Annotated in this window: 58 protein-coding genes and 1 riboswitch (2 of these 59 cut by a window edge); of the genes, 50 read left to right on the forward strand and 8 right to left on the reverse strand. The window is 37.1% G+C overall.

All coding sequences use genetic code 11. The features are described 5' to 3' along the window. From OCV53_RS04740 to OCV53_RS04795, 12 genes are all read left to right on the forward strand, one after another. Positions 1-593, forward strand: the 3' portion of a protein-coding gene (locus tag OCV53_RS04740; protein ID WP_070097218.1) for a metallophosphoesterase. 292 nt of this gene lie to the left of the window's left edge; 593 of the gene's 885 nt are visible here — the last part of the coding sequence; its start codon lies beyond the left edge, outside the window; the stop codon is at positions 591-593. Positions 594-596: 3 nt separating this feature from the next. Next, a complete protein-coding gene (locus OCV53_RS04745; RefSeq protein ID WP_055196820.1) occupies positions 597-1,337 on the forward strand; it encodes a segregation and condensation protein A in 741 nt (246 codons plus the stop codon). 7 nt (positions 1,338-1,344) lie between these two features. Continuing rightward, entirely contained in the window at positions 1,345-1,938 is a 594-nt protein-coding gene (scpB, locus tag OCV53_RS04750) for an SMC-Scp complex subunit ScpB (protein ID WP_055196822.1), read from the forward strand. A gap of 1 nt (position 1,939) precedes the next feature. Next, entirely contained in the window at positions 1,940-3,685 is a 1,746-nt protein-coding gene (gene ilvB / locus OCV53_RS04755; RefSeq protein ID WP_055196824.1) for a biosynthetic-type acetolactate synthase large subunit, read from the forward strand. Positions 3,686-3,696: 11 nt separating this feature from the next. After that, positions 3,697-4,206: an acetolactate synthase small subunit gene (gene ilvN / locus OCV53_RS04760; protein ID WP_055196826.1), complete on the forward strand. Its 510-nt coding sequence runs from the start codon at positions 3,697-3,699 to the stop codon at positions 4,204-4,206. 545 nt (positions 4,207-4,751) lie between these two features. Next, complete coding sequence (locus OCV53_RS04765; RefSeq protein ID WP_055196828.1) at positions 4,752-5,936, forward strand: acetyl-CoA C-acetyltransferase; 1,185 nt, start codon at positions 4,752-4,754, stop codon at positions 5,934-5,936. 36 nt (positions 5,937-5,972) lie between these two features. Beyond that, complete coding sequence (locus tag OCV53_RS04770) at positions 5,973-6,764, forward strand: enoyl-CoA hydratase-related protein (protein ID WP_009263924.1); 792 nt, start codon at positions 5,973-5,975, stop codon at positions 6,762-6,764. Positions 6,765-6,851: 87 nt separating this feature from the next. Further along, a complete protein-coding gene (locus tag OCV53_RS04775) occupies positions 6,852-7,691 on the forward strand; it encodes a 3-hydroxybutyryl-CoA dehydrogenase (protein ID WP_055196830.1) in 840 nt (279 codons plus the stop codon). 87 nt (positions 7,692-7,778) lie between these two features. Continuing rightward, entirely contained in the window at positions 7,779-8,930 is a 1,152-nt protein-coding gene (locus tag OCV53_RS04780; RefSeq protein ID WP_008392576.1) for an acyl-CoA dehydrogenase, read from the forward strand. A 13-nt stretch (positions 8,931-8,943) separates the two neighbouring features. Next, entirely contained in the window at positions 8,944-9,726 is a 783-nt protein-coding gene (locus OCV53_RS04785; RefSeq protein WP_009263922.1) for an electron transfer flavoprotein subunit beta/FixA family protein, read from the forward strand. Positions 9,727-9,750: 24 nt separating this feature from the next. Continuing rightward, entirely contained in the window at positions 9,751-10,785 is a 1,035-nt protein-coding gene (locus tag OCV53_RS04790; RefSeq protein ID WP_055196832.1) for an electron transfer flavoprotein subunit alpha/FixB family protein, read from the forward strand. 163 nt (positions 10,786-10,948) lie between these two features. After that, a riboswitch (cyclic di-GMP riboswitch) is annotated at positions 10,949-11,037 on the forward strand. Between the two features lie 408 nt (positions 11,038-11,445). Then, positions 11,446-12,468 (forward strand): nucleoid-associated protein, encoded by a 1,023-nt coding sequence (locus tag OCV53_RS04795; protein WP_055196834.1) that lies wholly within the window; start codon positions 11,446-11,448, stop codon positions 12,466-12,468. A gap of 88 nt (positions 12,469-12,556) precedes the next feature. On the opposite strand, the gene OCV53_RS04800 is transcribed toward OCV53_RS04795, so the two are convergent. Next, on the reverse strand, positions 12,557-13,897 hold the full coding sequence (locus OCV53_RS04800; RefSeq protein WP_022375243.1) for a butyryl-CoA:acetate CoA-transferase: 1,341 nt from the start codon (positions 13,895-13,897) through the stop codon (positions 12,557-12,559). Between the two features lie 245 nt (positions 13,898-14,142). On the opposite strand from OCV53_RS04800, the gene OCV53_RS04805 reads away from it, so the two are divergent. From OCV53_RS04805 to OCV53_RS04825, 5 genes are all read left to right on the forward strand, one after another. Then, on the forward strand, positions 14,143-15,528 hold the full coding sequence (locus tag OCV53_RS04805) for a L,D-transpeptidase family protein (protein ID WP_055196836.1): 1,386 nt from the start codon (positions 14,143-14,145) through the stop codon (positions 15,526-15,528). Positions 15,529-15,637: 109 nt separating this feature from the next. Beyond that, the gene (gene mnmM, locus OCV53_RS04810; protein WP_242852117.1) at positions 15,638-16,192 is read left to right on the forward strand and encodes a tRNA 5-(aminomethyl)-2-thiouridylate-methyltransferase MnmM; all 555 of its coding nucleotides are present in this window, start codon (positions 15,638-15,640) and stop codon (positions 16,190-16,192) included. A gap of 72 nt (positions 16,193-16,264) precedes the next feature. Then, a complete protein-coding gene (locus OCV53_RS04815; protein ID WP_022375246.1) occupies positions 16,265-17,443 on the forward strand; it encodes a D-alanyl-D-alanine carboxypeptidase family protein in 1,179 nt (392 codons plus the stop codon). A gap of 18 nt (positions 17,444-17,461) precedes the next feature. Beyond that, the gene (locus OCV53_RS04820; RefSeq protein WP_022375247.1) at positions 17,462-17,809 is read left to right on the forward strand and encodes an arsenate reductase family protein; all 348 of its coding nucleotides are present in this window, start codon (positions 17,462-17,464) and stop codon (positions 17,807-17,809) included. Further along, the gene (locus OCV53_RS04825; protein ID WP_055196838.1) at positions 17,810-19,192 is read left to right on the forward strand and encodes an aminopeptidase; all 1,383 of its coding nucleotides are present in this window, start codon (positions 17,810-17,812) and stop codon (positions 19,190-19,192) included. Positions 19,193-19,611: 419 nt separating this feature from the next. Here the strand turns inward: OCV53_RS04825 and OCV53_RS04830 are convergent, their stop codons facing one another. Then, positions 19,612-19,977, reverse strand: a complete 366-nt coding sequence (locus OCV53_RS04830; protein ID WP_022375250.1) for a VOC family protein — start codon at positions 19,975-19,977, stop codon at positions 19,612-19,614. A gap of 163 nt (positions 19,978-20,140) precedes the next feature. On the opposite strand from OCV53_RS04830, the gene OCV53_RS04835 reads away from it, so the two are divergent. The 4 genes from OCV53_RS04835 to OCV53_RS04850 all read left to right on the forward strand — a co-directional run bounded on the left by OCV53_RS04835 (position 20,141) and on the right by OCV53_RS04850 (position 25,982). Further along, positions 20,141-21,610, forward strand: coding sequence for a L,D-transpeptidase family protein (locus OCV53_RS04835; RefSeq protein WP_081019997.1), 1,470 nt, complete (start codon positions 20,141-20,143; stop codon positions 21,608-21,610). A 187-nt stretch (positions 21,611-21,797) separates the two neighbouring features. After that, complete coding sequence (gene leuS, locus OCV53_RS04840; protein WP_055196843.1) at positions 21,798-24,209, forward strand: leucine--tRNA ligase; 2,412 nt, start codon at positions 21,798-21,800, stop codon at positions 24,207-24,209. A gap of 76 nt (positions 24,210-24,285) precedes the next feature. Next, positions 24,286-24,987, forward strand: a complete 702-nt coding sequence (locus OCV53_RS04845; protein ID WP_055197196.1) for an acyl-[acyl-carrier-protein] thioesterase — start codon at positions 24,286-24,288, stop codon at positions 24,985-24,987. A 41-nt stretch (positions 24,988-25,028) separates the two neighbouring features. Then, complete coding sequence (locus OCV53_RS04850) at positions 25,029-25,982, forward strand: L-lactate dehydrogenase (protein ID WP_055196845.1); 954 nt, start codon at positions 25,029-25,031, stop codon at positions 25,980-25,982. A 2-nt stretch (positions 25,983-25,984) separates the two neighbouring features. Here OCV53_RS04850 and OCV53_RS04855 read toward each other — a convergent pair whose 3' ends face one another. Both OCV53_RS04855 and OCV53_RS04860 read right to left on the reverse strand, forming a co-directional pair. Continuing rightward, on the reverse strand, positions 25,985-26,248 hold the full coding sequence (locus tag OCV53_RS04855; protein WP_055196847.1) for a hypothetical protein: 264 nt from the start codon (positions 26,246-26,248) through the stop codon (positions 25,985-25,987). Between the two features lie 11 nt (positions 26,249-26,259). After that, positions 26,260-26,748 (reverse strand): hypothetical protein, encoded by a 489-nt coding sequence (locus OCV53_RS04860; protein ID WP_242852118.1) that lies wholly within the window; start codon positions 26,746-26,748, stop codon positions 26,260-26,262. A gap of 60 nt (positions 26,749-26,808) precedes the next feature. Between OCV53_RS04860 and OCV53_RS04865 the strand changes: the two genes are divergently transcribed. Continuing rightward, entirely contained in the window at positions 26,809-27,021 is a 213-nt protein-coding gene (locus OCV53_RS04865; protein ID WP_022375257.1) for a hypothetical protein, read from the forward strand. Between the two features lie 78 nt (positions 27,022-27,099). On the opposite strand, the gene OCV53_RS04870 is transcribed toward OCV53_RS04865, so the two are convergent. Then, positions 27,100-27,336: a hypothetical protein gene (locus OCV53_RS04870; RefSeq protein WP_022375258.1), complete on the reverse strand. Its 237-nt coding sequence runs from the start codon at positions 27,334-27,336 to the stop codon at positions 27,100-27,102. Between the two features lie 146 nt (positions 27,337-27,482). Between OCV53_RS04870 and thiM the strand changes: the two genes are divergently transcribed. The 19 genes from thiM to rsfS all read left to right on the forward strand — a co-directional run bounded on the left by thiM (position 27,483) and on the right by rsfS (position 45,339). Then, the gene (gene thiM, locus OCV53_RS04875; protein WP_022375259.1) at positions 27,483-28,310 is read left to right on the forward strand and encodes a hydroxyethylthiazole kinase; all 828 of its coding nucleotides are present in this window, start codon (positions 27,483-27,485) and stop codon (positions 28,308-28,310) included. Continuing rightward, entirely contained in the window at positions 28,264-28,935 is a 672-nt protein-coding gene (gene thiE, locus OCV53_RS04880; RefSeq protein ID WP_022375260.1) for a thiamine phosphate synthase, read from the forward strand. Before thiM ends, thiE begins: the two co-directional genes overlap by 47 nt. 93 nt (positions 28,936-29,028) lie before the next feature. Beyond that, the gene (locus tag OCV53_RS04885) at positions 29,029-29,991 is read left to right on the forward strand and encodes an MraY family glycosyltransferase (protein ID WP_022375261.1); all 963 of its coding nucleotides are present in this window, start codon (positions 29,029-29,031) and stop codon (positions 29,989-29,991) included. Positions 29,992-30,111: 120 nt separating this feature from the next. Then, positions 30,112-32,391 carry a hydratase gene (locus OCV53_RS04890; protein WP_055196850.1) on the forward strand — a complete coding sequence of 760 codons (2,280 nt, stop codon included), beginning with the start codon at positions 30,112-30,114 and terminating at the stop codon, positions 32,389-32,391. A gap of 21 nt (positions 32,392-32,412) precedes the next feature. Continuing rightward, complete coding sequence (locus tag OCV53_RS04895; protein WP_022375263.1) at positions 32,413-33,894, forward strand: Na+/H+ antiporter NhaC family protein; 1,482 nt, start codon at positions 32,413-32,415, stop codon at positions 33,892-33,894. Position 33,895: 1 nt separating this feature from the next. Beyond that, the gene (locus OCV53_RS04900; protein ID WP_022375264.1) at positions 33,896-34,852 is read left to right on the forward strand and encodes an AAA family ATPase; all 957 of its coding nucleotides are present in this window, start codon (positions 33,896-33,898) and stop codon (positions 34,850-34,852) included. A 74-nt stretch (positions 34,853-34,926) separates the two neighbouring features. Further along, a complete protein-coding gene (locus OCV53_RS04905) occupies positions 34,927-35,796 on the forward strand; it encodes a DUF58 domain-containing protein (protein WP_242852119.1) in 870 nt (289 codons plus the stop codon). Next, positions 35,796-37,883 (forward strand): transglutaminase domain-containing protein, encoded by a 2,088-nt coding sequence (locus OCV53_RS04910; RefSeq protein ID WP_022375266.1) that lies wholly within the window; start codon positions 35,796-35,798, stop codon positions 37,881-37,883. The genes OCV53_RS04905 and OCV53_RS04910 overlap by 1 nt, the downstream gene beginning before the upstream one ends. 104 nt (positions 37,884-37,987) lie before the next feature. Next, entirely contained in the window at positions 37,988-38,455 is a 468-nt protein-coding gene (locus OCV53_RS04915) for a C40 family peptidase (RefSeq protein ID WP_022375267.1), read from the forward strand. Positions 38,456-38,692: 237 nt separating this feature from the next. After that, a complete protein-coding gene (gene fabV / locus OCV53_RS04920; RefSeq protein WP_055196852.1) occupies positions 38,693-39,874 on the forward strand; it encodes an enoyl-ACP reductase FabV in 1,182 nt (393 codons plus the stop codon). Then, entirely contained in the window at positions 39,874-41,013 is a 1,140-nt protein-coding gene (locus OCV53_RS04925) for a ribonuclease E/G (protein ID WP_055196854.1), read from the forward strand. The genes fabV and OCV53_RS04925 overlap by 1 nt, the downstream gene beginning before the upstream one ends. A 93-nt stretch (positions 41,014-41,106) precedes the next feature. Beyond that, positions 41,107-41,415, forward strand: a complete 309-nt coding sequence (gene rplU / locus OCV53_RS04930; protein WP_009263894.1) for a 50S ribosomal protein L21 — start codon at positions 41,107-41,109, stop codon at positions 41,413-41,415. A gap of 18 nt (positions 41,416-41,433) precedes the next feature. Then, positions 41,434-41,760, forward strand: coding sequence for a ribosomal-processing cysteine protease Prp (locus OCV53_RS04935; protein ID WP_022375270.1), 327 nt, complete (start codon positions 41,434-41,436; stop codon positions 41,758-41,760). 5 nt (positions 41,761-41,765) lie between these two features. Beyond that, on the forward strand, positions 41,766-42,047 hold the full coding sequence (gene rpmA, locus OCV53_RS04940) for a 50S ribosomal protein L27 (RefSeq protein WP_008391483.1): 282 nt from the start codon (positions 41,766-41,768) through the stop codon (positions 42,045-42,047). Positions 42,048-42,191: 144 nt separating this feature from the next. Then, complete coding sequence (obgE, locus tag OCV53_RS04945) at positions 42,192-43,475, forward strand: GTPase ObgE (RefSeq protein ID WP_055196856.1); 1,284 nt, start codon at positions 42,192-42,194, stop codon at positions 43,473-43,475. A gap of 28 nt (positions 43,476-43,503) precedes the next feature. Continuing rightward, positions 43,504-43,803, forward strand: coding sequence for a ribosome assembly RNA-binding protein YhbY (gene yhbY, locus OCV53_RS04950; RefSeq protein ID WP_055196858.1), 300 nt, complete (start codon positions 43,504-43,506; stop codon positions 43,801-43,803). 16 nt (positions 43,804-43,819) lie between these two features. Beyond that, complete coding sequence (gene nadD, locus OCV53_RS04955; RefSeq protein WP_055196859.1) at positions 43,820-44,431, forward strand: nicotinate-nucleotide adenylyltransferase; 612 nt, start codon at positions 43,820-43,822, stop codon at positions 44,429-44,431. Further along, the gene (gene yqeK, locus OCV53_RS04960) at positions 44,412-44,984 is read left to right on the forward strand and encodes a bis(5'-nucleosyl)-tetraphosphatase (symmetrical) YqeK (protein ID WP_242852120.1); all 573 of its coding nucleotides are present in this window, start codon (positions 44,412-44,414) and stop codon (positions 44,982-44,984) included. The genes nadD and yqeK overlap by 20 nt, the downstream gene beginning before the upstream one ends. Position 44,985: 1 nt before the next feature. Next, positions 44,986-45,339 (forward strand): ribosome silencing factor, encoded by a 354-nt coding sequence (gene rsfS / locus OCV53_RS04965; protein ID WP_008391478.1) that lies wholly within the window; start codon positions 44,986-44,988, stop codon positions 45,337-45,339. 67 nt (positions 45,340-45,406) lie between these two features. On the opposite strand, the gene lexA is transcribed toward rsfS, so the two are convergent. Continuing rightward, positions 45,407-46,024, reverse strand: a complete 618-nt coding sequence (gene lexA, locus OCV53_RS04970; protein WP_022375275.1) for a transcriptional repressor LexA — start codon at positions 46,022-46,024, stop codon at positions 45,407-45,409. A 161-nt stretch (positions 46,025-46,185) separates the two neighbouring features. Here lexA and OCV53_RS04975 point away from each other — a divergent pair, with 161 nt between their 5' ends. Continuing rightward, positions 46,186-46,491 (forward strand): LysM peptidoglycan-binding domain-containing protein, encoded by a 306-nt coding sequence (locus OCV53_RS04975; protein WP_022375276.1) that lies wholly within the window; start codon positions 46,186-46,188, stop codon positions 46,489-46,491. Positions 46,492-46,582: 91 nt separating this feature from the next. On the opposite strand, the gene OCV53_RS04980 is transcribed toward OCV53_RS04975, so the two are convergent. Both OCV53_RS04980 and OCV53_RS04985 read right to left on the reverse strand, forming a co-directional pair. Further along, on the reverse strand, positions 46,583-47,983 hold the full coding sequence (locus tag OCV53_RS04980) for an N-acetylmuramoyl-L-alanine amidase (RefSeq protein WP_055196863.1): 1,401 nt from the start codon (positions 47,981-47,983) through the stop codon (positions 46,583-46,585). A gap of 96 nt (positions 47,984-48,079) precedes the next feature. Then, positions 48,080-49,504: an N-acetylmuramoyl-L-alanine amidase gene (locus OCV53_RS04985; RefSeq protein ID WP_055196864.1), complete on the reverse strand. Its 1,425-nt coding sequence runs from the start codon at positions 49,502-49,504 to the stop codon at positions 48,080-48,082. A 215-nt stretch (positions 49,505-49,719) separates the two neighbouring features. Here OCV53_RS04985 and OCV53_RS04990 point away from each other — a divergent pair, with 215 nt between their 5' ends. The 8 genes from OCV53_RS04990 to asd all read left to right on the forward strand — a co-directional run. Then, positions 49,720-50,436, forward strand: a complete 717-nt coding sequence (locus tag OCV53_RS04990) for an AzlC family ABC transporter permease (RefSeq protein ID WP_022375279.1) — start codon at positions 49,720-49,722, stop codon at positions 50,434-50,436. Then, complete coding sequence (locus OCV53_RS04995) at positions 50,426-50,737, forward strand: AzlD domain-containing protein (protein ID WP_055196866.1); 312 nt, start codon at positions 50,426-50,428, stop codon at positions 50,735-50,737. The genes OCV53_RS04990 and OCV53_RS04995 overlap by 11 nt, the downstream gene beginning before the upstream one ends. A gap of 68 nt (positions 50,738-50,805) precedes the next feature. Next, positions 50,806-51,891 (forward strand): 3-isopropylmalate dehydrogenase, encoded by a 1,086-nt coding sequence (gene leuB, locus OCV53_RS05000; RefSeq protein WP_055196868.1) that lies wholly within the window; start codon positions 50,806-50,808, stop codon positions 51,889-51,891. 45 nt (positions 51,892-51,936) lie between these two features. Continuing rightward, positions 51,937-53,601, forward strand: coding sequence for a dihydroxy-acid dehydratase (gene ilvD, locus OCV53_RS05005; protein ID WP_055196869.1), 1,665 nt, complete (start codon positions 51,937-51,939; stop codon positions 53,599-53,601). Between the two features lie 25 nt (positions 53,602-53,626). Then, complete coding sequence (ilvB, locus tag OCV53_RS05010; protein WP_055196871.1) at positions 53,627-55,315, forward strand: biosynthetic-type acetolactate synthase large subunit; 1,689 nt, start codon at positions 53,627-53,629, stop codon at positions 55,313-55,315. Between the two features lie 36 nt (positions 55,316-55,351). Next, entirely contained in the window at positions 55,352-56,434 is a 1,083-nt protein-coding gene (serC, locus tag OCV53_RS05015) for a 3-phosphoserine/phosphohydroxythreonine transaminase (protein WP_022375283.1), read from the forward strand. 9 nt (positions 56,435-56,443) lie between these two features. Beyond that, the gene (locus tag OCV53_RS05020; RefSeq protein WP_022375284.1) at positions 56,444-57,607 is read left to right on the forward strand and encodes a phosphoglycerate dehydrogenase; all 1,164 of its coding nucleotides are present in this window, start codon (positions 56,444-56,446) and stop codon (positions 57,605-57,607) included. A 12-nt stretch (positions 57,608-57,619) separates the two neighbouring features. Then, positions 57,620-57,671: the 5' portion of an aspartate-semialdehyde dehydrogenase gene (gene asd, locus OCV53_RS05025; protein ID WP_055196873.1), read on the forward strand. Its footprint extends 1,034 nt past the window's final position; the window shows 52 of its 1,086 coding nt (coding positions 1-52); the start codon lies at positions 57,620-57,622; its stop codon lies beyond the right edge, outside the window.

A 57,671-nucleotide genomic window follows, 5' to 3' on the forward strand; every position in this document is an offset into this window, starting at 1 on the left:
AAGTGCCGCTTGCACTGATGAAAGAGTTATCTGCAAAGTATCCGATCTATTATGCGGATGGAAACCACGAACTGAAACTTGCAAGGAATGAAGAAATCTTTGGTGTGCGTTATAAAGATTATGTTCATAGTCTGAAAGAGTATAACATACATCACATTTCGAATGAAACGATCGTAATTCAGTCAGAGACTGGATTTATTTCTTTAACTGCGTTTGATCTTGAGAAGAAATATTATCAGAGATTTCATGTACCGCGCATGCCGCTTTCTCATATGGAATCTGTGGTAGGAAGTTCTCCAGGAAACATTTTTCATATTTTATTAGCACATAACCCAAACTATTTAAAAACATATGCAGATTGGGGCAGTGATCTTGTCTTAGCTGGTCATTTCCATGGAGGAATGGTAAGAATTCCGAAATTTGGAGGTGTGATCTCACCGCAATTTCAGATTTTTCCAAAATACGATGCAGGAGAGTTTCATGAGGGAAAGACAACGATGATCTTAAGCCGTGGACTTGGAAACCATTCCATCAAATTAAGATTGTTTAATAAACCAGAGATTTCATGCATTGAATTAAAGAAGAGAGACTGATTTATGGGAATAGATATTAAGGTAAATGCATTTGAAGGACCATTAGATCTTCTGTTGCATCTGATCGAGAAGAATAAAGTGGATATTTATGATATTCCAATCTCTGAGATCACAAGCCAGTATCTTGATTATATCCGCTCTATGGAAGAGGAAGATCTTGATGTGATGAGTGACTTTCTCGTTATGGCAGCCACATTATTAAAGATCAAGGCGAAGATGTTGCTTCCAGTGAAGGAAGAAGAGGAAGAAGAAGGAGATCCGAGAGAAGAACTTGTAAGAAGACTGATTGAATATAAGATTTATAAATATGCCTCTTTACAGTTGAAAGAACGAGAGATGACGGCAGAGAAGAGTTTTTTTAGATCACCAGATATTCCACCGCAAGTACTTGCATACAGAGAAGAGATCGATCCTGTGCAGATGTTATCAGAGGTAACTTTACAGAGGATTTCTGAAGTTTTTCAGTTTGTGATGAGAAAACGACAGGATAAGTTAGATCCGATCCGAAGCGAATTTGGGGAGATCAAGCAGGAAGAGATCAAATTAGAAGATAAGATCACGGAAGTGTATAATTATATTATACAATATAAAGAAGTGAACTTTTATGACCTTCTAAACGAACAGGAGACAAAAGAAGCAGTGATCGTCACATTTCTGGCGGTTCTTGAATTGATGAAGACAGGAAAGATTTACGTTCAACAGGAAAATATCGAAGATGATATTTTCATACGGGCACTGGAGTAATGAATTTATGAAGAATAAACTTGCAGCGATCGAAGGAATTTTATTTTCGATGGGAACAAGTGTGACAAGGCGGCAGCTGATGGAGGCACTTGAGATAGATGATGAACAGTTTGATGAGTTGATCAAACTGTTACAGACAGAATATGACAAAGAAGAGAGAGGAATCCGGTTATTGGAACTGGATGATGCTTATCAGCTTTGTACCAAAACAGAATATTATGGATCATTGATAAGAATTGTGAATCATCCAAAGAAACCAAGGCTTACGGATGTAATGCTTGAGACTTTATCGATCATTGCTTATAAGCAGCCAGTAACGAAACAAGAGATTGAAGCGATCCGAGGTGTGAAATGCGATCATCCGATCAACAAGCTGTTAGAATACCGGCTGATCAAAGAGGCTGGACGGCTGGATGCGATCGGGCGTCCGATCTTGTTTCGTACGACAGAAGAATTTTTGAGATGTTTTGGAGTAAAATCAACAGATGATCTTCCAGTTGTTGGAGAAGAACAGGTGGAAGATTTTAAAATACAGGCTCAGGAAGAAGTGAAATATACACTAGATGAGACTAATCTGGAAGAAGAGATGGAGGAGATATAGTATGGGCAAAATGACAGGAAATGAATTTCTGGTAAAGGCATTACAGGAAGAAGGCGTAGAGAAGATCTTTGGATACCCGGGTGCGTGTGTCATTGATATTTTTGATGAAATCTATAAGCAGGATCAAGTAGAACTGATTCTTCCAAGACATGAGCAGGGGTTGATCCATGCGGCAGATGGATATGCAAGAGCTACAGGAAAAGTTGGTGTCTGTCTGGCAACAAGTGGACCAGGTGCCACAAACCTTGTTACAGGAATAGCAACAGCGAATTATGACAGTGTGCCATTGGTGTGTTTTACAGGACAGGTTGCCACAAATCTGATCGGTAATGATACATTTCAGGAGATCGATATTGTCGGAGTTACAAGAAATATCGCGAAATTTGTTATAGTTGTCCGTAAAAGAGAGGATTTGAATCGCCTGATCAAAGAGGCATTTTATATTGCAAGAACAGGGAAACCGGGACCAGTCTTATTAGATCTTCCAAAAGATGTGATGGCAGAATTAGGAAGTGATGAATATCCAGAGGAAGTCAATATCCGTGGATATAAACCAAACACGAAACCACACCATGGACAGATTCTTCGTGCAATGAATATGATCTATGATGCGAAACGTCCATTATTCTTAATTGGTGGAGGTGCGAAGATCGCAGGGGCACAAGAAGAGATGTGCAAATTAATGGAAACATTAAAGGTTCCAGTTGTTACAACGATCATGGGACGAGGAATCGTACCAACAAATCATGAATTATATTATGGAAATATTGGTATGCATGGAAATTATGCTGCAAATCAGGCAGTAAATGGTTGTGACCTGTTGATTTCCATTGGAACAAGATTTAATGACCGAATTACAGGAAAACTTGGAACATTTGCATCGGATGCCAAGATCATTCATATTGATATTGATACAGCGGCGATCTCTAAGAACGTTACAGTTGATGTGCCATTGGTAGGAGATGCAAAAGAAGCCATCGCATTAATGTTGTCTATTGCAGAAAATGAAGAACCATGTAAAGTAGATGAATGGCTGTCAAGAATGAATGAATGGCATGAACAAAAGCCATTAGTAATGGAAGAAAAAGAAAAATTAGTTCCAAAACAGGTCATTGATGCGATCAATGAGTACTTTGATGAACCAATTGTTACAACAGACGTTGGACAGAATCAGATGTGGACGACACAGTTCTTACAACTATATGGAAGACGACAGATGCTGACATCTGGTGGACTCGGAACGATGGGTTATGGTCTTCCAGCAGCAATTGGTGCAGCAATTGGTAATCCAGGAAGAGAAGTTGTTTGTGTATCTGGAGATGGTGGATTTCAGATGAATTCCCAGGAGATCGCGACAGCTGTGATTCAGGAACTTCCTATTACAATCTGTATTTTAAATAATGGGTATCTTGGAATGGTGAGACAGTGGCAGGATCTCTTCTATGATAAAGCATATGCAGGTACATGTTTAAGAAGAAGAAAGAGTTGTGAACATCATTGTGATGGAGATTTTTCAAAATGTCCGCCATATACACCAGATTTTGTAAAACTTGCTGAAAGTTATGGAGCACAGGGGATCAGAGTCTTTAAGAAAGAAGAAATTATCCCAGCATTTGAGAAAGCAAAAGCGAAAACAGATGGGCCAACGATCATTGAATTTATCATTGAGAATGAAGAACTTGTTATGCCAATGGTGAAACCAAATGGATCTATCACAGATCTGATCATGGAACGTGGAGAAGAATAGGAGGAATGAAAATGGATAATCAGATGGAAAGAAGATGGCTTTCCTTGTTCGTAGAAAACCGTGTTGGTGTTCTTGCAAGAATTTCCGGACTATTCTCTGGAAAAGCCTACAATATACACAGTCTTACAGTTGGAGAAACAGAAGATCCAACAATGTCTCGTATGACGATCTGTATTGATGCAGATGAAAAGACATTTGAACAGGTCAAGAAACAGTTAAATCGAAGCGTGGAAGTTATTAAAGTTATTGACTATACAGATACATCGATCCGAACAAAGGAAATCATGTTTATCAAAGTGAAAAGTCTTACAGAGAAGCAGATGGCAGAGATCTTCCAGATGGCAGAAGTGTTCCGTTTCCTGATCAAGGATATGGGAAAAGACAGCTTATTAATAGAAGCAATTCGTACAGAGACAAAGAATGATTCTATTTTAAAGGTGTTTAAAGAACGTTATACAAATATTGAAGTAGTCAGAGGTGGTCCGGTAGCGATCGATTGTATCAGCATGCAGGATCGTTAATGATCAGAAGACAATAATATAGAAGAGAAAAGAGAGTTTGGCGTTTTAACGCACACACCAAGCTCTCTTTTTTGCGTGTACAGAAATAAGTTTTTAAAAAATATGGGGATTTTTCATAGGAATAAAAAGTTTTTTCTTTCAATGAAAAAATACAGGGATGTGTTAAGTTAGACATGTTGAAAGTGAAGTAAATTTAACAAAAAATCAATTTATAAAGAGTATAAATATATTTATATTGTAAAAATTGTTATTTTTTTCACGAAAAAATCAGGATTATTTCATAGAAAATACAAGAAAGTTATCAATTCGGTGAGAAAGTGTCATAAGTTATGTCGGATTGTGTTAAAAAAAATACAATCCGACAAGGGTATTGTATACATCAAAAAAATACGTATTTATGCGGTTTTTGGCACTTTGCACAATTTATTGAAAATCTTTTTAAAAAATAGCAATTGAAAATGAGAAAAGATTGTGATAGTATTAACATATCGGCGAGAGAGAAGATCGCCAAAGTATAATAATCAAGAATATGGAGGAAAATTGATATGGCAAAGAAAGTAGTTATCGCAGGAGCATGCCGTACAGCGATTGGTAAAATGGGTGGAGTACTCAGCACAGTACCAGCAGTAGACATGGGATCAATCGTAATCAAAGAAGCATTAAAGAGAGCAGGAGTTCCAGCTGATCAGGTAGACCATGTATACATGGGATGCGTTATCCAGGCAGGATTAGGACAGAACGTTGCTCGTCAGGCTTCCTTAAACGCAGGACTTCCAATTGAAACACCAGCAGTTACAGTTAACGTAGTATGTGGATCAGGATTAAACTGTGTAAACATGGCAGCACAGATGATTCAGGCAGGAGATGCTGATATCGTTGTTGCCGGTGGTATGGAAAGCATGTCAATGGCTCCATTTGCATTACCAAAAGCACGTTTCGGATATCGTATGAACAACGGAACACTGGTAGATACAATGGTTAACGATGCATTAACAGATGCATTCAATCACTATCACATGATGATCACAGCTGAAAACGTAGCAGAACAGTGGGGATTAACTCGTGAAGAATTAGATGAGTTTGCAGCAGCTTCTCAGCAGAAAGCAGTCGCAGCTCAGGAATCAGGAAGATTCAAAGATGAGATCGTTCCTGTAGAAGTAAAACAGAGAAAGAAAACAGTTATCGTAGATACAGACGAAGGACCAAGACCTGGAACAACAGCTGAATCTTTAGCAGGATTAAGATGCTGTTCAGGAAAAGAAGGTGGAATGGTTACAGCTGGTAACGCATCAGGAATCAACGATGGTGCAGCAGCAGTCGTAGTAATGAGCGAAGAAAAAGCTAAAGAATTAGGTGTTACACCAATGGCTACATATGTAACAGGAGCTCTTGGTGGTGTAGATCCATCTATCATGGGTGTTGGACCAGTAGCTTCTACAAAGAAAGCTTTAGCAAAAGCAAACTTAACAATTGACGATATGGACTTAATCGAAGCAAACGAAGCTTTCGCAGCACAGTCTGTAGCAGTAGCAAGAGATCTGAAATTCGATATGAGCAAAGTAAACGTAAACGGTGGAGCAATCGCTCTTGGACATCCAGTAGGAGCTTCAGGATGCCGTATCTTCGTTACACTGCTTCATGAAATGCAGAAGAGAGACGCTAAGAAAGGTCTTGCAACACTTTGCATCGGTGGTGGAATGGGTTGCACAACTATCGTTGAAAGAGACTAATTAATTATAGATAATTAGGAAAGGAGAATTCTTAGAATGGAATTCGTTACATATGAGCAGGATGGTTTTGTAGGTGTTGTAACAATCAATCGTCCAAAAGCATTAAACGCATTAAACAGTGAAGTATTAAAAGAGATCGAAGCAACTTTTGATGCAATTGACTTAGATGCAACAAGAGCCGTTGTATTAACAGGTGCTGGAGATAAATCTTTCGTTGCCGGTGCTGACATCGGAGAGATGAGTACATTAACAAAAGCAGAAGGAGAAGCTTTCGGTAAGACAGGAAACGATGTATTCCGCAAGATCGAAACATTCCCTATTCCAGTTATCGCAGCAGTCAATGGATTCGCTTTAGGTGGTGGATGTGAGATTTCCATGAGTTGTGATATCAGAATCTGTTCTGAAAACGCAATCTTTGGACAGCCTGAAGTTGGTCTTGGAATCACACCAGGATTCGGTGGTACACAGAGACTTGCTCGTATCGTCGGAGTTGGAAAAGCCAAAGAAATGATCTATACAGCATTTAACATCAAAGCTGAAGAAGCTTACAGAATCGGACTTGTGAATGCAGTATATCCACAGGAGGAATTATTAGCAGCAGCTAAGAAATTAGCTAACAAGATCGCATCTAATGCACCAATCGCAGTACGTGCATGTAAGAAAGCAATCAACGAAGGCCTTCAGGTAGATATGGATCAGGCAATCGTTGTTGAAGAAAAAGCTTTTGGAAGCTGTTTTGAAACAGAAGACCAGAAAGCAGGAATGGGTAACTTTTTAGAGAAAGATAAATCTAAGAAATTAAAAGTTGTTCCTTTCCAGAACAAATAATAATGAAATTTAATATATTTTCAGTCTGCGGTATTTTCTGCAGACTGGAAAAACACATAATAAAATAATTTTACAGGAGGAATTATAATGAAAGTTGGAGTAATCGGCGCTGGAACAATGGGTAGCGGAATCGCACAGGCATTTGCACAGACAGAAGGATATGAAGTATGCTTATGTGATATTAATGAAGAATTTGCAGCAAACGGAAAAGCTAAAATCGCAAAAGGTTTAGAAAAACGTGTTGCAAGAGGAAAAATGGAACAGGCAACTGTAGATGCTATCTTAGCAAAGATCACAACAGGTGTAAAAGATATCTGTACAGACTGCGATTTAATCGTAGAAGCAGCTATTGAAAACATGGAAATCAAAAAACAGACATTCAAAGAATTACAGGATATCTGTAAAGCAGATGCTATCTTTGCTACAAATACATCTTCTTTATCAATCACAGAAATTGGTGCAGGACTTGATCGTCCAATGATCGGTATGCATTTCTTTAACCCAGCTCCTGTTATGAAACTGGTTGAAGTTATCGCTGGTATCAACACACCAAAAGAAGTTGTTGATAAGATCAAAGCAATCGCTGAAGAAATCGGTAAAACACCTGTACAGGTTGAAGAAGGTGCTGGATTCGTAGTTAACAGAATCTTAATTCCTATGATCAACGAAGCAATCGGAATTTATGCTGATGGAGTAGCTTCTGTAGAAGGTATTGATACAGCTATGAAATTAGGAGCAAACCATCCAATGGGACCTTTAGCTTTAGGTGATTTAATTGGATTAGACGTTTGCCTTGCAATCATGGAAGTACTTTACAATGAATTCGGTGATACAAAATATCGTCCACATCCATTATTAAGAAAGATGGTTCGTGGAGGATTATTAGGATGTAAAACTGGTAAAGGATTCTACGATTACAGCAAGTAAGAAAAAGAGCTTTTCTTTTGCATCCGGAGATGGTGAACTCCGGATGCAGAAGTTAACTTTATAGAAATCATGATGGAGGAATAAAGAATGGATTTCACATTAAGTAAGAAACATGAAATGGCAAGAACTCTTTTCAAAGAGTTTGCTGAAAAAGAAGTAAAGCCTCTTGCACAGGACGTGGATGAAAATGAACAGTTTCCAGTTGAAACTGTAGCAAAAATGGCTAAAGCAGGATTCTTAGGTATTCCAGTTCCTAAAGAATATGGTGGACAGGGATGCGATCCATTAACATACGTTATGTGTGTTGAAGAATTATCAAAAGTTTGTGGTACAACAGGTGTTATCGTTTCTGCACATACATCTCTTTGTATCGATCCAATCCAGACTTTTGGTACAGAAGAACAGAAGAAAAAATATATCCCAGATTTAGCATCTGGTAAGAAATTAGGAGCTTTTGGTCTGACAGAACCAGGTGCTGGTACAGATGCACAGGGACAGCAGACAAAAGCTGTATTAGACGGAGACGAATGGGTATTAAACGGATCTAAGTGCTTCATTACAAATGGTAGCTACGCAGACGTTTATATTGTAATCGCAGTAACAGGTGTTGTTGAAAAACGCGGAAGAAAGATGAAAGAAATTTCTGCATTCATCGTAGAAAAAGGAACTCCAGGTTTCACATTCGGAACAAAAGAAAAGAAAATGGGTATCCGCGGATCAGCTACATATGAATTAATTTTTGAAGACTGCCGTATTCCAAAAGAAAATCTGTTAGGAAAACAGGGTAAAGGTTTCGGTATCGCAATGCATACTCTTGATGGAGGACGTATTGGTATCGCTTCTCAGGCTCTTGGACTTGCAGAAGGTGCTTTAGAAAGAACAATCGAATATGTAAAAGAAAGAAAACAGTTCGGACGTTCTATCGGACAGTTCCAGAATACACAGTTCCAGTTAGCTGATATGGCAACAAAAGTAGAAGCTGCAAAACAGTTAGTATACAAAGCTGCTATGGCTAAAGCTACTCAGAAAGTATACAGTGTTGAAGCTGCTATGGCTAAATTATATGCAGCAGAAGTTGCTATGGAAGTAACAACAAAAGCTGTTCAGTTACATGGTGGTTACGGATACATCAGAGAATACGATGTAGAACGTATGATGCGCGATGCTAAGATCACAGAAATCTACGAAGGAACATCTGAAGTTCAGCGTATGGTTATTTCTGGAAACTTATTGAAATAGGGAGGTACTTACCGTGAAGATAGTTGTTTGTGTAAAACAGGTACCAGATACAAAAGGTGGAGTTAAATTCAACCCAGATGGTACATTAGACAGAGGTGCTATGCTTACTATCATGAACCCAGATGACAAAGCTGGATTAGAAGCAGCACTTAGAATTAAAGATGAATATGGAGCTGAAGTTACAGTTCTTACAATGGGACTTCCAAAAGCTGACGAAGTTCTTCGTGAAGCTATGGCAATGGGTGCTGACAAAGGTATCCTTGTAACTGACAGAGTATTAGGAGGAGCTGACACATGGGCAACTTCTACTACATTAGCTGGAGCATTAAGAAATCTTGATTATGACCTGATCATCACAGGACGTCAGGCTATCGATGGTGATACAGCTCAGGTTGGACCACAGATTTCTGAACATCTTGATATTCCAGTTATCTCTTATGCAGAAGACATTAAAATTGACGGTGACAGCGTAGTTGTTCAGCGTCAGTATGAAGATAGATACCACATCTTAAAAGCTAAAATGCCTTGCTTAGTTACAGCATTAGCTGAATTAAACGAGCCAAGATATATGACTCCAGGTGGAATCTTTGATGCATATGATGCAGAAGTAACTGTTTGGGGAAGAAAAGACCTTAAAGATGTAGATGATTCTAACCTTGGTCTTGCTGGATCTCCAACTAAGATCGCAAAAGCATCTGACAAAGTAAGAAAAGGTGCTGGAGAAAAAGTTACACTTGATCCAGAAGAAGCAGTAGATTATATCATGGATAAATTAGCTGAAAAACATGTAATTTAGTGAAAAGGAAAAGTGGTGAATAAAATGGGTTTAGAAGAATATAGAGGCGTATACGTCTTTGCACAGCAGGTAGATAACGAATTAAGCGGAATCGCATTCGAATTACTTGGAAAAGCAAAAGACTTAGCAAAAGACTTAGATACAGACGTAACTGCTGTTCTTGTAGGTTCTGACGTTAAAGGATTAGTAGATGATCTTGCAAAATACGGTGCTGATAAAGTAATCGTAGTTGACGATCCAGAATTAAAAGAATACAGAACAGAACCATATACACATGCATTAGCATCTGTAATCAATGAATACAAACCAGAAATTATGTTAGTTGGTGCGACAGCAATTGGTCGTGACCTTGGACCTCGTGTATCTGCACGTGTTCAGACAGGTTTAACAGCTGACTGTACAGTTCTTGAAATCGGTGATTTCCCATTAAGAGCAATCCCAGGAAAAGAACAGAAACATAATCAGTTATTAATGACTCGTCCAGCATTCGGTGGAAACACAATCGCAACAATCGCTTGCCCAGACAACAGACCTCAGATGGCAACAGTTCGTCCTGGTGTTATGCAGAAGATCGATCCTATTGAAGGAGCAAAAGCTGAAGTTATCGAATACAATCCTGGATTTACTCCAGACAACAAATACGTTGAAATCGTTGATATCGTTAAATCTGTTACAGATACAGTAGATATCATGGACGCTAAGATCTTAGTATCTGGTGGACGTGGAGTTGGAGAAGAAGGATTCGGAATGTTAAGAGAATTAGCAGATGTTCTTGGAGGAGAAGTAAGCTGTTCTCGTGCCGTTGTAGATAACGGATGGCAGCCAAGAGATATTCAGGTTGGACAGACAGGAAAAACTGTACGTCCTAACGTATACTTCGCAATCGGTATTTCTGGAGCAATCCAGCATGTTGCAGGTATGGAAGAATCTGATATCATCATTGCAATCAACAAAGATGAGACAGCTCCTATCTTTGATGTAGCTGATTACGGAATCGTTGGAGACTTAAACAAGATCGTACCAGCTTTAACAGAAAAATTAAGAGCAGTTGTTAAATAATCAACTTTTGAGAATTTAATCCTTAAGTAGTCCGCGGTAATTTTATCGCGGACTTTTTATATGTATAAGGAAAGAAAACTATTATAAATATTAATAACTAAGAAAAAGATGATTGACATTATTTATGAATCATGATATTATATATGTAAATAAAAGTTCATATTTATTCATAGGGCAAACCTGTTGAAAGGCAGGGACGCAAAGCCAAAGGGTCTAAGGTCTTTTTAGAGATTATGACAGCCGGTTGCCACATTTAACATTAAGGGAATGTGATATGGATATTTTATCCTGATAGAGGCAACCGTTATAGATTATGAGATTATTCTATATACGGTTTTTTATTTTTAGGAAATAGGGAGCCTGAAGATAACATTTTGCCACGAGTAAGATATCAATGAGTGGATCCTATAGAGAATATGGAATTTTACATTTCTCACTGATTTGTTTTTGTGAAGGGGTTCGCAGAAAGAATCACTGACAGTGGGTTGCCAGTTTTATGTAGTGAGGATACATGGGGATTTTTCATATTAGCAGAAGTCATGGTGTAGGGAACCATGACTTTTTTGTTATAAAATTTTTTTCTGCGAACCAGGATTATCTTTTGCCTAAAAAGAGTCGATATGATAAAATACAAGGAATAAAAACAAAAAGGAGATAAAGATGGAACATATACAGAAAGACGATATTATCATCAGAAAAGGAATTTTACATATATTAGATAGTCATACAGGTTACCTTGGGCTATCCAGCCAGCTTCTTGATATGGGACCAGATCTTATGGAATTTGTCAGAGGGCATATTTTTAAGATTATGGAAAGTGATGATGCGAAAAGATGTCAGTTTGATGGCAGTGTTTCACCAATTTTAAGTCTGTTAGAAAGCATGGATGAGACCGATGACGAGAGTTTTATTGAGGCAACGAGAATACTTGGAGAAAATTTATTTGACATCATGTGTGATAGTGTTACAATCCCAGCAGGAGATTTACTTTGTGTTACATTTCAAGTTCAAAGTGTAGTTCATCTGGCATTGCTAAAAATGAATTATAAGGTGACATATGTGCATCAGGAAGAAGAAGATGTACAGGCAAATGATATCGTGAAACAAAGAGTTATGCCGACAGATTCGGCAAAACTTACAGAAGCAGTTATTATTGATCTGTCAGAATATAAAGTGCGATTGGTAGAAAAGAAATATGAGATGTTAAATGGAGATAAGATCAATTATCTGTCAGAACGTTTTTTACAATGTTATGCAGATCTTGCACCAAAAAAGAAATTTCAGATTTTAAATAAAGTCATCAATGATATCAACAATCATTATCCAGAAGATGGTATTGCAAAAAGGCTGGATATGAAAAGCCGTTTAAGAGAAGAATTTTCAGAGAATCAGGCGTTTAAAGTTAATGAGATCGGAGATAAACTTTTTGGAAATCATCAAGGAAAGAAACAGGAATTTGATGAGAAGATTGAACGATACGATATGCAGTATGATACATTTACTGTAGCAAAGGAAAATACAGTAAAGAGACTTGAATATCAGATGCTAGAAACAGATACAGGGATTGAGATTAAGATTCCAATGGAAGAATATAATATGAAAGATAATGTTGAGATCATTGAAGAATCAGGTGGTGGAAGCACGATCATCATTAAGAATATTGAGAGCGTAAAAATTAAATAAAAACAAATCCCGAATCCAACAGAATGAATGGATTCGGGATTTTTAAAATTTGGAAAATTTAAAAAACTATTAAACCTCTTTTGGAAGTTTATTTATTAGATCTTCTCCAGATATGAGCAGTTTCAGCATCTTTGATCAGCTGGTCTCTGAAGTCTGGATGAGCGATGTTAATTAATGCTTCAGCACGTTCCCATGTAGACTTACCTTTTAAGTTAGCCATACCATATTCGGTAACAATATAGTGAGCATTTGCACGAGTATCAGTAACGATAGATCCATTATGTAATGTAGGAAGGATTCTTGAGAATGTCTCACCTTTCTTATTTGTGAAAGTAGAAGACAAGCATACGAAACTCTTACCACCATTAGATAAGTGAGCACCCATAACGAAGTCAAGCTGTCCGCCGGCACCACTGATCTGACGAATTCCTGAAGATTCAGCACTGATCTGTCCATAAAGGTCAATATCTACCGCATTATTGATAGAGATAAAGTTATCAATGGATGAAATAGTAGCAATGCTGTTTGTATAATCAACAGGAGCACTCATGCATGCTGGGTTATCATTTAAATAATCATATAACTTCTTAGTACCTGCTGCGAAAGCATATGTCTGACGATAACGATCGATGTTTTTATTAGCTCCAGTAATCTTACCAGCTTTTGCAATATCAACGAACGCATCAACGTACATTTCTGTATGAACACCTAAGTCCTTTAAGTCAGATTCTGCGATCAGAGATCCAACGGCATTTGGCATACCACCAATACCAAGCTGTAAACAAGCTCCATCAGGAATCTGATCAACGATCAGTTTTGCAACTGCCTGATCAACTTCAGTCGCAGCTCCTCCGCCACCTAATTCATCGATTGCTGGATTATTTCCTTCAACGATCATATCAACTTTGGAAATATGGATTCCTTCTTCAAATCCTCCAAGGCAACGAGGCATATTCTCATTAACCTCAACGATAACGCATTTTGCTTTCTCAAGCATAGCAGCTGTATGAGATGCACTAGGACCAAAGTTGAAATATCCGTGAGCATCCATAGGTGCAACCTGCATCATAACGACATCAGTTTCTGGAAGATAATCACGATAGTAGCTTGGTAATTCAGAGTAACGAATTGGTGCATAGAAAGAGAATCCTTCATTGATCCATTTTCTTTCTAAACCACCCATGTGCCAGGAATTCCATGTGAAATGGTCCGCTGGATTTTCAATCTGAGTGATTGCCAGTGGGCGCATAACGATACCACCATGGATCTGGATATTTTCAAGATCTGGCATACGTTTTGCCAGTGCTTCATCTAAAGCTACTGGAGTTGTTACGCACCATCCATATTCCAGACGGTCTCCAGATTTTACAACCTTAACTGCTTCATCTGCTGTTGTTAATTTTTTTTGATATTCTTGCGTGAATGACATAATAAGTCCTCCTAAAAATAAATTAGATGAAATCTAAGTTTCATTGTTAACACACTAGTTATATTTTATCATTTTGAATGTGTAAGTACAAGAGAAAATGTTAAAAAATTATCAAAGTATCTTAAAAAAACCAAAAAAATTATGAAAATTGATTCTATAAAAATACATAAAAGTATAAAAAAACAGTAGTTATTTTAGAAAGATTGCACTATAATAGGAAGTTGTATTTAGGAGGGATAAAACAAATGGAAAATAAAAAACTAACATGGAAACATTATCTTGGAATTGCAGTTGTTGCGGTACTGGTAATCTATTTTGTGATTGGTTTTTACTTCAGTAAGAAATTCTTCTGGGGAACTAAGATCAATGGAATGAATGTTGCTGGAAAGACAGCAGATGAAGTTGTTGAGATTTTCAATAAGAATGCAAGTGACTATTCTTTAACTATCAAGGAAAGAAAAGGAAAGACAGAAACATTAACAAGTGATCAGGTTAAAACCAAGTTTGAAGGTGCCGATGAGATTAAACAGATTAAAGAAGATCAAGGATCATTTGGATGGATTAAAGGACTATTTGGTACAGAACATTATGACAATGTGACAATGTATTCTTATGATACAAAGTCTTTCAATAAAGCATATAAGAAACTAGATGCATTCAATAGTAAGAAGATGATCAAGACGGCGAATGCAAAACCAGTATATAAAGATGGAAAATTCATCATCCAGAAAGAAGAGGAAGGAACAGAACTTAAGGAAGATATAGCAGCAAAGAAGATTGGACAAGCTGTCAAAGATGGAATTCCTTCAATTTCTCTGGATAAAGAGAACTGCTATAACAATCCAGAATATACATCTAAGAGTGACAAGCTTGTAAGTCTTACAAAAGAGATGAACAAGAAGTTAAAAGGAAGTATTACATATAAATTTGGAAAACAGGTAGTTGTTCTTGATAAGAATACATACAGTAGCTGGTTAAAGACCAAGAAAGATTATTCAGGATATAAAGTAGACAAAAATGCAATGGAAAACTGGCTATTAAAATTTATGTATAAATACAATACACAGTATGGATGGCATAAGTTTAAAACACATGATGGACGTACAAAGAAGATCTATGGTGGACCATATGGATGGCGTATCAGTAAAGACAAAGAAATGGCTTCTGTAAAGAAGATGTTAAAAGAAGGAACAACAGAAACAAGAGAGCCATACTGGAGAGAAAAAGCGAAAGTCTATGATGGTGTTAACGGAGATATCGGAGATACTTATGTAGAAGTAGATATGGGTGCACAGACTGTTTATTATTATAAAAAAGGAAAATTAAAATTTGCGACAGCTTGTGTTACTGGTAAGCTTACAGCAGACCGTAAGACACCAGAATGTGTTGCGTATATTCTTTATAAACAGCCAAGTGCGACATTAAGTGGACAGGGATACAGTTCTGACGTTAAATACTGGATGCCATTCATTGGCAATGTAGGATTCCACTCTGCACCATGGAGAGGATCCTTTGGTGGAAGTGAATATGTTTCTAACGGATCTCATGGATGCGTTAACCTTCCAACATCTTCCGCAGCAACATTATACAAATTAGTAAGCCAGGGTGATCCGGTTGTAACATACTATTAATAAAAATACAGGGGAGTTTGCCAATAAACTTCCCTGCTTTTTTATTGTTGGTGGAGAATCCTTAAAAAACAGGACTCATTAATATAAGCAAATAAAAGGAAATAATGAAATGAGAATTACTATGACAGATTGGATCCATCAGGTATTGGATGGATATATCAAAGAAGGAGACTGCTGCATTGATGCAACGATGGGAAAAGGTGGAGATACTTATTATTTATGCAGTAAAACAGGAATAGATGGAAAAGTATATGCCTTTGATGTGCAGGAGGATGCATTAAGACAAACAAAAGAAAAGTTAGATAAGCATGAAATGAATGCAAAACTGATCCTGGATGGACACGAACATATGAAAAAGTACGTCAAAGAATCAGAAGTATCCTGTATTATGTTTAATCTTGGCTATCTTCCGGGTGGAGATCACCATCTTGCAACGAAGACAAACACAACGATTGAGGCAATACAAGCAGGGTTTGAGCTGCTAAAAACTGGTGGGATCATGAGTATCTGTATTTACAGTGGAGGAGATAGTGGATTTGAGGAACGAGATGGTGTACTTGAATACTTAAGTCAGCTGGATGATCGTAAATATTTTATTGCAAGACAGGACTTCCCGAACAAGAAAAACAATCCGCCAATGCCAGTATTTATCATAAAATTATAATAAAGAAACAATGGATTCCATATACTTGTATTATATTGAATTTTCGATGAATAAAAAGAAAGGTATGAGGATATGAAAACCATTGTTTTTGTTTTTTTATATATGATCATATGCAGTGTACAGATATATTCGATATCAGCAGACGAATTAAATTTAAATGCAAAGGCAGCTGTGATCATGGATGCTGAAAGCGGCAAGATTCTCTATGGAAAATCTAAGGACCAGAAAATGCCAAATGCAAGTACGACAAAGATTTTAACGTGTTTATATATTTTAGAACATTGTGATATTGAAAAGAAGGCTAAAGTTTCCAAAAATGCTGCAATACAGCCGAAAGTAAGATTAGGGGTTAGAGAAGGAGAAAGTTATAAAGTGAAAGATCTACTTTATGGACTGATGCTGGAATCTTATAATGATTGTGCAGTAGTGCTGGCAGAATACGCCGCAGGAAGTGTAGAAAAATTTGAAAAAAGAGTCAATCAGTTGGCAGGAAAACTTGGAGCATCCAATACACATTTTGTAACACCAAATGGACTGGATGGGACAGACAAGAACGGAAGGCATGAAACAACCGCACAGGATTTGGCAAAGATTATGGCATCTTGCATTAAGAATCAGCACTTCCTTGAAATTACACAGGCAAAACAGCATACATTTACGGATGACAGTGGGAAGAGAAGGTTTACCTGTAACAATCATAATGCATTGTTATCTACTATGCAGGGAGCTATATCTGGGAAGACAGGGTATACTTCGAAAGCGGGATATTGCTATGTCGGAGCAGTGAAGCAGAAAAATATGACGATGACACTTTCAGTTCTTGCAAGTGGATGGCCGCCACATAAAACCTATAAATGGAACGATGTAAGAAAGCTGGTCCAATATGCCACAGATCATTACGAGAAACGAGAGATTGTTGCAGATACAAGTAAGATCAAAGAGATTTATGTAAAAGATGGCTTAAAACAAAAAGTCTTATTAAAAACAGGAAATCTGAAAGTTTCATTTCTGGTAAAGAAAACGGATCAGATAAAGGTTGAGAGTATTTTGCCTTCATACGTTGATGCCCCTGTGAAAAAAGGGCAAAAGATTGGAGAAATTCGATATCTGGTCAATGGGAAAAGTCAAAAGGCCATACCTGTTTACACAAAACAGAACATAAAACGGAAAGATTACTGGTACTATTTTGAGAAAATTATTCAAAGATTTACGCTGACACGAGAATGTGCTATGATAAAACAGATAAGATAAATGCGAGGAGGCGAAACAATGCTGTTTTTAGAATATCCCAAATGTAGTACCTGCAAGAAAGCAAAGAAATGGTTGGATGAACATGGCGTATCCTATGAAGACCGCCATATCATCGAAGACAATCCAACCGCCGAAGAACTAAAAGACTGGCATCAAAGAAGCGGACTGCCGCTGAAACGATTTTTTAATACAAGTGGCATGAAATACCGTGAACTTGGATTGAAAGATCAATTACCAGAAATGTCAGAAGAAGAACAATATGAATTGCTTGCAACAGACGGAATGTTAGTAAAACGACCACTGATTGTAGGAGATGATTTCGTGCTGATTGGATTTAAAGAAGCACAATGGAAGGAGACATTATAGATGAATCGAGCAAATGCATGGACAACATATGAAGAAGCAGATTTAAAGGCGTTAGAAGAACTTTGTAAGGAATACAAAGATTTCTTATCCAATGGAAAGACAGAAAGAGAATGCGTGGCACAATCTATAGAACTGGCAGAGAAAGCCGGATATCAGGATTTAGAAGAACTGATCAAGAATCAGACACCATTAAAAGCAGGTGATAAAGTTTATCGCACATGGATGGAGAAAACGATCGTATTATTCCAGATTGGAGAAGATGCGATCGAAGACGGATTAAATATTTTAGGAGCCCATATCGATTCCCCAAGACTGGATTTAAAACAAAATCCATTATATGAAGATACAGAGATGGCATTATTAGACACACACTACTATGGTGGAGTCAAAAAATACCAGTGGGTTACACTTCCAATGGCATTACACGGAGTTGTAGTTAAAAAAGATGGAACAAGAGTCAACATCTGTATTGGAGAAAAAGACGAAGATCCAGTAGTGGGAATTACAGATCTTTTAATCCATTTATCAGGAAAACAGATGCAGAAGAAAGGGAATGTGATCGTAGAAGGAGAAGACCTTAACGTTCTGATCGGAAGTAAACCATTAAAAGACGAAGAAAAAGAAGCAGTTAAGAAACAGCTGTTACAGTTATTAGATGAAGAATACGGAATAGAAGAAGAAGACTTCTTATCCGCAGAGATTGAAGTCGTACCAGCAGGAAAAGCAAGAGACTTTGGATTAGATCGCAGCATGATCATGTCCTACGGACAAGATGACAGAGTCTGTGCCTATACATCATTAGCAGCTATGTTAAATGTAGAAGCAACAAAGAGAACATCCTGCTGCATCTTAGTAGATAAAGAAGAGATCGGAAGTGTTGGAGCAACTGGAATGCACTCTAAATTCTTTGAAAATACAGTCGCGGAAATCTTAGCCTTAACAGGAGATTACAATGACCTGAGATTAAGAAGAACCCTGCAGAATTCCTACATGCTATCATCCGACGTAAGCGCAGCCTTCGATCCAAACTATCCAAGTGTTATGGAGAAGAAAAACTGTGCATATTTCGGAAAGGGCTTAGTATTAAACAAATACACCGGAGCCAGAGGAAAATCAGGATCCAATGATGCAAACCCAGAATACATCGCCCAGTTAAGAAAGATCTTTGATGATGCAAAAGTAGCGTTTCAGACAGCTGAACTTGGAAAAGTTGACGAAGGAGGCGGAGGAACGATCGCTTACATTCCAGCAGCCTACAGCATGAATGTCATCGACTGTGGCGTTGCAGTTCTAAGCATGCATGCACCATGGGAAATCACAAGTAAGTCCGATATCTATGAAGTGGAAAAAGGATATGAGGCATTCTTGAAGAATTGTAGATAAAATTTGATAAGATATGTGAAGATAAGCTGATATCACAGAAATATGTGGTGTCAGCTTGTTTTAATATAGGGGGGATATGATATAGTATAAAAAATGGATATCTTTTGAAGATGGCCTGGGCGAATGTGCAAAGAGATGAATATAAGTTAGCTGAAATGGCATTAGATCAGCTCATCTTGGAAAATTTAAGATTTCCTCAATTCCAGCAGATTTATTTTTTAAGAATAATTGTAGCGGTAGGAGAAGGAGAGAAACAAAAGAAGCCAAAGATGGAACATTCAATAATACCGAAATAGTATCCAATACATTAAAGTATAAGAAGAATTGCTCTATCATCTGGCACAGAACCGTATGAACACGCGTTCCGAGCCAGATGATAGAGCAATTCTTCATTTATAGCCTAGATAGTATCAATCAATCTATTTCGCTGGAATGATCTCAATCCAATACCCATCCGGATCATTAATAAAATAAATCCCCATATCATGGTTCTCAAAACAAATACATCCCATCTTCTCATGAAGTGCATGCGCCTGATCAAAATCATCTGCAGTCAAAGCAAGATGAAATTCCTCATCTCCAAGATTATAAGGCTCTTTTTGATCACGCATCCAAGTAAGCTCTAATAAGAAATCAGAAGAGTGATCGCCAAGATAAACGATCTTAAAACTTCCATCAGAAGAATCCTTTTCGCGGACAACGTCAAGTCCTAAAGCTTCTTTATAGAATTTTAAGCTCTTTTCAAGATCTAAAACGTTAAAATTAAAGTGATTAAATTGAAACATAAAAACATCCTTTCTTATTGTACTGTAATCATTTGAAAATGAATAAAAAATGATTACAAATCTTAAAAAAAATTTAAATTTATCATATCAGCATATTTATATGTTTACAAGAAGAAAATGCAAAGATATAATAAAAAAGAACAGGCGGAAAGAAAGGAGCAATATGAAATCATTTAAATTAAGATGTAAAAAATTATGTGCAGTCGTATTAATGATCGTGACAGCATTTGGATTCTCATTTGCAGCACCAAAGACTGCGAAGGCTGCCAATACAAAGTATTGGATCAAAGTTAACAAACGGGCAAATGTAGCAACTGTTTATCAGTTAAAGAGAGGAAAGTATAAACCGATCAAAGCATTTTTGGTTTCCTGTGGAGGATCTAACACACCATCAGGTACTTTCTATACACCAGCCAAATATCGCTGGCAGACATTGATGGGACCAAGTTATGGACAGTATTGTACAAGGATCCATGGAGGAATCCTCTTCCATTCTGTATGGTATTATCAGAAAGATAAGAGAACACAGTCAACGGTACAGTTTAATAAACTTGGGCAGACGGCATCTCATGGATGTGTCAGATTATCAGTAGCAGATGCAAAATGGATCTATGATAACTGTGCACTAAGAACAAAAGTTACTGTATACAGCAGCAAGAACCCAGGACCTCTTGGTAAACCAAAAGGAATCAAAGTGTCAACATCCAGAAGAATGTACTGGGATCCAACAGATCCAGATAAGAAGAATCCATATCGCAAACAGAAAGCAACGATCAGTATTTCATCAAAGAAAGCTGCGACAGCAGAGTATGGAACTTCTTATAATATAAAATCTGGTGTAACAGCAAAAGATAAGATCACAAAGAGAAGTCTTACAAGCAAAGTTACATACGGAGTAACAAAATACAGCAATGGTAAGTATAAGAAGGCAAAATTCTCAACAAAATCACTTGGAACATATCGAATCAAATATGCTGTAAAATCTTCTTTAGGAGTTACAACAACAAAGACATTTACAGTGAGAGTTGTTGATACAAAGGCACCAGTGATCACAGCTAAGAATCGTACAGTGAATATCAATACAACCAATGCAGTCAGCGGTGTATCTGCGAAGATGAAAAGTGGTAAGAGTGTAACAAGCAGCATGAGTGTGAAGATTAAAGCACCAGGTGCAAGCAGCTACACAACATACAGCTATGCCAAAGCAAAAGCATACAAATTTACAAAAGCTGGAACATATTATGTACAGTATGTTGCGAAGAATGTGAACAAACCAAATCGTGCAGCTACAAAAACTGTTAAGATCACAGTTTTAGGTGATGCAGTGATCAAATCACCAAAAACAGTGACAGTGACAGTGAAAGATTCAGCAACAGATGATCAGATCAAGAAAGCAGTATATGAAGCAGTATATGAAGCAATTACGATCACAGACAATGGAACAACTGTAAAATCAACTGCAGCAACTGTAACAGTTTCAAAAGATACTGAAACAGGAGTTATTACAGCAACAGTTTCTTACAAAGGAAAGAATGGAAAGACTGTAACATATAAAGTTACAGTAACAGTAAATGTAGAACAGGAAGCCCAACAATCCGCAGAAGAGCAGACTGATCAGCCAGTTGAACAGTAATTATAATTTAAGAGAGGAAATGTATCTGGAAATGATGCATTTCCTCTTTATAATTTTTGAAGTTTTTTAGCAGGATAGTTGACACGACATTTCAGTATGATAAAATAAAAAAGATTAAAGAATTTATCAGCTGGCATAAGCAATAGGACAGTCAGCAAGAGATAGATACGGCTAGGAGGAATAAAATATGGCAACACCTTATAACCATAAGGCAATCGAACAAAAATGGAGAAAACACTGGCAGGAACATCCTGTCAATGTAAATGACGGTAAGAAACCAAAATATTACTGCTTAGACATGTTCCCATATCCATCAGGAAGTGGACTTCACGTAGGTCACTGGAGAGGATATGTGATCAGTGATGTATGGAGCCGTTACAAACTGTTAAATGGATATTATGTCATTCATCCAATGGGATGGGATGCATTCGGACTTCCAGCAGAGAACTATGCGATCAAGATGGGAACACATCCTCGCATTTCTACAGAAGCCAATATTAAGAACATCAAACGCCAGATCAACGAGATTTCAGCAATCTATGACTGGGATATGGAAGTTAACACAACAGATCCTGAATTTTACAAATGGACACAGTGGATTTTCGTAAAGATGTTCAAGAAAGGTCTTGCATATGAAAAACAGATGCCGATCAACTGGTGTCCATCATGTAAGACAGGACTTGCAAATGAAGAAGTAGTTAATGGTAAGTGTGAACGTTGTGGAGCAGACGTTACAAAGAAAAACTTAAGACAGTGGATGTTAAAGATCACAGCTTATGCAGATCGTTTGTTAGCAGATCTTGATAAACTTGACTGGCCGGAGAAAGTTAAGAAGATGCAGGCAGAGTGGATCGGTAAGAGCCATGGTGCAGAAGTTAACTTTAAGGTGGACGGAAGAGATGATGAGATCACAGTATACACAACTCGTCCAGATACACTACATGGAGCAACATTCATGGTATTAGCTCCAGAACATGAGCTTGCGAAAGAACTTGCAACAGATGAGACAAGAGAAGCAGTAGAAGAATATATTTATCAGGCATCATTAAAATCATCCGTAGACCGTATGCAGGATAAAGAAAAGACAGGTGTATTTACAGGAAGTTATGCGATCAACCCAATCAATGGAGCAAAAGTACCAATCTGGTTATCTGACTATGTACTTGCTGATTACGGTACAGGAGCGATCATGTGTGTACCAGCTCATGACGATCGTGACTTTGAATTCGCTAAGAAATTCAACATTCCTATCATCCAGGTTATCGCCAAAGATGGTAAAGAGATCGAGAACATGGAAGAAGCTTACACAGAAGCATCAGGTATCATGATCAATTCCGGAGACTGGAATGGAAAAGAATCTTCTGAATTAAAAGAAGAAGCACCAAAGATCATCGAAGAGATGGGAATCGGTAAGAAGACAACAAACTACAAATTACGTGACTGGGTATTCAGTCGTCAGCGTTACTGGGGTGAACCAATCCCTATTGTTCATTGTCCAGACTGTGGAGCAGTTCCGGTACCAGAAGAAGAATTGCCATTAACATTACCAGAAGTAGAGAAATACGAACCAACAGGAACAGGAGAATCTCCATTAGCAGATATCGAAGAATGGGTAAACTGCAAGTGTCCTGTATGTGGCAAAGATGCCAAACGTGAGACAAATACAATGCCTCAGTGGGCTGGATCTTCATGGTATTTCTTAAGATATATCGATAACAAGAATAATGAAGAATTAGTATCCAGAGAGAAAGCAGATAAATATTTACCAGTTGATATGTACATTGGTGGTGTAGAGCATGCCGTATTACATCTGTTATATTCAAGATTCTACACGAAATTCTTATGTGATATCGGAGTGATCGACTTTGACGAGCCATTCCACAAACTGTTCAATCAGGGAATGATCACAGGTAAAAATGGTATCAAGATGAGTAAATCTAAAGGAAATGTTGTATCTCCAGATGATCTTGTAAGAGACTATGGATGTGACTCCTTAAGAATGTACGAACTGTTCGTCGGACCACCTGAATTAGATGCAGAATGGGATGAGAGTGGTATTGACGGAGTGCATAGATTCTTAACAAGATTCTACAAACTCGTTATGGACCAGAAAGATAAAGGTGTAAAAGCTGATAAAGAATTATTAAAAGTTCGTCATAAACTGATTTATGATATTACAACACGTTTAAATAACTTCAGCTTAAATACTGTTGTCAGTGGATTCATGGAATACACAAATACATTAACAGCAATGGCTAAAAAAGATGGAGTTGACAAAGAAACTCTGGAAGATGCAGTTGTATTACTAGCACCATTTGCACCACATATCGCAGAAGAATTATGGGAAGCAATGGGACATGAGGATAGTGTATTTGCTGAGACATGGCCAACATATGATGAAGAAGCAATGAAAGAAGACGAAGTAGAGATCGTTGTTCAGATCAATGGTAAAGTCAAAGGAAAACTTGTCATTGCTGCAGAAGAAGATAAAGATTCTGTTCTTGCGAAAGCAAAAGAAGTTCTTGGAGATAAATTAAATGGAAACATTGTAAAAGAAATTTATGTACCAGGAAGAATCGTAAATATCGTTCAGAAATAAAATGATACAAATGGCGCAGATAACGATGAAAAGTGTCTGCGCTATTTTTTCACTTAAAAATCAGAAAGGTTATAATATGTATACATTTGACAGTAGAATCCGATACAGTGAAATCGATAGAAGCGGAAGGCTATCAATTCCGGCAGTAGTTGATTATTTTCAGGACTGCAGTGCTTTTCAGTCAGAAGAATTGGGTGTTGGAGTAGAATATCTTGCAAATAAAAAACGTGCATGGATCTTGAATTCTTGGCAGATCGTCTTTGAAAGACGACCAGAAGAATGTGAAAATATTATAGTTGGAACATGGGGCTCTGGATTTGATAAGTTCCATGCGACAAGGAATTTTATTATGGAGACAACAAAAGGTGAACGATTAGCGTATGCCAATTCAATTTGGGTATATATAAACACAGAAACAGGAATGCCAGTCCGACCAGGACAGGAAGAAATAAATGTTTACAAATTAGAAACTCCGTTAGAGATGGAATATGAACCAAGAAAGATCAAACTATCCAGAGAATGGGAAGACAAAGAAGCAGTAAAGGTACAAAGAAGTTGGATCGACAGCAATGAACATGTCAATAACAGCTGGTATGTAAAGACAGCATTTGAGCAGCTGCCCCAGGATTTAGAGGTCAGACAACTTCGTGTGGAATACAAAAAACAAGCATATGAAGGAGATATTTTATATCCAAGATATGCAAAAGAAGATAACAGAATACTGGTCAGCATGTGTGATGCGAACCAAAAACCTTATGCAGTGATCGAGTGCAGATAACGGAAAATACAGATACTTAATTAAAATGAAAGGAAAAGCAGATGAAGAATAGAAAAATCGTGATTTTAGGAGCAGGACATGTTGGAACACATTGTGCATTATCATTGATGTTTCGTGCTCTTGCAAATGAAATTGTGCTGATCGACACAGATGAAGAAAAAGCAAAAAGCCAGGTGCTGGATCTTGATGATATGGGAGCATGCATTCCTGCAAAAGTTGTGATTCGCTCAGGAAATTACGACGATCTTTGTGATGCAGATATTCTTGTTAATGCGATCGGAAGAAGCCGTAAAGAGGGAGAGACGAGACTTGACATGTTTGAAGACTCTATAGAGAGACTCAAAGATATCATTCCAAAGATCAAAAACACAAAGTTTCAAGGAATTTTGATCAGTATCACAAATCCTGCAGATGTTGTTGGGGAATGTTTAAGAAAGGCATTGGAAATTGATAGATTCCGTTGCTTTAGTACAGGAACGAGTCTTGATAGTTTGAGAATTAAGCGAATTCTGGAAGAAAAAACAGGATATCATAGAAATTCTATTGATGCTTTCTGTATGGGAGAACATGGAGATTCCCAGATCGTCCCATTATCTCATGTGTCCGTTGGTGGAAAATCATTTGTAAAATTACAGAAAGAAAATCCAGATACATTAGGAAAGATTACGATCGAACAGTTACAGGATGAAGTACGTCAGGCAGGAATGACGGTCATTATTGGAAAGAAAAGTACGGAATTTGGAATCGGAATTGCATTAAGTGAGATCGTAAAATCTATTTTTCATGATGAAAAACGAATTTGGCCATTATCTGTACATCTAGATGGAGAGTATGGACAGAAAGATGTGGCAGCAGGAGTACCTGTTGTGATCGGAACAGATGGAATAGAAGAGATTGTGGAAATGGAACTTACAGCGGAGGAAGAGGCACAGTTTGCTCATTCTTGTGACGTGATCCGCGGTTATTTAAAGAAAGCAGAAGAACTGCTTTCTTAAAGTTACATGATCAATGGACGGATCATATCAATACGCTGCTGTTCCTCAGGAGACATTGTTTCCTTAAGACTATCCATGATCACAGAGATTTCTTCATTTGTAAAAGAAAGACCTTGTTCAGAAAGGCGGCTTGCAGCTGCCATAAGATCAGGAAGAATTAGTTCAAGAGGCTTTCCCTGACAGCTGGAGATCACAAATTCAATGATCTCCAGTTTTTTTGGATTAAGATCTGATAAATTTTTTAAATGGCTAGAATGATCAGACATAAAAAACTCCTTTATTTTTTTAGAATCTGGTTTAATTTGTTCATAAAATCAGTATTTGGCTTCGGATGGTTATTAGAAGATGAATCGCCTGCCATCATCATTGGCATTAGTTTTGAAAAAAGATCTGCATTAGAATTTTTATTTGATGAAGAAGGACTATGATTACCAGTAGTGTCAACAAAACGCTGGTAATTTTGATATATTTCAAACATCTGCATCATTTGGAGAATTTGTTCAATTTGCTCGGCAGTTTCTTTTGGCGCACGAAGTTTCATGGCATTTAGTAATAATTCCATAGAAGCAGGATTTTGGTCAAAACCACAGGCGGAAAGCGTTTGTTCATTATCAAATTGAGTGGAGATTCGGGATAATTCTGTTAATTTAATATAGATTGCTGCCACTTTTTTTAAATTTGGCGGCAGATATGGAAGAGCATCTTCTAACATATTAGAAGAATCACTGCGGAAGAAATTTTCCCAGGAAATTTGGTTTTGTTCCATGATTGTCACAACCTTCAGATTTATTCTCATATCCTATAGTATTAGGAGGTGAAGTAAATTATGAGTGAAATTTTTGTGGAAGAAGAAAATACGGTCTATGAATTAGATGCAGAGTGTCTAAAAAGAAAAGAAGAACAAAAGAGAAGACAGAGGGATTCAAAGGAAATAAGAAATAAAAACAGTTATCATGCACAGAAAACAAAAGCAATATGTAGAAAACAAAATCAGCCGAATATATGGATTTTATGTCTGCTATTTTTAATCGTACGATAATAAAAATGAGGATGCCAGTTTGAGGCATCCTCATTTTACGTTTTAAGGAAAGATCGTGTTATGTCAAAATTGATAGGATCAGCATCCACATCCACAGCCATTGTTATTTCCACATCCAAAACCACCATTACCGCAGCAACACAGGATTAAGATGATCCAGATCAGGCTGTCACAGCCATTTCCACATCCGCATCCATCGTTATTACCGCATCCGCAGCAGCAAAGCAGAATTAAAAGAAGCAGGCAGCTGTTATTTCCTCCGAAACCAGATGAACCACAAGATCCTCCGCAGCCAGTTGCAGCTAAATCACTCATGCTAAAACCTCCAAAGATTTATTTACAGTTTATAATATTCTATGGATGGCAAAATGTGAGAAAAATTCATTGGTATACCTTTTTTTGTGTTTGTGGTATAATCTGCAATAGAATGTATGAAAAGAAATAACAAAGAAGGAAAAATAATGGGAGAATTGAATTTTCAAAATGTTTTTGACAAGGTTAGAAAAGATTCAGTAATGGTTCATTGTATTACTAATTATGTAACGATCAATGACGTAGCGAATATTATTCTTGCGATGGGTGCATCTCCGATCATGGCGGATGACCCAATAGAAGTTTGTGAGATTACGGGTATCAGTGACTGCCTTGTGATCAATATGGGAACATTAAAGCAAAATATCGTAAGATCAATGCTGCTTGCAGGAAAGAAAGCAAATGAATCAGGTCATCCAATCGTATTTGATCCAGTAGGAGTCGGAGCATCAAAGTTTCGAAAAGATACAGCAATAAAACTGCTTAATGAGGTTCATTTTAGTGTCATCCGTGGTAATATATCAGAGATAAAGACACTATATGAATGGAGTGAAAATTCTTATGGTGTGGATGCGAAGAAAGATGATATTATAACGGAAGACAATCAGAAAAAAGTAATCAGGATGGCGAAAGAGCTGGCAGTAAAAACAAAAGCTGTTATTGTGATTACAGGAGAAACTGATCTTGTAACAGATGGAGAAACTGTTTATTTTATAAAAAATGGTGTTCCGGAAATGGCAAGAATTACAGGATGCGGGTGTATGCTTGATGGCGTGATCGCAGGATTTATCGGGGCAAACCAAGGAAATATCCTAGAAGCAACAGTCACAGCAGTTTCTGCAATGGGAATCTGTGGGGAATATGCCAGAGAAAATGCAAAAGGAACAGGAACGTTAAAAGTGCATCTTATAGATGCGATGAGTAATATAGATGAAACATGGATGGAAAGGAGTAATCAGATTGAGAGTAGAAGCTGAAACAATGACATTATACGCAGTCACAGACAGAGCATGGGCGAAAGAAGTCACACTAATGGAGCAGGTAAAACAAGCACTAAAAGGCGGCATTACTTTTTTGCAGCTTCGTGAAAAGAAGCTTTCAGAGGGAGAATTTATAAAAGAAGCAAGAGAGATGAAGAAACTGGCAGCACAATACCAGATTCCATTTGTGATCAATGATAATATCAAAGTTGCACTGGAAGTAGATGCTGACGGAGTACATATTGGACAAGATGATATGTCTGTGGAAGAAGCAAGAAAACTTCTTGGAGAAGATAAGATCATAGGTGTATCCGCTCACAATGTGAAGGAAGCACTGAAAGCACAAAAAGGTGGAGCAGATTATTTAGGAGTTGGAGCCGTATGTGCGACATCGACAAAGAAAGATGCGAATGTTGTATCCAAAGAAGAAATTAAAAAGATTAAAGAAGCTGTGGATATACCAATCGTGGCGATCGGAGGAATTAAAAAAGATAATATTGATGCTTTAACAGGAACAGGGATTGATGGTGTTGCTGTAGTTTCAGCAATTTTTGGTGCAAAAGATATTACAAAAGATACAAAAGAGCTGTTAAAAACAGTAAAAAAAATGAAGCAAGAATAGAAAAAAGGGAATTGCAATATTTGAAATCCGTGATATACTAAATAATTGTGTGATAAAAAAGAGCATATCAAAAGATAATTAGGAGGAATACCAATGTTAAATATGTTTGCCGGAGAAGTTTTACCGATCACGGCATTTATCGGAGTATTTTTTGCATTTTCTGCAACGTGTATCCTGACATCCTTTTTAAATGATTGGCTGCCAAGAGATCATGGAAGAGAATTTGCACATAATGGAAAGTTATCCGCAGGAAAACCAAGGGGTGCAGGGATCATCTTTATTTCTGTGTTCTGTATTGCAGCATTGCTGTTTGGAGAGATGTCTGTGGAGATGTTTATCTATCTGGTACTTGTGTTCATTGAAATGTTAACAGGTTTTTTGGATGATGCAGCAGAAGTGCCATGGGGTGAGCTGAAAAAAGGAATTCTTGATTTCCTTGTAGCGGCAGTAGCAGCACTTAACTATATGCATTTTAATTCTACTTATGTAGAGCTTGCAACGATTGGTGTGAAATTCTACATTCCACCAGTATTGTTCTTTATCCTTACGATCGTCTTAGTATGGGCAGCAATCAATGTCACAAACTGTTCTGACGGGGTTGATGGATTATCAGGAACATTAACGATCATTACATTAATGACAATCTATGTGATCGACCAGATCCGTGGTAACGAAACACAGTTTCCATATATCATCCTGCTGTTTGTTGTATGTATCCTTGGATATTTATGGTATAATGCAACACCAAGCCGTCTGATGATGGGAGATGCAGGAAGCCGTGCAATGGGAATTTTTATTAGTATTGCAGTGCTTAAGACAGGAAGTCCGTTCTTATTCTTATTAGTAGCGTTAATCCTGATCCTTGATGGTGGTTTAGGACTTTTAAAGGTTGCATTATTAAGATTTTTAAAGATTCATATTTTTGAAAATACAACCATGCCGCTTCATGATCATGTTCGCAAAAAGATCGGATGGTCTAATACACAGACAGTTTTCAGATTTGCGATCATTCAGATCGTTATTTCAATTGCAACAGTTTATCTGATTCTCATTTAAGGTAAATAAAATACATAAGGTGCAGAGCTTCGATGTCTGCACCTTTTAACGTTTTACTTCCATAAAGTGCAGAAGTATGTTATAATAATTAGAAAAAATGCATTGCAGGAGGACAGATACATGATTCAATTATTTTCAGAAGGTGCATATCTTGTAGACGGAACAACTTTAGTAAAAGAATCTGAAGCCGGAGCTTTAAAGCAGCTTGTCGGTGAAAAAGTATCCAAGGAGGATGCTGCGAAAAATACCATCGCATATGGTATTTTGAGAGATCACAACACATCCAGAAATATGGAAAAACTTCAGATCAAATTTGATAAATTAACATCCCATGATATTACGTTTGTTGGAATTATCCAGACAGCAAGAGCATCAGGAATCGAAAAATTCCCGGTACCATATGTCTTGACAAACTGTCATAACAGTCTGTGTGCTGTTGGTGGAACGATCAACGAAGATGATCATATGTTTGGCTTAACAGCTGCAAAGAAATATGGTGGAGTTTATGTACCACCTCATCAGGCAGTTATTCATCAGTTTGCAAGAGAGATGTTAGCAGGCGGTGGAAAGATGATTCTTGGATCAGACAGCCATACTCGTTATGGAGCACTTGGAACCATGGCAATGGGAGAAGGGGGACCAGAACTTGTAAAACAGCTTCTTAACAGAACTTATGATATCAACATGCCTGGAGTAATCGGAATTTATCTAAAAGGTAAACCAGTCAAAGGAGTCGGGCCACAGGATGTTGCACTGGCAATTATTGGAGCAGTATTTGAAAAAGGTTATGTAAATAATAAGGTTATGGAATTTGTCGGACCTGGTGTGTCTAATTTAAGTGCAGATTTCCGAATCGGTGTCGATGTTATGACGACAGAGACAACATGTCTGTCTTCTATCTGGAGAACAGATGACAAGATCAAAGAATTTTATGAGATTCATGGAAGATCTGAAGACTTTAAGGAATTAAATCCTGGAAAAGTTGCTTACTATGATGGAATCGTGGAAGTTGACTTAGATAAGATCAAACCAATGATCGCTATGCCATTCCATCCAAGCAATACATATACGATCGAAGAGGTGAATGCAAACCTTGATGATATCTTAGCAGATGTAGAGAAACGTGCATTAGTAAGTTTAGATGGAGCTGTTGATTATTCATTACGTGATAAAGTACGTGATGGAAAACTTTATGTCGATCAGGGAATCATTGCAGGATGTGCTGGTGGTGGATATGAGAATATCTGTGCGGCAGCTAACATCTTAAAGGGAGCAAGTATCGGTTCTGACGAATTTACATTAAGTGTCTATCCTGCAAGTACACCAATTTATATGGAACTGGTAAAGAATGGAGCAGTTGCAGATTTGATGCAGACAGGTGCGATCGTTAAGACAGCTTTCTGCGGACCTTGCTTTGGTGCCGGAGATACACCTGCGAATAATGCATTCAGTATTCGTCATTCAACAAGAAACTTCCCAAATCGTGAAGGCTCTAAACTTCAGAATGGTCAGATTTCTTCTGTAGCATTAATGGATGCACGTTCTATCGCGGCAACTGCAGCGAATAAAGGATATTTAACAGCTGCAACTGATGTGGAAGCAAGTGATTTTATTCCAAAATATCATTTTGATAAGACAATTTACGATAATCGTGTATTTGACAGCAAAGGTGTTGCAGATCCATCTGTAGAGATTCAGTTTGGACCAAACATCAAAGATTGGCCAGAGATGTCTGCACTTCCACAGAATATGTTGTTAAAAGTTGTTTCAGAAATTCATGATCCTGTTACAACAACAGATGAACTGATTCCTTCAGGAGAGACTTCATCTTATCGTTCTAACCCATTAGGACTTGCAGAGTTTGCATTATCAAGAAAAGATCCTGCATATGTAGGACTTGCAAAAGAAGTACAGAAAGCACAGAAAGCAATCGAAGCTGGTGAAGATGCAGCCGAAGCTTTTCCAGAAGTGAAAGATATCTTAGCAACGGTCAAAGAATCTTATGCAGATGTGACTCAGGATAATCTAGGAATCGGAAGTACGATCTTTGCAGTAAAACCAGGAGATGGTTCTGCACGTGAACAGGCAGCTTCCTGCCAGAAAGTATTAGGTGGATGGGCAAATATCGCAAATGAATATGCGACAAAGAGATACCGTTCCAACCTGATCAACTGGGGTATGTTACCATTTACAATCAAGAAGGGTGACCTTCCATTTAAGAATAAAGATTACATCTTTGTTCCAGAGATCCGCAAAGCGGTAGAAGACAAACTTACAAGCATTCCTGCATATGTAGTAAATGAAGGAATGAAAGAGATCACCTTAACATTAGGTGAATTAACAGATGATGAGAGAGAGATCATCTTAAAAGGATGTCTCATCAATTATTACAGAGATTAAAGGATTAAGGAGTAAATATACATGACAGGTACATTTTGGGCGATTCTTCCGCCGGTGATCGCAATTATTTTGGCATTAGTGACCAAGGAGGTATATTTATCGCTGATGATCGGAATCGCATCAGGCGCCTTGATGTATCATGATTTTCATTTGATCAAGGCCATGGATACGATTTTTGCGATCATGGGAGAGAAAATTGGAGCCAATTGCGATATTTTGATATTTTTAGTATTATTGGGAATTCTGGTAGCACTGATCACAAAATCTGGTGCTTCCAGAGCCTATGGAAAGTGGGCAGCGAAAGCAATCCGTACAAAGAGACAGGCGTTGTTTGCAACCATTTGTCTTGGCGTTGTAATTTTCGTTGATGATTATTTTAACTGTCTGACAGTCGGAACAGTTATGCGTCCAGTAACAGACAAATATAAAGTTACAAGAGCGAAACTAGCTTATGTCATTGATGCAACAGCAGCACCGGTGTGTATCATTGCACCAATTTCAAGTTGGGCAGCAGCAGTTGGATCATCTTTACCAGCAGGTAGTAATATTGATGGATTCACTTTATTTTTAAATGCAATCCCATTTAATTACTATGCATTGCTTACATTAGCATTTTTAGCATTTTTGATCATTGCAAATATTGACTATTCAAAGATGAAACAGTACGAGCTGAATGCACATTTAGAAGAGGTTGTGGAGGATGCAGAAGAAGTGCCGATCGTTGGGCATGGACAAGTAAAAGATCTGATTCTGCCAATTTTATTTTTGATCGCATCATGCATTGGGTTTATGCTGTATACTGGAGGGTTCTTTAAGGGAGTTCCATTGGCAGAAGCATTTGCAAATTGTTCTAGCGCGAGAAGTCTAGTATTAGGATCATTTTTAACGTTGATCTTTACGTTTATTTTATATATTCCAAGAAAAGTTCTTGCGTTCGTAGATTTCTGTGGAAGTTTTGCACAAGGATTTAAAGCAATGACATCTGCGATCATGATTCTTTGTCTTGCATGGACATTATCAGGAATTTGTGGAGCTGAATATTTAAATATTCAAGGATTTGTAAAGGCAGCAGTTGGAGGAAGTACAATGGCAATCGCAGTGATGCCTGTTATTTTCTTCTTGATTTCCTTGGGACTTGCATTTGCAACAGGAACATCCTGGGGAACATTTGGAATCTTGATCCCTATTTCTGTTACAATTTTAAGTGGTAATTATATGATGATGTCTGTCTGTGTAGGAGCGATTCTTGCGGGAGCGGTTTGTGGAGATCATATTTCTCCGATTTCGGATACAACGATCCTTTCATCTGCGGGTGCACAATGCAGGCATATTGATCATGTGTCAACACAGATGCCGTATGCGTTAACGGTAGCGTTATGTGCAAGTATTGGGTATATCTTATCTGGAGTTACTGGAAGTGGTTATATTGGACTTGCATCAGCATTAGCGAGTCTGGCAGTTGTTATGGCAATTATAGTTATGACAGCGAAACGAGGAAGATAATATGAGCAAAATCTTGATGGATAAAAAAGTCATAAAATCAATGGAAGAGATCAATCGTGTCATGATCGGCAAAGAGCGTACAGTTCATCAGATCATGACAGCAATTCTTGCCGGAGGGCATGTTTTGATCGAGGATATTCCAGGGGTTGGGAAGACAACACTTGCATTGGCTTTTTCGAAGGTTTTAGGTCTCTCATATCAGAGAATTCAGTTTACACCGGATATTATGCCGACAGATATTGCAGGATTTTCTATCTATCATATGGAAAGTGAAACTTTTGAATATCGGGAAGGTGCAGCAATGACGAATCTGCTTCTTGCGGATGAGATCAATAGAACGTCTCCGAAGACACAATCAGCATTATTAGAAGCGATGGAGGAAGGAAAGATTACGGTCGATGGAGTGACAAGAGATCTGCCGGATCCATATATTGTGCTTGCAACACAGAATCCACTTGGATCAATCGGAACGCATACACTTCCAGAGTCACAGTTAGACAGATTTATGATTCGAACTTCCCTTGGTTATCCAGATATGGAAAGTGAAGTGCAGATGCTTATGCAGGGAAGTGTTGATCTGACAGAGCAGAATATCAAAGAACAGATTTCAGCACAAGAGTTAAAGAAAGCTCGTAAGGAAGTTAAAGGATTGTTTGTTCATGAAGATATTATTAGATATATTGTAGAAATTGCAAATGAAACAAGAAGATCTAGAGATTTAGAGCTTGGGATCAGTCCAAGAGGAACGATTGCATTGTTATCCATGGCGAAAGCTAACGCATATCTTGATGGACGCAATTATGTGATACCAGAGGATATAAAAAATGTATTTCTTGAAACAATTGAACACAGAGTTATAAAAAGTAAAGAAGCAAGGATTCAGAAAAAGACAAGGAAGGAAATTTTAAAAGACATTTTTTACAAGATTCCACTTCCAAAGGGCAATCAGAAAGGATAAAGATGTATTTTTTTGTCATAGTATTTGCGGCTGTTTACTGGATCATTTATGGAAACTGGATTGGAGGGTGCCTTATGGCATCCTTATTTCTTATTTTGATTTATAGTATCAGTCGCTGCAAAAAAGAGGAAAAACAGCTGGAATTTAAGGCAAATGTTCAAGAACGGATCATAACTCAAGGAGAAATGATCAAGATCATTCCAGAGATTTCTGGAATTAATACAAGGAATGATGATTATATTTTTGAAGTTGAATATGAGATTGAATCAAAATTTTATGGAACTAAAAACAAAATAAGACAGAAGATTCGATGGAATCAGAAGATAGACAATCTGCTTTTGACAGAAGAAATGAAAAAATGCGATCATGTTGTGTTTCGCTTGATATCTGTTTCATGGGAAGATCTTACTGGAATTTATAAAATAAAAAAATATTTACAACAAGAAATCCGGATTCTTGTAATGCCACATTCTTATGAATTAGGAACCATGAATGATCGACTCAAGAAAATGAATTCTTGTGAGCAGGGATTTGAATATGATGGAGTAAGGAAATACCGGGAAGGAGACAGATTATCAAGAATTCATTGGAACCTTTATGCTACATCCAGAGATTTATGGGTTAGAAAAAATGAGGATGAAGCACAGGAAAGTGTAAAGATTGCAATTAGCCTTAAAGATATAAATAAAGATCGAATTTCTGATTATTTTGCAGTGGTTTATTCCGTTTTGTTATTTTATATGAATGCCGGGGTAAATCAAGAAATCTATTATGGAAACCATATGTTTTTATTAAAGTATATAGAACAATATGAAGAACTTTTTACGGATATATTTGAGTGTGGAATATCAGAGATATCTATGGAAATTCCTAATATCCAGGCAATTACACTTGATGATAATATAAAAAATATCCAGAAATATTTATATGAGATGGAGTTATAATGCAGAAGAATAGGAAATTACAAATAGAATATATATTGCCTGCGATTATTTTTGCCTCTGTTATATGGGGGATTTTTGCAGGATTTAGGGTTTCCAGATACCAATGGATTATGATTTCTGGAAGTGTTGTACTGTTTCTTGGAATATGTACGTTATGTGATCGGTTGAAACAGACAGTTTATCTGATGATCATTATGGCTGGATTATTTTTAGCGGTGTTTCATACACAACTTTTAAATGGATTCAGAATCATCAATAATAAAATGGCACTTGCGTTGAATCAAAGTATGGATCTTGGATTTTATTATTATGTATCAGTACAGATGGAAAACAGCCGTAGAGACAGTGTGTTGGCGGTTGTATTTTTTCTTCTGATTGCAGGGATACTTTTATCATTTTTAAGGAAATATCCGTTGATCTTGTTTGCTTTAACAGGGGTGATGGAGTGCTTTGTTTTGATTGTGGCACCATATAGTATTTCTGCTGTATTCTTTTTATTTCTTGGATCATGGATCGTTTATTTTAGCTTACGCAAAGGGAAAAAGGAATTTGCGGGACTAATTGGTATTTTATGTATTTTGATGATCTTTCCATTATATTTTCATGACCAAACGACGGTTCCTGCAGATACAATGATCAAGCGTAGCATCTTAGTACAGATTCGAAAGATGACGCAAGGTGAATCTTATGTAGCAGAAGGAGGACTTGGAAATGGGGATATTGCTTCAGTGGGAGAAGTATCACCGACAGGAAAAAAATTATTTCAGGTTTATGCGCCAGAAAAAGATGATCTTTATCTGAAAAGTTATGTAAGCAGTGACTACGTAAATGGAAAGTGGATAGCAAGTACGAAAGACACCATTGTATATGGTGGTGAGTCAGCAATAGAACTTCCGTTTCTGTTTTCAGATCTTCATATGGACGATTTTGTTACATATGATAAAGATTACATTAAAACGGATAAAGATATGATGTTTTCGGAAAAAAGGAACTTGAAAATCTCTTATCAGAAGAAACAAGATCGATATCTTTTGTTTCCATATTTTTGTGATATAAGCCAGATAGAAGGAAATGTTATTTCTGATAGCATGATCAGCAGGACAAACAGTCGCAAGGATTATGACATGGTATATTATCAGGTAAAGAATCCAAAAGCAGTATTTCAGGCACAACAAAGGCTTGATTTTTCTAAAATCGGAAGCACAATGGAAGAGATCATGGAAAAAGATTACATAAAGACGATGGATGATTATGGAACTTATGTAAGAAAAGAATATTTAAAAATACCGGATTCCATAAAAAAATGTTTAAAAACATTAGATCTTAAGACCGATTTAAAGAAATCAGAGAATCAAAATATTGAAGAAGTCCAGTCTTATTTAAAACGTAATTACCAATATAGTTATCGTCCAGGGTTGACACCACAAGGAAAAGATCCGATAGTTTATTTCTTAAAAGATCGAAAGAAAGGATTTTGCACCCAGTATGCATCGGCAGCAGTTTTTATGCTTCGAAATGCTGGGATTCCAGCAAGATATGTAGAAGGGTATAAGATTCGATCTGATCAGTGGAGACTTGGAAAGGCACAAGTGACGGATTATGAAGCACATGCCTGGGCAGAAGTTTATGTTGAGCACATTGGGTGGTTGCCTGTGGAAGTTACTGGGATGAATACAGGTAAAACAGCATATGAGCAAGTACAAAAATTGGATAAACAGAGCAATGCGATTGTACCAAATAAAAAACAATTTGTAACAAATGTAAAAAAAGTATTGCATTTTGTAGCAATAATTGCAATTATTTTGGTTGTTGTAATATTAATAAAAATGTTACAAAACTTGCAGAAGTTAAAGAAAATGGACAACAAAGAAAAGATTCTTTTCTACGAAAATAAATTAAAAAAATATGGAGAAAACCAAGGAAAATCGAGGAAAACAGCTGAACTGATGACATACGGGATCATTGAAAAAGCAAAGTTTAGTGATGCAGATATTACAGATCAGGAAGTAGTGATCGTAAAACGTCATTTGGATTTATTAAAGAGAAAAAACAGAAATGTTACAAAAATATTAAGCAAACTGAAATAATCTTAAAAAACTGTTGACAAATGTTGCTGCGTATCGTACAATATTAACTGTTGAACGAAACATTTGAAATAAATTTAAAAATTGATATACATATAGGAGACAATATGAAAAAGATTATTTTAAGACTAGCAGTATTAGTAGCAATGGCATCGGCGGCAGTTACAATGAATGTACATACAAAGACAAAGGAAGTTCAGGCAGCAAGCAGAAAAGGACAGCAGGTTGTTAAATATGCAAAGAAATTTGTAGGAAATAAATACAAATACGGTGGATCAAGCTTAACAAAAGGAACAGATTGTTCTGGATTTACAAGAGGTGTATATAAGAAGTTTGGAAAGAGCCTTCCTCATTCTTCAAGTGCACAGAGAAGATATGGTAAGAAAGTAAAAGGTGGAATTAAGAATGCGAAAGCAGGAGATTTAATTTGTTATAGCGGACATGTTGCAATTTACATGGGAAATAACAAGATTGTACACGCAAGTAATTCAGCACCATATCCAAGAGGTGGAATTAAAATCTCTAACAATGCAAGATACAGAAAGATCGTAACAGTAAGAAGAATTGTTCAGTAAGATCAAAAAGGCATTTCTCAATTTGAGAGATGTCTTTTTTTGTGCATTAAGATAGAACTTTAAAAATATAAGAGATTCAAAGAAAGAAATCTTTTTGAAGATATCCAACAAAAATTTAAGATATGTAGCATAAAAATTTGACAGATAAAACAGATACATATTATAATTTTAAATAACAGATTTTAGTAAAATATACATCTGCCTTATTGGACTGATGTTTTTTAAAGGAGAAAATTTATGATCATTAAACCAAGAGTCAAAGATTATTTATGTTTAACAGCACATCCAGAAGGATGTAAGAAGAATGTAGCAGATCAGATCGCTTATGTAAAAGCGCAGGGAGAAATTCCTGGAGAAGCAAAGAAAGTCTTAGTGATCGGATGCTCTACAGGATATGGACTGGCATCAAGAATCGTAACAGCGTTTGGATGTCATGCAGATACACTTGGAATTATGTTTGAACGACCATCTAATGGAAAGAAGACAGCAAGTCCTGGATGGTATAATACAGCAGCATTTGAACAGTTTGCAAATGAAGAAGAAATCTATGCAAAAACAATCAATGGAGATGCATTTTCTAAGGAAATTAAAGATCTGACGATCGAAACGATCAAAAAAGATTTTGGTAAAGTAGATCTTGTTATATACAGTCTCGCAGCACCAAGAAGAACAACACCAGATGGAGAAACATATCGTTCTGTCCTAAAGACAACAGGAGAGGAATTTACAAATAAGAATCTTAACCTGAAAGATAATAGTATTGGAATGAAGAGCATTCCTGCAGCGACAGAAGAAGAAGTGAAAGCGACAGTCAAAGTTATGGGTGGTGAAGACTGGAAGTTATGGATGCAGGCTTTAAAGGATGCTGATGTATTATCTGAAGGCGCAAGTACGGTTGCATATTCTTATATTGGTTCTGAACTTACTTATCCGATCTATTATGAAGGAACGATTGGTGCAGCAAAGAAACATCTGCATCAGACAGCTGATGAGATTACAAAAGAGGTTGGAGTAAAGGCGCTGATCTCTGTAAATAAAGGGCTTGTAACACAGGCGAGTGCAGCAATTCCGATTGTTCCATTATATATGTCTGTATTATATAAAGTTATGAAAGAAAATAATGTTCATGAAGGATGTATCGAACAGATTGAACGTTTATTTAAAGAAAAGAAATTATTAGCAGATACAGTCACAGATGAACATGGATGGATTCGAATGGATGATCTGGAACTTCGTGATGATATTCAGAATGAAGTGAAGAAGCGTTGGGAAGAGATTGATACAGATAATGTCAAGGGACTGGCAGATGTTGATGGTTACTGGGAAGATTTTTACCGTATGTTTGGATTTAATGAGGAAGGAATTGACTATGAAGCAGAGACGGATCCAGTTGTAGAAATTCCTAGTATCAAAGAATAATGGCGTATACAGAGATTGTGATCACAAAGATGAAAGACCATCTGGTAAGTATGTTATTAAAAGATCACCAGCCAGTGGAATTTCAATGTGTGAGTGAAAAAGCCAAAATCGAAATCGGAAATATTTACACAGGCATCGTAAAAAATGTTGTGAAAAATATCAATGGAGCTTTTGTCGAGTTTGATGAAGATGAGATGGGATTTCTTTCCATGCAACATAAGCAATATAAAGCGGGAGATGAAGTTCTGGTGCAGATAAAGAAAGAGGCGACGAAGGAAAAACGCCCAATGTTATCAGACCAGATTGAATTAACTGGCAAATATCTTGTGCTGACTTCAGACAAGCTTTCTGTAGGGATTTCTAATAAGATTCATAAAAAAGACAAGAAACAGGAATTAAGAGAGATGGCAGAGCCTCTGGTGACACAGGAATATGGTTTTATTATTCGTACTGAGGCAGCGAAAGCCGATAAGGAAGATGTGCTTTATGAGGCGGATATGCTCGCAGAGAAGTATCAGCAGATTGTCCGTAAGAAGTCATACCGCAAAGCACCACAGCTTGTAGATACAAATTATGATGCATTGTCAGTTCTTGTATGTGATATAAAACCAGAAGCAGCAGACAGTATTGTAACAGACCAGGAAGATCTGTATGAACAGTTAAAAGAAAAAGGCTATGAGGTATCTTTATGCTGTTATGAGGCAGGAGATATTGACCGCAGATACAGAGTCCGTCATTATCTGTCAGAAGTATTTAAGCAAAAGATCTTTATGAAGTCTGGGGGATTTCTTTATATTGAGCAGACAGAGGCAATGGCAGTTATTGATGTGAATACTGGCAAATCTATCGGAAAGAAAAATCAGGAAACACATATTAAGAAAATAAATTTAGAAGCTGCAAAGGAAGCAGCAAGACAGATCCGGTTAAGAAACTTATCCGGGATCATCATGATCGATTTCATTGATATGAGATCAAAAGAAGATGAGAAAGAATTATTACAGGTAATGCAGCATTATTTAAATGATGACTCAAAAAAAGCAGTCGCAGTAGACATTACAAAACTCGGAATTATGGAGATTACAAGAAAAAAAGAAAAAAATCCAATTTTTCGACAAATAAGTATTGACATATTAGAATAGTGCTGTTATTATATATGAGTATGCCGCACAGCGAGGTTAAAGAATGCGAGAAATCACCAAAGCTGGCGAGATTTGATAATAGGAGGTGCCGTGATGTACGCAATTATCGCAACAGGTGGAAAACAGTATAAAGTAAGCGAAGGCGACGTAATCAAAGTTGAGAAACTTGACGCTGAAGTAGGAGCTAAAGTAACATTTGATAATGTACTTTTAGTTGGTGGAGATACTGTTAAAGTTGGAACACCTACCGTTGATGGTGCGAAAGTTGAAGCTTCTGTAGTAAGCGAAGGAAAAGGTAAGAAAGTCATCGTTTACAAATACAAGAGAAAAACTGGATACCATAAGAAAAACGGTCATAGACAGTTATTTACACAGGTTAAGATCGATAGTATCGTTGGATAATATCCTGAGGATAGAGTTATGACAAAGATAACATTCTATCAAGGAGTTGATGGAAGCTTTCATGGCTTCCATTCACAGGACCATGCAGGTTACAGTGCGGAAGGACAAGATATTGTCTGTGCCGCAGTATCTGCGCTGGTAATTAATTTTGTGAATTCCCTGGATGAGCTGACAGATGATCACTATCAGATTGATGTAAACCAGGAGAACGCAGAAATTGACGTAGTATTTACGGAAGAGCTTTCACATGATGGAAGCTTGTTATTAAGATCACTGATTCTTGGACTTACTTCGGTGGAAGAAGAACATGAACAGTATTTAGATGTAATCTTTAAGGAGGTGTAACAAAAATGATGAAAATGAACCTTCAATTTTTCGCTCATAAAAAAGGAATGGGTTCTACAAAGAACGGTAGAGATTCTGAATCTAAGAGATTAGGTGCGAAAAGAGCTGACGGACAGTTTGTAAAAGCTGGAAATATTCTTTACAGACAGAGAGGAACTAAGATTCATCCAGGCGTTAACGTAGGACGCGGTGGTGACGATACATTATTCGCATTAGTTGATGGTATTGTTCGCTTCGAAAGAAAAGGTAAAGATAAAAAACAGTGTTCTGTACATCCAGTAGCATAATTTAATTGCATACAGGAACAGATCATTTGAGATTCAGTAATTACGGCTTCAAATACATATTTGAGGCCGTTTTTCATTATGATATAAGATAATGAAGGAATTTTGTGACCGGAAATTGTTTTTTGATACAGAAAGGAAAAGACAATGTTTGCAGATAGAGCTAATATTATAATCAGATCCGGAAAAGGTGGAGATGGCCATGTAAGCTTCCGGAGGGAACTTTATGTACCAAACGGTGGACCGGATGGTGGAGACGGTGGCCGTGGCGGTGATGTAATCTTTGTTGTAGATGAAGGAATCAATACTTTATCTGATTACCGTCACAGAAGAAAATTCAAGGCAGGAGATGGTCAGGAAGGTGGCAGAAGAAGATGCCATGGTGCTGACGGAGAAGATATCATCCTGAAAGTTCCAGCAGGAACCGTAGTAAAAGAAAAAGAATCAGGGAAAGTTATCCTTGATATGTCAAATAAAAAAGAACCAGTTGTACTATTAAAAGGTGGACGTGGTGGAAAAGGAAACCAGCATTATGCAACACCAACCATGCAGGCACCAAAATATGCTCAGCCAGGTGGAAAAGCACAGGAAATTGAAGTTATGCTGGAATTAAAGGTGATCGCTGATGTTGGATTAGTTGGATTCCCGAATGTCGGAAAATCAACATTTTTATCAAGAGTAACAAATGCGAATCCAAAGATTGCGAACTACCATTTCACAACATTGAATCCAAATCTTGGAGTTGTAGATATGGATGGAAGCAAAGGATTTGTTATTGCAGATATCCCTGGAATCATTGAGGGTGCGTCTGAAGGTGTTGGACTTGGATTTGAGTTTTTACGCCATATTGAACGTACAAAAGTTATGATCCATATGGTAGATGGAGCTTCTGTAGAAGGAAGAGATCCGATCGTTGATATCCATGCTATTACAGATGAATTAAAGAAATACAACAAAGAGATTTTAGAGAAACCACAGGTGATCGCAGCCAACAAGATGGACGCGATGTCTGAGACAGACAGAGAGACTGTGATCGATTTATTAAAAGAAGAGTTTGAACCAGAAGGAATTAAGGTATTCCCTATCTCTGCAGTTAGTGGAGAAGGCGTCAAGGAATTATTATGGCACGTGCAGGGATTATTAGATGAATTACCAGAAGGTGCAACAGAATTTGAACAGGAATATGAACTAAACTTTGGAGAAGAAGAAGGTGGAATCATTATTGCTCATCCAGAAGAAGGCCTATATACAGTCGAAGGACCAAAAGTAGAGAGAATGCTTGGATATACAAATCTGGAATCAGAGCGAGGATTTGACTTCTTCCAGAAATTTATGAAAGAAAACGGTGTCATTGAACGTTTAACAGAGATGGGAATCGAAGAAGGTGATACTGTACGTCTTTATAATCTGGAGTTTGACTACTATAGATAGATATATAATTAATTTAATGGAGGATAACATGACAAGCAAACAAAGAGCTTATTTAAAGAGCCTTGCAATGAAGATCGATCCGATCTATAACATCGGAAAAGGAAGCATTTCACCAGAACTTGTACAGGGTGTCAGAGATGCCTTAGAAGCAAGAGAACTGATCAAAGTTGGTGTACTTCAAAACTGCATGGACGATCCAAAAGAACTGGCAACTGTATTAGCAGAGAGAACAAGATCTCAGGTTGTACAGGTGATCGGTAAGAAGATCGTATTATATAAAGAATCAAAGAATCATAAAAGAATTGAACTGCCAAAAGCAGGAAAATAATATCGGAGGAAGAGCCATGAAGAAGATAGGAATTCTTGGCGGGACATTTAATCCGATCCACCATGGACATTTAATTCTTGGACAGGCAGCGAAAGAGGAATTTGGACTTGATGAGATTCTTGTTATGCCAACAAAGAATCCGGCATACAAAATGATCAGTGGAGGAGTCAGCGAGCAGAATCGTGTCGATATGATCAAACTTGCAATTGCCAATTTTCCATATTTTAAATTTAGTGATATGGAATTAAAACGAGATGGCACGACATATACAGTGGATACATTAAGAGCCCTTACACAGAAAGATGATGACTGCAGGTATTATTTTATTATGGGAGCAGATTCCCTTTATCAGATTGAGACATGGAAAGATCCAGATCAGATTTTTCATATGGCGAATATTCTGGTTGCTACAAGAAACGATTCAAGAAGTGCCTTAGATGCCCAGATTGATTATCTGGAAGAAAAATATAGCGGGAAGATTTATCATTTAAGCAGTCCAAGTATCGAGATTTCATCGAATGATATCCGAAAGAGATGCAAAAATGGATCAAGTATTCATTTTTTCCTTCCAGAGGATGTGATCGATTATATAGAAAGAAATGATTTATATGGAATTACAGCAGATTGAAGATAAATTAAAAACAGTACTAAAACCATCCAGATACAGACACACTTTAGGAGTTGCCTATACAGCTTCATGTATGGCGATGGTATTTGATGTAGATACCGAGAGAGCTTACAGAGCTGGATTGTTACATGATTGTGCAAAAGGATTTTCGATTGAGAAGCAAAGACAGTTATGTGAGAGATATAACATTTGTCTTGAAGGAACATTAACAAAGAGTCCACAGTTAATGCATCAGGAGATTGCCCCATTTCTTGCAAAAGATGATTATGAGGAAGAAGACAAGGAAATCTTATCAGCGATTGGATGTCATACAACTGGAAAGATTGCAATGAGTCCTTTAGATCAGATTGTTTTTATTGCAGACTATATAGAGCCAAATAGAAAAATAATACCGGGACTTATAAAGGTACGGAAACTTGCATTTGAAGATTTGGATGCATGTGCATATGAGATTCTTAACAATACGATTAATTATCTGACAGAATGCGGACAGGAAATTGATCAGCGCACAATCAAGACTTATGAGTATTATAAGAATAAGAAGGAGAATTAAGATGGATCAGTCATTAAATATGGTAAAGATCGCATATGATGCGTTAGATGACAAATTAGCAGAAGATATTAAGATCATTGATATTCGCAGCATTTCAGTTTTAGCAGATTATTTTATTATTGCAGATGGTAATAATAAAAACCAGGTGCAGGCAATGGTAGATAATGTGCAGGAAGAACTGTTTAAGGCTGGATATGAAATGAAACAGATGGAAGGATACAGAGAAGGAAACTGGATCTTACTTGATTTTGGAGATATCATTATCCATATCTTTGATAAAGAAAATCGTCTGTTCTATGATCTTGAGAGAATCTGGAAAGATGGAAAAGAAGTTTCTATTGAAGAATTAAATTAAAAAAGATAATAAAGAAGCCAGAATGGAGAAATCGCATTAAGATTCTCGGTTCTGGCTTCTTTTTATTTTATTTCATTGAGCGGTAAAGTCCAACCACTTTGCCAATGATAGATACTTCGTTCACAATAATAGGTTCCATGGAATCATTCTCTGGCTGAAGGCGATAGTAGCCGTCTTCTTTGTAGAATGTTTTGACTGTGGCGGAATCTTCGATCATTGCAACAACTATGTCACCATTCTCAGCAGTTGACTGTTGTTCGACAATAACAAGATCACCATCGAAAATTCCAGCATTGATCATACTTTCGCCACGGACGTGTAACATGAATGTATTCTTGTTACTGATACGATCTGGAAGCATTGGAAAATAATCTTCAATATTCTGTACAGCCAGAATAGGTTCTCCAGCTGTTACAGTACCAACTACAGGAATATTAATGATCTCGCGGCGAGCGAGGTTAAAATCATCATCGATAATCTCAATTGCACGAGGCTTTGTAGGATCCCTGTGAATATATCCCTTTCGTTCCAATGTCTCTAAATGAGAATGGACAGAAGATGTGGAACGAAGGTTCACGGCTTCACAGATTTCGCGGACTGCAGGTGGATATCCTTTGTCAAGGATGCGGCGCTTGATAAATTCCAGAATCTGTTGTTGTTTATCACTTAATTGTTCTCTTGCCATGTACTATATCCTCCGTGTTTTTATTATATTCATAATAACATATAATCACTATAGAAACAAGTGTTCTCGAACAAAGTTTCGAAAAAATATTGACAAACAAATGTTCGAGAATTATAATAAAGACAAAACAGATGTTCGATAAATAAGAGGAGGAATACATTATGATAAGTAAGAAGAGAAGATGGTGTTTTTTAATAATTCTTTTAGGAGTATTATTTATGGCATTTCATGTATTATTTATGAAAACTCCTACTATAGAGGCACAGGGGACAAAGGAGAAGAAGTTTACAAGTATTCAGGTTAAGAAAGGTGATTCCTTGTGGAGCATTGCTAAGGAACATATGGGAGATGAATATGATACTGTTGATGATTATATAGATGAAGTATGTGAGACGAATCACATCTATGATAGACAGATTACAGATGGAATGTATCTGGTAATTCCATATTATACAGTCAGAAGATAAGAAAAAGAGGAATAAATAAAAAGGCCATCCTTTGCAATGAGTAAAGGATGGCTAGAAATATTTTATTCAAATAAATATATTGATTGGTAAATTAACGTTTAGTAGGATTTTTGTTTAATGAAGCTTTTGTACTATTATAAACTGCTTTTCCATATTTATTTAGGTTAGCATTCATTTTTTTAGATTCACTTTTATTTGATACAAATCCAATTTCTGTTAATGTGGATGCTGTTTTTGAGTGGCGGAGTACATATAATCCAGTACGATCAACGAGTCCACGGTTTGTGAATCCTGTAGCAGAACGGATATATGGATGGATTGTAGCTGACCATTTGTAACTAGTTAATCCAGAAGTTGATTTATATCCTTTTGAATTATATAAAGTTTCTGTTCCGTGAGCAGATTTTCCGGCGGAATTAATATGTACACTATAGAATCTGTCAGCACCAACATTGTTTGCAAGGGCAGATCGATCACTTAAACTTGGATAAGTGTCAGAAAGTCGAGTGTAATATACTTTGATGTTAGGGTCTTTATCAAAATATTTTTTTGCGGCCTGAACGATTTTTAAAGTCATATTTTTTTCTTTATAGCCATATGCAACAGCACCAGAATCAGAACCACCATGACCTGCATCTAATACGATGATCTGTTTATACATAGATTTAGGTGAAGCATAGTAAACTCTGATATAGGAATCTGTTTGGGTTACACGGAATCCCTTGATCGTTTTACTGCGTGGCTTAATATAAATTTTTGTATATCCACCAGAATATTTTACAGAGTATGATTTAAATGAAGAATCATTCACAACCCTGTGGTTTGAAGATTTTTCGTAAAATGATTTGTAGTTACCTTTGATATTAAGAATCAAACGATAATTATGATAATCATCCGTGCTCGAAACATTTCTATTGCTTAAACCGGAAGGTTTTGCAAGCTGTACATAAGAAGTTTTGCTTGTAGTGCTTGCAGTAGAATTACTTTTGAATGTTTCAGTATAAGAAGAATCATTCCAAGAATAAGATAATCTAAGATATTTTGCACAAAAAGATCCAGGTACATAAATAAAGTTACTCTTCTGTTCATAAGAATAGACACTACGTGCAGGAGTTGGCATTTTTGTTTTTTTACCATTTACATAGGCGTATTTATTACCGCGTGTCATAACAATTTTATTGGAACCACGTTTTAAAGTGATTTTCCAATTTTTTTTAGAATAAGAATAAGATACACCCATGCCTTTTTTAAAAACATAATATGCAGAGAGCATCGGAGTGTTTTCAGTCTTATATCCAGGAGCTTTTGTTTTAATGGTTTTTCCATTGTAAGAAGCACCAACAGCTTTTTTCTTTTGCTTTTTCTTGTTGATTTTTAGTGTATAAGTATGTTTTGTTACAGCGTATGATGATGCAGAAACATTTGCAGGTATTCCTGTACCGATAATTGAAACTGATAACAATGTTGTGATAATAAATTTCTGTAATTTCATTTGTATCTTCCTTTCCGAGAATTAACTGTAACATATATGTAATATTATTGCAAGAAAAAAGTCATATTTTGCAATATGACTTTTAGAAATTTAAAATTAGAAAGAATTACAAATCGCTTTATATAGATTATAACCAATCGTGGATGTTCTCGAATTAATACGGCTAGTCTCGGTTTTATTTGAGATGAATCCAAGTTCTACAAGTGCAGTTGTCATCTTTGGACCATTTAATACGGCTAGATCAGAACGATATTTTAATCCACGATTATAGGAACCGTTTGATGCGTAGCCCATTCCGGTCAAAGCGAATGACTGAAGGGTCTGTGCATAGGATTTATAAGTTTTGTAAAGTGTTTCAGTTCCTTTAGAAGATGAACTATCACTTGAATTGATATGAACACTCAAGAAACGATCTGCGGACACCTCGTTTGCCATCTTATAACGATAAGAAAGACTTGGATACCAGTCGGAAAGCCTTGTGTAATAAACTTTGTAGCTAGAATTTTTGTCAAAATTACTCTTGATACTTTGAACGATCTTTAAAGTCATGTTTTTTTCAGAGTATCCGTTTCCAACTGCACCGGAATCCTTTCCTCCATGACCAGCATCAACAACGACTACATGATAGAACATCTTCTTTGGATCTGCGTATTTCACATATATATAGGAAGAAGTCTGTATTACACTGAATCCCTTGATTACATTTGTCTTAAGATCAATATAAGTTTTGCCGCCACTGTAAGATACATTGTATGTAAGGGATTCCTTGATATATCTGTTAGAAGCAGAACTGAAGAAAGTCTTATAGTTCCCATTAACGATGATTCTTAGTCGTTTATTTGAATAATCATCGGTACAACTAACAGCAGAAGCTGACAATCCAGAAGGCTTCTTGATTCTGATAGAATAATTTGATGCTGAAGCTGTAATCTTAGTTTTTGAACCAAGGGTTGTAGATGTTGTGCTAGTATTAGACGTTGCTGTTGTAGGTTGTGTGCTAGTTGATCCCTTTTTAGTAATAAGGCCTGCAAGCAGACGATTATTCCATGCATAGTTCAGTTGCAGATTCTTAGCCACAGCATCCCCTGGAACCATAATATAATTCTTCTTACGTGCAGGATAGTATACCTTCCTTGGGGCAGATGGAAGAGTGATTTTCTTTCCATTGATCGTTGCAGCTGTGCTGTTTAACGTTAAAACTAATTTTTGTGAACCACGCGTAAGAGTGATCTTCTTTGTTTTTGATGAATAAGAATATTTAGTGCTGATTGATGAACAGCGTCCAAAGATCCAGTATGCAGAGTACATAGAAATAGAACCTTCAATATATCCAGGAATATTTGTTTTGATCACTTTGTTGTTATATCTTGCATCAATGGCTCGTTTTGTAACAGTTTTCTTGTTATGTGTATACTTGATTTTATAATACTGGCCAGCAGTTACAGCAGCAGGAGTATTTATGATACTCGTAAAAAGCATTATCATAGATAATCCAAGACAAATAAATTTTTTCTTTAACATATGCATCCCCTATTTTTGAATTTATAGATTTACAGTAAGATTATAATATTTTTTGTGATGTATTTCAACGAAAACATCAATTTCATGCGGTTTTCATTGAAAAATAGTTTCCAATCTGTCTAAGAATGTGGTATCCTATTATATAAGTTCGATTTTTGGGAGAAATTTATAAATTTTTGCAGGAATCGAATTATTTTGAACTATAGGAGCAGATAATGAAATCAGACAATGAATTTCGAAGAGGACTAATGGATGGGATTCCAATCGGATTAGCTTATGTAGCTGTTTCATTTGCATTTGGAATTTCAGGAGCATCTCATGGAATCCCTGTATGGGCACTTACATTGATCTCTGCAACTTGTGTAACATCAGCAGGACAATTTGCAGCGATCATTACGATGACAGCGGGAGGATCACTAGTAGAATTAGTCTTATCACAGATCATTATTAATTTAAGATATTCAATCATGTCGATTGCGATCGGACAGAAAATGTCGGAGAAGTCGACACTATGGAATCGACTTTCGATGGCATTTATGGTAACTGATGAGATTTTTGCAGTTTCCTGTGCAGGAAGAAAAGAAATTACACCAAAATATTTCTATGCATTGATGTCCATTCCGTGGATCAGCTGGACAATAGGTACATTATTAGGAGCAACAGCGAATACATTATTACCATTGATCTTAAGGAATGCACTTGGACTTGCAATTTATGGAATGTTAATTGGAATCATTATTCCACCGGCAAGACATGATAAGCATATAACGATCGTGATCATCATATCCATGATCATCAGTTTATTATTTAAATATATCAAAGCGTTATCTTTTGTATCCAGTGGTTTTGTAATCATCATCTGTACGCTGATCGCAGCAACACTTGGAGCAATTTTATTTCCAGTAGAAGAGGAGGAGACTGATGAAGCTTAGCAGATTATTGATCTACATTGTAGTCACAGCAGTTTCTACATATTTAATACGAGTCATTCCACTGATTGCAATACAGAAGAAGATCGAGAATAGATTTTTTAGGTCCTTTTTATACTATGTACCATATGCAGTTTTGGCGGCAATGATCATGCCAGCCGTGTTTTATGCCACAGGAAATTGGATTGCATCGACAATTGGGTTTGCAATTGCGATGATTTTTGCATATAATGAAAAAAATATTGTTACAGTTGCATGTGCAAGCTGTATTGGAGCGTTTATCGCATTAGTAGTTTTAGGGTAAATAAATCTGCCAATTCATTGACAGACATAAGTAATATCAAGAAGACAAGAAGAAATGAGGAAGAAGATATGAATTGTAATTTAGCAGTCATCAAAGGTGACGGAATCGGACCAGAGATTGTCACAGAAGCAATGAGAGTTTTAGACGCTGTAGGTGAGAAATACGGACACACATTTTCTTACACACAGATCTTAATGGGAGGAGCATCCATTGATGTTCACGGAGAACCATTAACAGAAGAAGCTTTAGAGATTGCTAAGAATAGTGATGCAGTATTAATGGGATCTATCGGAGGAAATACAAGCACATCTCCATGGTACAAACTTCCAGCACAGTTAAGACCAGAGGCAGGATTATTAAAACTTCGTAAAGCCCTTGGATTATTTGCCAATATCAGACCAGCATATTTATATGATGAGTTAAAGAAAGCATGCCCACTTCGTGATGAAGTGATCGGTGATGGATTTGATATGGTCATTATGAGAGAATTAACAGGTGGTCTTTACTTTGGAGAAAGACATACAGAAGAAGTTGATGGTGTAAGAACAGCGGTTGATACATTATCTTACAATGAAAATGAGATCAGAAGAATCGCGATCAAAGCATTCGATATTGCAAGAAAACGTAAAAAACATGTAATCAGTGTTGATAAAGCAAATGTGCTTGATTCTTCCAGATTATGGAGAGCCGTTGTTGAAGAAGTAGCGAAAGACTATGAAGATGTTACATATGAACATATGTTAGTTGACAATTGTGCAATGCAGTTAGTGAATAACCCTCGTCAGTTCGATGTGATCTTAACAGAGAACATGTTTGGAGATATTTTATCTGATGAAGCAAGTATGATCACAGGATCTATCGGAATGTTATCATCTGCAAGCCTTGCAGAAGGTAAGTTTGGATTATATGAACCAAGCCACGGATCAGCTCCAGACATCGCAGGACAGGATATCGCAAACCCAATCGCAACGATCCTTTCTGCAGCTATGATGCTTCGTTATTCTTTTGATCTTGATAAAGAAGCAGATGAAATTGAAGCAGCAGTCAAAGCAGTTTTAGCAGATGGATACAGAACTGTTGATATCATGTCTGATGGAATGAAGAAAGTCGGATGTAAAGAGATGGGACAGCTGATCATCGACAAGATTAAATAATTATCATAGATAGAAGAAGGTATATTATACTAGGAGGTTAGTTTTATGAATAATAAATTTACAGAGGGAGAAGCATATGCTCCTCAGAGATCGTTATTTAACGCATTAGGTTTCACAAAAGAAGAAATGAAAAAGCCATTGGTCGGAATCGTAAGTTCGTATAACGAGATCGTACCAGGGCATATGAATATTGATAAGATCGTCGAAGCGGTTAAACTCGGAGTTGCTATGGCTGGTGGAACACCAGTTGTATTCCCAGCAATTGCTGTATGTGATGGTATTGCAATGGGACATGTTGGAATGAAATATTCCTTAGTAACACGTGATCTGATCGCTGATTCTACAGAATGTATGGCATTAGCACATCAGTTTGACGCTTTAGTTATGGTTCCAAACTGTGACAAAAATGTACCAGGACTTTTAATGGCAGCTGCACGTGTTAATGTACCTACAGTGTTCGTCAGTGGCGGACCAATGCTTGCGGGACGTGTAAAAGGATGCAAAACAAGTCTATCAAGTATGTTTGAAGCAGTAGGATCTTATGCAGCAGGTAAGATCACAAAAGAAGAATTAGATGAATATGAAAATAAAACATGTCCTACATGTGGATCATGTTCTGGTATGTATACAGCAAACTCCATGAACTGTTTAACAGAAGTACTTGGTATGGGATTACAGGGAAATGGAACAATTCCAGCCGTATATTCTGAAAGAATCCGTCTTGCAAAACATGCAGGAATGAAGGTTATGGAATTATTAGAGAAGAATATCCGCCCAAGAGATATCTTAACAGAGGAAGCATTTGAAAATGCCTTAACTGTTGATATGGCATTAGGATGTAGTACAAATAGTATGCTTCATTTACCAGCGATCGCTCATGAAGCAGGTGTTGAATTAAATCTTGAAATGGCAAATGAGATCAGTAAGAGAACTCCAAACTTATGTCATCTTGCACCAGCAGGACATACATACATTGAAGAGTTAAATGAGGCTGGTGGTGTTTATGCCGTTATGAATGAGTTAAATAAGAAGAATCTTCTCCATACAGATCTTATCACAGCAACAGGTAAGACAGTGGCAGAGAACATTGAAGGATGCGTAAACAAGAACCCAGAAGTTATCCGTCCGATCGACAATCCATACAGCCAGACTGGTGGAATCGCCGTATTAAAAGGAAACTTAGCACCAGATTCAGGAGTTGTAAAACGTTCAGCAGTTGCTCCTGAGATGCTTAAGATGGAAGGACCAGCAAGAGTCTTTGACTGCGAAGAAGATGCGATCAAAGCGATCAAAGGTGGAGATATCAAACCAGGTGATGTTGTCGTTATTCGTTACGAAGGACCAAAAGGTGGCCCTGGTATGAGAGAAATGTTAAATCCTACATCAGCGATCATGGGTATGGGACTTGGATCAAGTGTAGCCTTGATCACAGACGGAAGATTCTCCGGAGCTTCCAGAGGAGCTTGTATCGGACATGTTTCTCCAGAGGCAGCCGTTGGTGGACCAATCGCATTAGTAGAAGAAGGAGATATCATCGTAATCGATATCGATGCAAATACATTAAATGTAAAAGTTTCCGATGAAGAATTAGCAAAGAGAAAAGAAAACTGGAAACCTAGAACACCTAAGGTTACAACAGGTTATCTTGCAAGATATGCATCTTTAGTTACATCTGGAAACCGCGGAGCAGTTTTAGAAATCAAAGAGTAATGAAGTAAGAAAAGAGGATCAAATGATGAAACAATTGACAGGTGCTCAGATTGTTTTAGAATGTTTGAAAGAGCAAGGCGTGGATACCATTTTTGGGTATCCAGGTGGAGCTATCTTAAACATTTACGATGAATTATACAAACAGAAAAAGTATTTTACACATATCCTGACTTCTCATGAGCAGGGAGCTTCTCATGCAGCAGATGGATATGCAAGATCTACAGGAAAAGTTGGAGTGTGCTTTGCAACAAGCGGACCTGGAGCAACAAATATTGTCACAGGACTTGCAACAGCGAATATGGACTCTGTTCCAGTTGTTGCACTCACATGTAACGTAGGAGTGAGTCTTCTTGGAAAGGATAGTTTTCAGGAAGTTGACATTTCTGGAGTTACAATTCCAATCACAAAGCATAACTTTATTGTAAAGAATGTAGAAGAACTGGCAAATACAATTCGAAGAGCATTCAAGATTGCAAAAACAGGAAGACCAGGACCGGTTTTAATTGACATTCCAAAAGATGTGACGGCAGCCGTGACATCTTATGAAGCAGAAAAACCAGAGAAGATCATCCGTTTCAGCGAGAGAATCAAAGAAGCAGATATTCAGAATGCGATCAAGATGATCAAAGAATCAAAACGTCCATACATCTTAGTAGGTGGAGGAGCAGTTATCTCTGATGCAGCAGATGAATTAAAAGAGTTTGTAGATAAAGTTGATGCCCCAGTATGTGATACCTTGATGGGAAAAGGAGCATTTAATGGTACAGATGAGCGTTACAGTGGAATGCTTGGTATGCATGGAACCAAGGCATCAAATCTTGGAGTTTCTCATTGTGACTTACTGATCGCGATCGGAACAAGATTTAGTGATCGTGTATTAGGAAATCCAAAGACATTTGCAAAGAATGCTAAGATTTTACAGATCGATATTGATCCAGTTGAGATCAATAAGAATATTTGTGTATCTGCTTCAATCATCGGAGATGTAAAAGCAGTTCTGACTGTGATCAATCGCCGCTTAGAAGCACAGGAACATAAAGAATGGATGAATACAGTCAAAGAATATAAAGAAAAATATCCATTAACATATGACAAGGGATGTTTAACATGCCCTGAGATCATGGAAGCGATTTATGATATTACAAAAGGTGAGGCAGTCATTACAACAGAAGTTGGACAGCATCAGATGTGGGCCGCTCAGTTTTATAAATATGATAAACCACGTAAATTATTGACATCTGGAGGTCTTGGAACAATGGGATACGGTCTTGGAGCCAGTCTTGGAGCCAAAGTTGGTAATCCAGACAAGATCGTAGTAAACATTGCAGGAGATGGATGTTTCCGTATGAATTTAAACGAGCTTGCGACCGCCTCGCGATACAACATTCCTGTTATAGAAGTAATCATCAATAACAGCGTATTAGGAATGGTAAGACAGTGGCAGGATCTGTTTTATGAAGAAAGATATTCGTATACAACACTTCAGGACAAAGTGGACTTTGTAAAAGTTTCTGAAGGTCTTGGAGTTGATGCAAAGAAGATCACGGATATCGATGAATTCAAAGATGCATTTAAAGAAGCTTTAACGTTAGGAAAACCTATGGTTCTTGATTGTCATATCGATTTAGATGACAAAGTATGGCCAATGGTTAATCCAGGCGGCTCCATTGAAGATGCATTTGATAAAGCGGATCTTGAGGCGCAGGCAAGATAACTTTTAATTTATTTTCATATAAAGGAGAGAAAAGAAATGGCAAGAGTATACAACTTTTCAGCTGGACCGGCAGTACTTCCGGAAGAAGTGTTAAAAGAAGCAGCAGAGGAAATGCTTGATTACAGAGGATGTGGAATGTCCGTTATGGAGATGAGCCACAGATCCAAGATGTTTGATGACATCATCAAAACTGCAGAAGCAGACTTAAGAGAGTTAATGAACATCCCAGATAATTATAAAGTATTATTCCTTCAGGGTGGAGCTTCCCAGCAGTTTTCAGCTATTCCTATGAACCTGATGAAGAACAAAGTCGCAGATTTTATCATCACAGGACAGTGGGCAAAGAAAGCATATCAGGAAGCAGCAAGATATGGAAAAGCAAATATCTTAGCTTCATCTGAAGATAAAACATATACATATATTCCAGATTGCTCTGATCTTCCAGTATCAGAAGATGCAGATTATGTATATGTATGCTATAACAATACAATCTATGGAACAAAATATCAGCAGATTCCAAACACAAAAGGAAAGATCCTTGTTGCAGATATGTCTTCCTGCATTCTATCTGAGCCTGTGAATGTAGAAGACTTTGGAGTTATTTATTTTGGAGTACAGAAAAATGTTGGACCAGCTGGAGTTGTAGTTTGTATCGTACGTGAAGACCTGATTACAGATGATGTGTTAGAAGGAACACCAACCATGTTAAAATGGAAAACACAGGCAGATGCAGATTCATTGTATAACACACCTCCATGCTATGGAATCTATATTTGTGGTAAAGTCTTCAAATGGTTAAAAGACCAGGGTGGACTAGAAGCAATGAAGAAACGTAACGAAGAAAAAGCAAAGATCTTATATGATTTCTTAGATCAGAGTGAAATGTTTAAAGGAACAGTAGTCAAAAAAGATCGTTCTTTAATGAATGTTCCATTTGTAACAGGAGACAAAGATTTGGATGCCAAATTCGTAGCCGAAGCAAAAGAAGCTGGATTTGAAAACTTAAAAGGACATCGTACCGTTGGTGGAATGCGTGCAAGTATTTATAACGCAATGCCAAAAGAAGGTGTTGAAAAATTAGTTGCATTCATGAAGAAATTTGAAGAAGAGAACAAATAAGGAGGAGCCATGTATACAGTAAAATGCTTAAACCCGATCGCAGACAAAGGGCTTGATTTATTTACAGAAGATTTTAAAGTCATTGATGATTTAGATGCAGCAGATGCAGTCTTAGTAAGAAGTGCATCCATGCATGAACTTGAAGTTCCAGAAAGCCTTCTTGCAGTTGCAAGAGCTGGAGCTGGAGTTAACAATATTCCATTAGATGAATATGCAAAGAAAGGTATCGTAGCATTCAATACACCAGGAGCTAATGCAAATGGAGTGAAAGAATTAGTTGTTGCCGGACTTTTACTTGCATCCCGCGATATCATTGGTGGATATAACTGGGTTAAAGAAAATGCTTCCGAAGAAAATCTTGCAAAATTAGTTGAGAAACAGAAGAAACAGTATGCAGGAAACGAATTAAAAGGAAAGAGCATTGGAGTCATCGGACTTGGAGCTATCGGAGTTTTAGTAGCAAATATCTGTAACCGTCTTGGAATGAAAGTTTACGGATACGATCCATATGTATCTGTACGTTCCGCATGGAGTTTATCAAGAATGGTAAAACATATCGCATCTATCGATGAATTATTTGAGACATGTGATTACATCACGATCCATGTTCCATATATGGATTCCACAAAAGAAATGATCAACAAAGAAGCCATCGATAAGATGAAAGACGGAGTGACGATCTTAAACTTTGCCAGAGGAGAATTGGTTGAGAATCAGGCAGTGATCGAAGGATTAGAATCTGGAAAAGTAAAACATTACGTTACAGACTTCCCAAGTGCAGAGATTGCTGGAGTTGATAAAGTGATCACAATTCCACATTTAGGAGCTTCTACAGAAGAATCTGAAGAAAACTGTGCAGAGATGGCAGTTGACCAGTTAATGAATTACTTAGAGAATGGTAATATCGTAAATTCAGTCAACTATCCAAACTGTGATCTTGGAGAAGCAAATTGTGCAGCACGTATCACAGTGCATCACAAAAACCTTCCAAATATGATCGGACAGTTAACAGCGATCCTTGCAGCAGATGGACATAACATTGCCAATATGTTAAATAAATCCAAAGGTGAATGGGCTTATTCTATGTTTGATATGGAAAAGAAAGCACCAACAGAAGAAACAGTTAAGAAAATGGAACAGATCGACGGAGTCGTTCGAGTTCGTGTACTATAGGAGAGAAGAAGCATGAGTGAAAAATTAAGAGTTGGTATTTTAGGTGCAACGGGAATGGTTGGAC

Source organism: Anaerostipes amylophilus (genome assembly GCF_025567365.1).
Lineage (GTDB): Bacteria > Bacillota > Clostridia > Lachnospirales > Lachnospiraceae > Anaerostipes > Anaerostipes amylophilus.

Bases quoted from the DNA above. Each gene is read 5' to 3' on its own strand.
- OCV53_RS04845 (WP_055197196.1), top strand. From the start codon at position 24,286: ATGTATACATTTGACAGTAGAATCCGATACAGTGAAATCGATAGAAGC.
- OCV53_RS04790 (WP_055196832.1), top strand. From the start codon at position 9,751: ATGGGTTTAGAAGAATATAGAGGCGTATACGTCTTTGCACAGCAGGTA.
- OCV53_RS04765 (WP_055196828.1), top strand. From the start codon at position 4,752: ATGGCAAAGAAAGTAGTTATCGCAGGAGCATGCCGTACAGCGATTGGT.
- OCV53_RS04800 (WP_022375243.1), bottom strand. From the start codon at position 13,897: ATGTCATTCACGCAAGAATATCAAAAAAAATTAACAACAGCAGATGAA.
- thiM (WP_022375259.1), top strand. From the start codon at position 27,483: ATGGGAGAATTGAATTTTCAAAATGTTTTTGACAAGGTTAGAAAAGAT.
- OCV53_RS05020 (WP_022375284.1), top strand. From the start codon at position 56,444: ATGTATACAGTAAAATGCTTAAACCCGATCGCAGACAAAGGGCTTGAT.
- OCV53_RS04975 (WP_022375276.1), top strand. From the start codon at position 46,186: ATGATAAGTAAGAAGAGAAGATGGTGTTTTTTAATAATTCTTTTAGGA.
- rplU (WP_009263894.1), top strand. From the start codon at position 41,107: ATGTACGCAATTATCGCAACAGGTGGAAAACAGTATAAAGTAAGCGAA.
- OCV53_RS04745 (WP_055196820.1), top strand. From the start codon at position 597: ATGGGAATAGATATTAAGGTAAATGCATTTGAAGGACCATTAGATCTT.
- OCV53_RS04990 (WP_022375279.1), top strand. From the start codon at position 49,720: ATGAAATCAGACAATGAATTTCGAAGAGGACTAATGGATGGGATTCCA.
- yqeK (WP_242852120.1), top strand. From the start codon at position 44,412: ATGGAATTACAGCAGATTGAAGATAAATTAAAAACAGTACTAAAACCA.
- OCV53_RS04890 (WP_055196850.1), top strand. From the start codon at position 30,112: ATGATTCAATTATTTTCAGAAGGTGCATATCTTGTAGACGGAACAACT.
- rpmA (WP_008391483.1), top strand. From the start codon at position 41,766: ATGATGAAAATGAACCTTCAATTTTTCGCTCATAAAAAAGGAATGGGT.
- obgE (WP_055196856.1), top strand. From the start codon at position 42,192: ATGTTTGCAGATAGAGCTAATATTATAATCAGATCCGGAAAAGGTGGA.
- rsfS (WP_008391478.1), top strand. From the start codon at position 44,986: ATGGATCAGTCATTAAATATGGTAAAGATCGCATATGATGCGTTAGAT.
- OCV53_RS04935 (WP_022375270.1), top strand. From the start codon at position 41,434: ATGACAAAGATAACATTCTATCAAGGAGTTGATGGAAGCTTTCATGGC.
- OCV53_RS04910 (WP_022375266.1), top strand. From the start codon at position 35,796: ATGCAGAAGAATAGGAAATTACAAATAGAATATATATTGCCTGCGATT.
- OCV53_RS04825 (WP_055196838.1), top strand. From the start codon at position 17,810: ATGAATCGAGCAAATGCATGGACAACATATGAAGAAGCAGATTTAAAG.
- lexA (WP_022375275.1), bottom strand. From the start codon at position 46,024: ATGGCAAGAGAACAATTAAGTGATAAACAACAACAGATTCTGGAATTT.
- OCV53_RS04905 (WP_242852119.1), top strand. From the start codon at position 34,927: ATGGCATCCTTATTTCTTATTTTGATTTATAGTATCAGTCGCTGCAAA.
- OCV53_RS04830 (WP_022375250.1), bottom strand. From the start codon at position 19,977: ATGTTTCAATTTAATCACTTTAATTTTAACGTTTTAGATCTTGAAAAG.
- OCV53_RS04835 (WP_081019997.1), top strand. From the start codon at position 20,141: ATGAAATCATTTAAATTAAGATGTAAAAAATTATGTGCAGTCGTATTA.
- nadD (WP_055196859.1), top strand. From the start codon at position 43,820: ATGAAGAAGATAGGAATTCTTGGCGGGACATTTAATCCGATCCACCAT.
- OCV53_RS04870 (WP_022375258.1), bottom strand. From the start codon at position 27,336: ATGAGTGATTTAGCTGCAACTGGCTGCGGAGGATCTTGTGGTTCATCT.
- scpB (WP_055196822.1), top strand. From the start codon at position 1,345: ATGAAGAATAAACTTGCAGCGATCGAAGGAATTTTATTTTCGATGGGA.
- leuS (WP_055196843.1), top strand. From the start codon at position 21,798: ATGGCAACACCTTATAACCATAAGGCAATCGAACAAAAATGGAGAAAA.
- OCV53_RS04925 (WP_055196854.1), top strand. From the start codon at position 39,874: ATGGCGTATACAGAGATTGTGATCACAAAGATGAAAGACCATCTGGTA.
- OCV53_RS04850 (WP_055196845.1), top strand. From the start codon at position 25,029: ATGAAGAATAGAAAAATCGTGATTTTAGGAGCAGGACATGTTGGAACA.
- OCV53_RS04885 (WP_022375261.1), top strand. From the start codon at position 29,029: ATGTTAAATATGTTTGCCGGAGAAGTTTTACCGATCACGGCATTTATC.
- mnmM (WP_242852117.1), top strand. From the start codon at position 15,638: ATGAGAATTACTATGACAGATTGGATCCATCAGGTATTGGATGGATAT.
- OCV53_RS04865 (WP_022375257.1), top strand. From the start codon at position 26,809: ATGAGTGAAATTTTTGTGGAAGAAGAAAATACGGTCTATGAATTAGAT.
- ilvB (WP_055196871.1), top strand. From the start codon at position 53,627: ATGAAACAATTGACAGGTGCTCAGATTGTTTTAGAATGTTTGAAAGAG.
- ilvB (WP_055196824.1), top strand. From the start codon at position 1,940: ATGGGCAAAATGACAGGAAATGAATTTCTGGTAAAGGCATTACAGGAA.
- OCV53_RS04915 (WP_022375267.1), top strand. From the start codon at position 37,988: ATGAAAAAGATTATTTTAAGACTAGCAGTATTAGTAGCAATGGCATCG.
- leuB (WP_055196868.1), top strand. From the start codon at position 50,806: ATGAATTGTAATTTAGCAGTCATCAAAGGTGACGGAATCGGACCAGAG.
- OCV53_RS04985 (WP_055196864.1), bottom strand. From the start codon at position 49,504: ATGTTAAAGAAAAAATTTATTTGTCTTGGATTATCTATGATAATGCTT.
- serC (WP_022375283.1), top strand. From the start codon at position 55,352: ATGGCAAGAGTATACAACTTTTCAGCTGGACCGGCAGTACTTCCGGAA.
- OCV53_RS04795 (WP_055196834.1), top strand. From the start codon at position 11,446: ATGGAACATATACAGAAAGACGATATTATCATCAGAAAAGGAATTTTA.
- OCV53_RS04895 (WP_022375263.1), top strand. From the start codon at position 32,413: ATGACAGGTACATTTTGGGCGATTCTTCCGCCGGTGATCGCAATTATT.
- ilvD (WP_055196869.1), top strand. From the start codon at position 51,937: ATGAATAATAAATTTACAGAGGGAGAAGCATATGCTCCTCAGAGATCG.
- OCV53_RS04820 (WP_022375247.1), top strand. From the start codon at position 17,462: ATGCTGTTTTTAGAATATCCCAAATGTAGTACCTGCAAGAAAGCAAAG.
- OCV53_RS04805 (WP_055196836.1), top strand. From the start codon at position 14,143: ATGGAAAATAAAAAACTAACATGGAAACATTATCTTGGAATTGCAGTT.
- OCV53_RS04855 (WP_055196847.1), bottom strand. From the start codon at position 26,248: ATGTCTGATCATTCTAGCCATTTAAAAAATTTATCAGATCTTAATCCA.
- OCV53_RS04775 (WP_055196830.1), top strand. From the start codon at position 6,852: ATGAAAGTTGGAGTAATCGGCGCTGGAACAATGGGTAGCGGAATCGCA.
- OCV53_RS04770 (WP_009263924.1), top strand. From the start codon at position 5,973: ATGGAATTCGTTACATATGAGCAGGATGGTTTTGTAGGTGTTGTAACA.
- OCV53_RS04980 (WP_055196863.1), bottom strand. From the start codon at position 47,983: ATGAAATTACAGAAATTTATTATCACAACATTGTTATCAGTTTCAATT.
- OCV53_RS04900 (WP_022375264.1), top strand. From the start codon at position 33,896: ATGAGCAAAATCTTGATGGATAAAAAAGTCATAAAATCAATGGAAGAG.
- yhbY (WP_055196858.1), top strand. From the start codon at position 43,504: ATGACAAGCAAACAAAGAGCTTATTTAAAGAGCCTTGCAATGAAGATC.
- fabV (WP_055196852.1), top strand. From the start codon at position 38,693: ATGATCATTAAACCAAGAGTCAAAGATTATTTATGTTTAACAGCACAT.
- OCV53_RS04780 (WP_008392576.1), top strand. From the start codon at position 7,779: ATGGATTTCACATTAAGTAAGAAACATGAAATGGCAAGAACTCTTTTC.
- ilvN (WP_055196826.1), top strand. From the start codon at position 3,697: ATGGATAATCAGATGGAAAGAAGATGGCTTTCCTTGTTCGTAGAAAAC.
- OCV53_RS04860 (WP_242852118.1), bottom strand. From the start codon at position 26,748: ATGGAACAAAACCAAATTTCCTGGGAAAATTTCTTCCGCAGTGATTCT.
- OCV53_RS04815 (WP_022375246.1), top strand. From the start codon at position 16,265: ATGAAAACCATTGTTTTTGTTTTTTTATATATGATCATATGCAGTGTA.
- thiE (WP_022375260.1), top strand. From the start codon at position 28,264: ATGAAACATGGATGGAAAGGAGTAATCAGATTGAGAGTAGAAGCTGAA.
- OCV53_RS04995 (WP_055196866.1), top strand. From the start codon at position 50,426: ATGAAGCTTAGCAGATTATTGATCTACATTGTAGTCACAGCAGTTTCT.